Below are 57,671 nucleotides of genomic sequence, written 5' to 3'. Positions count from 1 at the left end.
TAACTGATCCAGTATAAAAACGATTTTTTATTTGCTGCGATCTTCTAAAAATTCACAGTGCAAAGATACGATGGCTTATCACGCTCCACAATCCCCATTTTGGGGGAAATTTTGCGCGTCTGTCGCCAATAATGGTTAGTTGTGGTTCAAAAAAACGGAGATGGGAACCGAAAATACTCTATTTTGCCGTATGGAGCATTTTTTTCGAGTCCTTAATAGGTGCCGTTCGGTTAGTCTCACAAACCGAGATGGGCAAAGATAACGGAAGCTATCGATTACCCTATGGACGCTTTGAAAAAAGTATTGGGTAATGTTTAATGTGTGTTTTAAAAATTCTGTTTATTAGCTGTTTATGTTTTATTGGCTGTGAAAAAGCATTTATCCGGAAAGAAGAGGAGGCTTTTGTTTTTCTCTCCCGATTGATGTACTTTTGTGGCCTCAAGAAACACAGCATAACAGAAAATGGATTTCAAAAATATCATTAAACGAGACGGAACGAAAGAGAGATATAACGTCTCGAAAATAAAGCGCGTGATACGTGCCGCCTTTGCAAGTATCGATGAAGAGTGCTCTAAGGAAGCGTTGACCCGGTTGATCGAAAACGTAGAAGAACGGCTCCGGGAGCTTGCGAAAGAAGGCGAGATCAAAGTAGAGCAGATACAGGATGTGGTGGAGATTGAACTGATGCGTAACGGCTTCTACCGTGAGGCGCGTCGTTTCATCCTGTATCGCGAAGAGCGGGCGAAGTACCGTGCCATCATCCTCGAAATAGAAGAAACGGTCACGCACGAGGGCATGCACCGCTTGCTGAAAGATATACAGAAAGATTTTCCGCATCTGAACAAATCGTTCGATACGTTGGGCATGAAATACCGTTCGTTCCATAAGGCGGCTATGACGCCCGACGAATGTTTGAAAGCCCTGATCCGTGCGGCTGTAGAATGTATCACGGCCGAAGAGCCGGATTGGGAGTTCATTGCCGGCCGTCTGCTGAGTTTTCAGAGCAAGCTGAATGTCGATCGGAAGATGGAATCCCTTAAAATCAGCACGTTTTTCGATAAACTCACTTATCTCACGCGTGAAGGATATTATGGTCAGTACATCCTTGAGCATTATTCGAAAGAAGACATCGACGAGATTGCGACTTTCTTTGTTCCCGAGCGCGATCATTTGTTTACGTACAGCGGACTCGACCTGCTGCTGCGCCGTTACACGATACGTAATTTTACGCACGAGCAACTCGAAACACCGCAGGAAATGTTTATGGGTATTGCCATGCATCTGGCCATGAAAGAGCAGCATAACCGTTTGCAGATTGTACGCGATATCTACGATATCCTCAGTAAGCTGCAGGTGACGATGGCTACGCCCACGATGGCCAATGCCCGCAAGCCGCATTATCAGATGTCGAGCTGTTTTATCGACACGGTACCCGATTCGCTCGACGGAATTTATCGGAGCATTACCAATTTTGCCAATGTTTCCAAATTCGGAGGCGGCATGGGACTCTATTTCGGAAAAGTACGTGCCAATGGCAGCGACATTCGCGGCTATAAGGGTGCGGCAGGAGGCGTCGTGCGATGGATCAAATTGGCGAACGACACGGCCGTGGCCGTCGATCAGCTCGGTGTGCGCTCCGGAGCAGTAGCTTGCTACCTCGATGTATGGCATAAGGATATTCTCGATTTCTTGCAACTTCGCACGAATAACGGCGACGACCGCATGAAAGCGCATGATGTCTTTCCGGCCGTCTGTTACCCCGATCTTTTCTGGAAAATGGTGCGTGAGGATATGAATCAGCCGTGGTACCTGATGTGTCCGCATGAGATTAAAAGTATCAAGGGCTATGAGCTCGAAGATTACTACGGTGAAGAGTGGGAGAGACGTTATCACGACTGCGTGAATGATTCCCGTATTCCCAAGACTGAGGTGCAGCTCAAAGATATGATTCGCCTGATTCTGAAGTCGGCCATTGAAACAGGTACTCCGTTCGCTTTTTTCCGTGATACGGTGAACCGCACCAACCCGAATAAACACAAGGGGATGATTTACTCCTCGAACCTCTGTGTCGAGATTGCACAAAACATGTCGGCCATCGAAAGCGTTTCTACCGAAGTCGTAACTATGCCCGATGGCGATACGGTCATCGTAGAGAAATCACGTCCGGGCGATTTTGTGGTCTGCAACCTTTCCTCGCTTGTTGTCAGCAAGATCAATTTTGACGATGAGCAGGAAGTACGACACGTATTACGAACCATCGTCCGTGCACTTGACAATGTGATCGACCTGAATTTCTATCCCATCGAATATGCGCGTATCACGAACCGTCGCTACCGTCCTATCGGGCTCGGGGTGATGGGATACCATCACCTGTTAGCGAAGAAAGGCGTAGCATGGGAGAGTGAGGAACATCTCCAATTGGCTGATAAAATGATGGAAACGATTAACTACTACGCCATTCAGGCCAGTGCCGAGCTGGCGGCCGAGAAAGGGAGCTATGAATACTTTGAAGGGTCGGACTGGCAGACAGGCGACTATTTCCGACTGCGCCAATACGAGGGAACGCCGCGATGGGATGCGCTGGCAGACGAAGTTCGTACGAAAGGGCTTCGAAACGGTTATCTGCTGGCTGTGGCTCCCACCAGCTCCACGTCCATCATTGCCGGAACGACGGCATGTACCGATCCGATCATGAACCGCTTCTTCCTCGAAGAAAAGAAAGGTTCCACCATTGCCCGTGTTGCGCCTGATCTGAACGATCGGACGTGGTGGCTCTACAAAAATGCGCACCTCATAGACCAGACATGGAGCATCCGCGCGGCAGGCGTGCGACAGCGACACGTAGACCAGTCGCAGAGTACGAACCTCTATATTACCAATGATTTTACCCTGCGTCAAGTGCTTGAACTCTACATCAAAGCCTGGGAATGCGGTCTCAAAACCATCTACTACGTGCGCTCCAAATCGCTCGAAGTCGAAGAATGCGAATCTTGCTCGTCCTGATTTCTTAACTATACATTAATATATATCATATCATCATGAGTCATATACAAACCATTCAGCGCAAACCGCTCTTCAATGAGCACGGTGATACCGAACTGTCGAAAAAACGTATGATTAACGGTAACACGACCAATCTGAACGACTTCAATAATATGAAGTATAAATGGGTGTCGGACTGGTATCGTCAGGCCATGAATAACTTCTGGATCCCTGAAGAAATCAATCTGAATCAAGACCTCAAGGACTATGCTAAACTCAGCGAGGCGGAGCGTACGGCCTACGACAAAATCCTGTCTTTCCTTATCTTCCTCGATAGTATTCAGACGGCCAATCTTCCGAATATCAGTGATTATATTACTGCAAGCGAGGTGAATCTCTGCCTGAATATTCAGACTTTTCAGGAGGCCGTGCACTCGCAGAGCTATAGTTATATGCTCGATACCATTTGCTCGCCCGAACAGCGTGACGCCATTCTTTATCAGTGGAAGGACGACGAGGTGTTGCTTAACCGCAATAAATTCATCGGCGATCTCTACAATGCTTTCATGGAAGACAAAAGCGTGGAACAATTTATGCGCGTGCTTATCGCCAATTATATTCTCGAAGGGATCTATTTCTACTCGGGATTCATGTTTTTCTACAACCTCGGACGAAACGGCAAAATGCCCGGATCGGCACAGGAAATTCGCTATATCAATCGCGACGAAAATACGCACTTGTGGCTTTTCCGCAACATCATCCTCGAAATGAAACAGGAATGTCCGGAAATGTTTACCCCCGAACTGATTGAAGAATACCGTGCCATGATTGCCAAAGGCGTGGAGGAAGAGATCAAGTGGGGCGAATACGTGCTCGGCGATAAAATAGAAGGGCTGACTACCGAAATGATACGCGATTACATCCGATATCTGGGGAATCTGCGGATTAGATCCCTTGGTTTCGAGCCGCTTTTCGAGGGATATACTTCCGAACCGGCCTCGATGTCGTGGGTATCGCAATATTCGAATGCGAATATGATCAAGACCGACTTCTTCGAAGCGCGTTCTACGGCTTATGCCAAGTCGAGTGCGCTGGTCGATGATCTATAGGAATATGTGCAATCAATGTTCTGTATTTGGTATTGAGTGGTTTGGATTGAAAGACTACTCAATACCAAATATTTCACATGTTCAAGGTACTAACACATAGTGTAAGCTGTTTTCAATGTGATAAGACCACTGCTACATTATAATAGTAGTGTTGTGAACCTTCATCAATACGCGTTACTGTAAAGAAAACGACCCAATGTTTTTGTTGAATAAAATAAAAAGAAGATTGTACTTTTAAGATTTTTTCTTTGCTTTTTTTAATGCAATAAACTTGCGCAAACGGATTAGTACGTTTATCTTTGCGGCCATTAACTTAAATATCTTTAATTATGAGGGGTAAATTATTCGCTGTTTTTTTATTTTTGATAGGCTTTGCTATGCTGTCGCATGCGCAGAATTCTATCGTCGTAAATTTGGGTGATGCTGTTAAGCATGAAGAAGCATCGGGAGTATATTATACTTTTCCGAACTTAAACGTTAATGCGGGTGCGGGAGTGTTGATCAAGTCCATAAAGCTTGATTTTAAACAAGGAACAGCCACGTATTCCCTGCCTTCCGGATGGGTGTCAAAACCGATATTAGGCTCTGTTTCTTATAGTTATGTTTTTGAAAATGAGTCTGGTTCGTCAGCATCTGATGTGCAGAATTTTTTAAGAAGTATAAAATATACGTTCGATGCTCAATATAAAGGGGGAGAATTGAGTGTTCAAGTATGTAACTTTATTTACCCCATGGAACCCATGGCACCACGGAGTTATGATATCTCCACGAGGGCAGCCGCAGTGGACGAGGTATGTAGTGAATTCGTTCCTATTCGTTTCGGTTTTGAAAGTACGAAAAGTGCGTCGGTTAATGGGGTAGCGAATAATGGAACATCTGCTATGCCGGTGAAAGTAATCCTTGGTGATGAAATCGAGTATAGAATTAATGCGGTTAATGCTGCTACAGTAGGGAATGATGGTGGGGGAATGGCTGTTACTGATCGTACTGAGAATGTACAATTAAGGCAATCAGAGTATTTTCCTTACCAAACATCGACTTTACTTATCGTAGATGTCTTGCCGGATGGACTTGAACTGGTTGGAAATCCTGATAATAACGGTGTATTTGAAGCAAGCACTCGTACCATACGTTGGGAATTGACAGATGTGCCTTGGGGAGAAGATCGGACGGTAAGTTTTAAAGTGAAACTTAAAGAGCCTTTGATAGCTGCATACTACCAAAATATTATGGAAAATAAAGCTACCGTAACAACGAAATGGCAAGATATGATGCTTACCAGAGGAGAGGCAGAAGTGTCAATGAGAAATATGGCTTTGGATGGAATGAAAGAATATGTCTCCGTTACGAACAGTACTTTCCATCAGCGTTCTGTTTGCACGGTTAAATTTGTGGTTGATCCTGTTGCGGGAGGTGTGTTAAATAACGGAGATGATCAAGTGATTGATTATGGAACGAGACCTTCTGCGGGGGTTACGGTAACGCCTTCGGGTTCTTCCTATAAATTTAAAGGCTGGAAACATGGAGGATTTACTTCGCTGAAACCCGGTGAGGCAGCTGTTCCTGCAGCCTCGGGCCCGGCGGGTGACGCCAACTGGTATACCACGATAGATGTAAAAGGAGATGTGACGTTTACGGCCGAGATGGAGTTGCAGGGTTATTCGATTACCTATGATTATAATGATAAGGCTCTCTCCCCCAAAGGAGAAACGATGCCTCTTGCCACCCCGCCGGGAACAGCTAATCCGACCGGCTATATTACGGCTGAAATTCCGGTTTCCGGTATTGAGCTTAATGATCCTATTCGAGAAGGTTATCAGTTTGTTAACTGGCAAATAAGTAGCGATAATTCTACGATATCTCCATGGATATCCCGCATAATTCCTGCGGGTACTCAAGGAAATTTGACTTGTCAGGCTTTATGGGCTCCCAATCGTTTCGGTATCGGTTATGACCTTCATGGAGGTGTGGCTTCGGGAACACCTAATCCGACGGAATATACGATCGAAACGCTGCCGGAGAAAGTTCAGCATGCACCGACGAGAGCGGATTATACCTTCGTCGGTTGGACAAACGATCGGTTTGCTCCAACGACCCAGATGACCGTAGATATTCCGCTTAAGGATGCTAAGGGTGTATATACTCAGGATTCATTGACGTTCCATGCTCACTGGCACAAGAAGTTGGTTGTCGATACGGTAACCTGCGAAGCTCCGCTTAAACTCAAAGGTCAGCCTGGTGCGAAAAGTTACAAATGGGAATACATCGTTTCGGCAACGGAAAAGAAAGAAGTCGGAAACGCTCAAAACTTTGATGCCGGTAAATCGGGTACGTATGTTTTGACTACGAACTACGGCTCGGTGAGCGTAGAAGATACGTTTAAAGTGTTGTTTGCCTTTGAAGGAAAACAGGAGCTTAAGAACAACAGCAATATTGCGGCCAAGATTGGGAAAAAACAGGAGTTCTATGTTAAGATGGATACTGTCGGCCGTAAAGTAAGCTACAAATGGTTACTTGCTGAAGGCGATACGACGCACTCGATGAAGGGCGACTCTTTGTATGTTGTGTTCGGAACCTCCGGAAAGAAGGATGTCGCGATAGAAATAACGGTTACTTTGCCGGGCGGCTTGATATGTAAGAAAGAGCTCACAGCTTCAATCAATATCAGTGAGAAATATAACGGCTTCTTTGTCGACCAGAATGTGGTTGGCGGTCGTGAGGACGGTTCCTCTTGGGCAAATGCTTATCGTCGGATAGAGCAGGCTCTTGATAAAGCTCGTGCCGGCGACTGCGTATGGGTAGCACGTGGTAGATACACTCCTCCGAAGGGTAAGTCTTATGAGATGAAATACGACAGTGTGGAAGTGTACGGAGGCTTCGGTGCTTGGGAAAGCTATCTGCATGAACGAGTATTCGCATCTAACCAGACGATTTTGCAATGCAGCAACGGCGGTTCTTCGGTGATTGTCATCGAAGGCAGCAAAGGTATGCGCTGGGACGGTTTCATTGTTGAACAAGGAAATGCGACACAAGGCGGCGGTATTCTGAACAGGAACGGACAGGTTACGATTGCCAACTGTATCATCCGTAACAATCGTGCCGAACAAGGTGGCGGTATATATAACGGCAACGGAGGCAATGCGGTCATCTTCAATACGGAGATTAGCGGTAATACGGCAACCGAAGGAGCCGGTATGTATAACCTCTCTGCTGATCCTCGTTTGACGAATGTGACGATTAGCGGTAATTTAGCTTCCGGCGAAGGAGGTGGACTGTATAATGACGGCTCGAATCCGGACGTTCGGAACACGATTATTTGGGGCAACCGCGCCGGAAAGCATCCGAATGTGTCGAACACGTCGAGTACGCCGGCCTTCAGTTTCAGTTTGATCGAAAGAGACCGTGCCGGCTGGGATGTTGCCTTAGGTGCAGATCATGGCGGCAATGTGAATGGTAGCCCGGTCTTCAGAAGACGAGGCTTTGACGAAGATGGCACCATGCGTCAAGGTGATTATCGTTTGGGAGCCGGTGGTGCTGCGGAGAATCAAGGTTTGAATCGCTATGTTTATATGGAAAAGACGCGTGACGCGTACCTTCCGACCTTAAGCGGAAGTGTATATCACAGTGGTTTCCTTTATGACCTGTCGGGGAGGAACCGTATTGTTGAAGACTGTGTAGATATTGGAGCCTATGAATATGCACCCGATGTTTATTTTCCGAAAATATCGCGTGAAATCGTGATCCCAACTGTTAAGGGGCTGATTTTCCAACCGGGTCCGGGTATTCATTATGTGAATACGGGAGATGACTTTACGTTCACCGTGAAAGAGGAACAGGCAGGAAACGTGTTGAAAGCCGGTGAAAAGAAGCGCTTGATAGAACGTCTTAAGATTACGACGGGTGATCCGATCCGTGATAAACATGGTATCAAGATGACGGAGAACGAAGATGGTTCGGTAACGGTAAAACTGATCAAAGTGACTTCCAGAATCGTGTTGACGGTAGATCCGCATGCTACCTCTTCAGCCATCATTTCGGGTGAAAAAGTATGGTCTTATGAAGGCCAGGTGCTGTTGAGTGTGAAGGCCTCTACGGGAGTTCGTATCTATGATCTGAAAGGTCAGTTGGTAGACGCTCGCAAGGTCGAAGCCGGTGAGACGGCAATCGCTCTTCCTGAGGGCATCTATCTTGTTCGGATCGCTGATCGAAGCTACAAGGTGATTGTTCGGTAATCGCGGGAGGTTGTTCCTCTTTTGAGGCATAATTATTTAAAGGCGGTTGCTTTTTTCGATTGTGAAAAGGGCAGCCGCTTTTGTGTTCTATTCCATTTACTCATGCTTCGGTTTGAAAATACATGGCAATGCCCGGTCCATTACATTTCTGTAGGCAGAGATTTTAAAACCGATGCCGATCGGATTTTTTTCTGTGCCTATCGGATTATTTTTGATGCTTATCGGATTTTACTTTCCTTCTCCCGAAAAGATGCTTTCTCTTCGAGTGCTTGTAGAAAAAAGTCCTGAGCGTGTGTTGTGTATTCGGAGAAAAGTTGTACCTTTGCCACCCGATTATTATCTAAAGTGTTCAAACAGTTTGTTCTTAACACCTTGCTAAGTTCTTCTGTGTCCGAAGAGTAGAAAAGGAGTCAAGGCGCGTTTTTTAGTATTAATTTATAAAGAAATAACAGTGGATACGTTAAGTTTTAAGACCATTTCTGCAAACAAAGCAACTGTAAACAAGGAGTGGGTGGTTGTCGATGCGACCGGCCAATCATTGGGGCGCATTTGTTCGAAAGTCGCCAAATTATTGAGGGGGAAGTACAAACCGAATTTTACCCCGCACGTTGACTGCGGCGATAATGTAATCATTATCAATGCAGACAAAGTCGTTCTGACGGGAAATAAGTGGAACGACCGTATTTATTTTAAGCATACCGGATATCCGGGTGGACAGCGTGAAGTTACTCCCGCTCAATTAATGGTGAAAGGAGAAGACCGCTTGTTCCGCAAGGTCGTAAAAGGCATGCTGCCGAAGAATCGTCTGGGAGACAAATTACTCAAAAATCTGTATGTCTATGCAGGTTCGGAGCATAAACACGAAGCCCAGCAACCGAAGTCGATAGATATAAACTCACTTAACTAAATTTCATGGAAGTAGTAAATGCAATAGGAAGACGTAAGGCGGCCATTGCCCGTGTATACGTTAGCGAAGGAAATGGAAAAATTACCGTGAACCGCCGGGAATTGTCCGATTATTTTCCCTCCCCGATCCTGCAATTCGTAGTGAAGCAACCGCTCAGCGTGCTGAATGTGGACGGACAATACGATATCAAGGTGAATTTGGTCGGCGGCGGATTTAAGGGACAGTCGGAAGCGGCTCGTCTGGCTATCACACGCGCATTGATTAAGATCAATCCCGAGTCGAAGCCGGCACTTAAGGCGGAAGGATTCGTAACACGTGACCCGCGTGCGGTAGAACGTAAGAAACCGGGACGTCCGAAAGCACGTAAACGGTTCCAGTTCAGTAAACGTTAATGTTATTTGTGAGTTGCTTGCAAGTAGAAAAGGCGTTTAGTATCTAAATTGTCCGGATTTTTTCTGCATGGAGAGATGTCGGAGAACTACCGGTCAGTTGAGTAAAACAGAATGTAAACGATTAAACAACAAAAAAGAAATGTCAAGATTAAATTTTGATCAGTTATTAGAAGCAGGCGTTCATTTCGGACACTTGAAAAGAAAATGGAATCCTGCAATGGCTCCTTACATTTTCATGGAGCGCAATGGTATTCATATCATTGATTTGTATAAAACCGCTGCGAAAGTAGACGAGGCAGCTGAAGCCTTGAAGAATATCGCTTGTTCCGGACGGAAGATTCTGTTCGTGGCCACGAAAAAACAAGCCAAGCAGATCGTGGCCGATAAAGCTACGGCTGTAGGTATGCCTTACGTAATCGAACGCTGGCCGGGCGGTATGTTGACGAACTTCCCGACGATCCGTAAAGCCATCAAAAAAATGTCGACGATCGACAAGATGAGCAAGGATGGCACTTTTGATAATTTATCCAAACGTGAGAAATTGCAGATTACGCGTCAGCGCGCCAAGTTGGAAAAGATGCTCGGTTCGATTGCCGACCTGAATCGTCTGCCCGCGGCCTTGTTCGTGGTAGACGTGATGAAGGAGCACATCGCCGTGCGCGAAGCCAACCGCCTCGGTATTCCGGTATTTGCCATGGTCGATACGAACTCCGACCCGACGAATGTAGACTTCGTTATTCCGGCCAATGACGATGCGACGAAGTCGGTCGACTTGATCTTGGGCGTAGTTTGCGAAGCCATCCACGAAGGACTTCAGGAAGGCAAAGCCGCCAGAGATAAAGAAGACGCGGAAAAGGCCGCAAGCGAAGACGGTGAAGAAACACCGAGACGTGAACGCCGGGCAAAAACAGGAGCCAGACGCACGAGAAAAGAAGAAGACGAGGCTCCGAAAGCCTCTGTCGCTTCGAATGAAAAAGAAGGGGAAGACTAAAATTTAATCATAAAGAACTAGATTATGGCAGTAACAATGGCAGATATCACCCACTTGCGCAAGATGAGCGGAGCGGGTATGATGGATTGCAAGAAAGCTTTGGAAGAAGCAAACAACGACTTCGACAAAGCCATGGAAATTATTCGCAAAAAAGGACAGGCCGTAGCGGCCAAACGTTCCGATCGCGAAGCCTCCGAAGGTTGTGTGTTGGCGACAGAGAATGGCGATTTTGCGGCAGTCGTAGCACTCAAATGTGAAACGGACTTTGTGGCTAAAAATGCGGAATTTGTAGCCCTGACACAAGATATTCTCAACGCGGCAATGAACAATAAGCCGAAAACCAAAGAGGAATTGTTGAAGGTTACCTTAAGCGATGGACGTTCGATCGAGAACCATATCACGGACCGTGTCGGCGTGACAGGTGAAAAGATGGAACTTGGAGAGTACGAATTTGTCGAAGGAGGGTCTACGGTTTCATATATTCATCCGGGAAATAAGCTGGCCGCTATCGTAGCGTTCAATCAGAAGCTTGATCACCAGGTCGCTCGCGAGATCGCAATGCAGGTAGCCGCCATGAATCCGGTGGCTGTAACACCGGCTGATGTGCCGCAACACGTGCTGGACACGGAAAAGCAGATTGCCCGTGACAAAGCACGCGAAGCAGGAAAACCGGAGAACCTGCTGGATCGTATTGCCGAAGGCGCTTTGCAGAAGTTCTACAAAGAGAACACGTTGTTGCAACAGGAATACGTGAAGGATGCGAAACTCACGGTTGAACAGTATCTCCAACAACAAGACAAAGGCTTAACGGTAACAGCATTTAAACGTGTGACGCTGAATGTAGACTAATCGTCTGTCCTGTTAAAATAGAAGGTCGTTCGGGAACAACAATCCCTGAGCGGCCTTTTTTTATTTACACGACACCCTCTATCATAAATGTTTTGTGTATCTTTGAAGGCTCATTAACTCGGTGTACTTGGTTTTGAATGGAAACAATTATTCATTGCGAAAATATTACCCATTACTACGGAAAGAAGTTGATCTATGAGAATCTGAACTTTGAGGTCAAACAAGGGAAGATTCTGGGACTTCTGGGCAAGAACGGAACCGGAAAAACGACGATCATCAACATTCTGAATGGATACCTTAAACCTCGTTCGGGCGTCTGCCGTATCTTCGGAGAAACGATGGAAAAGCTCTCTCCTTCGACGAAAGCGCGTATCGGCCTGTTACTCGAAGGGCATATCCAGCATACGTACTTCAATGTCGAGCAGATCGAACGGTTTTACAGTCGTTTTTTTCCAAACTGGAAGAGGGACGCCTATTATGAGCTTCTCCGGAAATTACAGGTCACGCCGACCCAGAAGATCAGCACCATGTCATGCGGACAACGTTCGCAGGTGGCGCTCGGCCTGTTATTTGCCCAAGACCCCGATCTGCTCATTCTGGACGATTTCTCGATGGGATTAGATCCCGGTTACCGTCGCCTGTTCGTTGAATATCTCAAGGAATACGCTACGGCAGGGAACAAAACGATTTTCCTGACGTCTCACATTATTCAGGACATGGAAATGCTCATCGATGACTGCATGATTATGGATTACGGACGTATCCTGTTGCATGAACCGACCCGATATATCATGGAGCGATTCAGGCGTTTTCGCTTTGTTTGCGATGGAGCGGAGATACCGGCCGACGAAAGGTTGTGGCATACCGAAAGGACCGGTAATCGGTGGGAGACGTACTCCTTTGCTTCGACGGAGGAAGTGGAACAGATGCTTTCGCCTTGTGGGGTGAGCGAAGTGAAAGAGGAAAAGCTCTCGCTCGAAGATGCGTTTATCGGTTTAACCGGAAAATATTAATCGATTATGTTTAGTGCAATCTTTTATAAAGAATGGATCAAGACACGACGGACGGTTGGGCTTATGCTTCTGCTGCTTGTGACCTTGCTTGTGTATGCATTCGTACAGATGGGGCAGACGCTTCGCCTCAGCGGGGCGGTGCAAGCCTGGTCGGCTGTCTTGTTAAAAGACATGTCACTCGTGCCGGCGGTCACGAAATGGTTTCCGCTTTTGGCGGGTGTACTGCTCGGAGTGGCACAGTTTATTCCGGAGATGACGGACAAGCGATTGAAACTAACTCTTCATCTGCCGTTACGCGAGTCCAAGATTGTCTTTGTGACGTTGTTATATGGCATCACCGTGCTGTCGGCAGCTCTCCTGCTGATGTATATAGGCCTGTATGCCGGACTCTTCCGTCATTATGCCGCCGAGATGTTGCATGCGGTGACTTGGCAACTTCTCCCATATTTTGAAGGAGGACTTGCTTGTTATCTTTTTACGGCATGGGTCTGTATGGAGCCGGTATGGCGTAGGCGTGTGGCTAATGCACTTGTAGCTGCCGCAGGATTGTACCTTTTCTTTATGGATGCCCCATCGGGCGCTTACGTGACTTTCTTGCCCTGCCTGACCCTTATACTCGTCGCAGGACTTAGCTTTCCGTTTTATTCCGCCGCACGGTTCAAAGACGGGTCGCCCGGATAATCTTTCGAAAAAAACGACGTTATATGATACGCAAACCATATATTTACTATACGATTCTGCTCTTCGTCACTTTTACGGGGATGTGGGTCATTCCCTCATTCGTCAAGATGGCAACGGATTCGCCGGACGGATATCCATTCGTCTATTATAGTGCGGTGATGAAGGATTGGGGCATCATCGATTACAGGAACAAGGAAATGCCACTTCGTGATCTTCGCGGGAATACATATACGATGGCACAGTCCGACTCACTGTTGCCTCTCCTTAACTATCGTCAGCTTATGGCCGACGGACGGTTGCCCGACAGCATTTGCGGTACGGCCATCAGCCCTCCCTTGTTACGGGCCGCAACAGTCGTTTTCCGGTATGCTCCGAGAGAACGCAAGTCACCGGACAAAGGATTGTATATCCTCTTCGAATCAATGCCCAAACGAGTCGGGCTGGAGATGCCGGACGATGTGTTTCGCCTGAAAGACAGGATCGAGTTTATCGACGTGCAGACGAATACCGTCAATCGGGAGAAGAGCGATTTGTTTGCGCGGGCGCTCGAAAAAGCCGGCTATGCATTTCCCATGCGGTGGGCTATCGGCAATCCGAATCCGCGTAAACCGTACGACGAAGGCTATTTCACCCTCGATGCCCAAGGGCGGCTTTATCACCTCAAGATGGTCAACAATCGTCCGTTCGTTAAGGATACACGCGTCGACAAAGACGTGGATATCGCTTGGTTTTCCATGTATGAGGCGTCGAATAAACGGTTCTACGGCTTTTTGTTCGACCGGCAGGGTTGCCTGTATATCTTGGAGAGTCGCGAAGGACAATACGTGCCGGTGAAATTGGATATCGATCCGATCGACATCGACCGAGACGAGGTAACGGTCATGGGCAATCTCCTCTACTGGACGGTGATTATCAACACGCCGCAGGGACGCCGGTATTACGGACTGGAGACCGGGACCTTGAAGAGAGTATCCGAACATGCCATTGCAAGAGAACCGAACCGCTGGGACAAGGTGTCGGGATGGCTCTTCCCTTTTTATATTACGTTTCAGGAATCGGACAGCCATTTTCTTTATCTCCGGCTACATGGTACGGAATATCGTGCGTGGGCGATCAACTTGCTGCTGGCGCTGCTTGTCGCAATCATTGCCGCCCGACGGAACGATAAGCTCTTTGCCGCGCTTTTTGTCGCTCTCACCGGTATAGCGGGTATGGTCGGATGGTTGTTGATGCCGAAAAAAAGATGAATGATAAACATAATCAATACATGAAGTGATGAAAAAGATTTTATTTTTAGCTGCCGCTTTGCTGACGATGGCGGCATGTAACAACAAACGCGCAGAACAACAGAGCGCAAGTCAAGAGGAAAACGTAGAAGTGCATGCTTCCGAAGTGTCGGTTTACAAGCTCGACAGTTTATTGAAAGTGGCTGACCGTCTCGTTGATCAGACCGTGACGGTGCGAGGTTTCGTGACGCATACGTGCAAGCATTCCGGAAAGCGTTGTTTTATTGTAGGAGATGACCCGAACGCGTCGTTCCGTGTAGAGGCGGGCGGTGAAATCGGCGGATTCAATCGCGAACTGACCGGCTCGGAACTGGCCATAACGGGCATCGTCCGTGAACGTCGCCTGACGAAAGAATACATTGACCAATACGAAGAAGAAGTCAATGAGAAGAAACACAAGGAAGACGGATCGGCCGAAACGTGTCAGGCGGAACTGAACAACATCAACGAGATGCGCGAATGGATGAAAGCGCATAACAAAGATTACTACTCGATTTACTACATGGACGGCGAACGCTACGAAGTCATTGAATAAGCATGGCAGAAGATCATCGCCCCACGAAAGGGGCACCCAAAAACAAGATGAGCCGTTGGCTACGGGTCATACACCGCGATCTGGGATTCCTGATGGTCGGTGTATGCCTCGTCTACGGCATCTCCGGCTTCCTGCTCAATCACATGGACGGGAAAGATCCGGCATTCAGCACGCAGGAAGAAACATTACATCTCGACAAAGGATTATCGCACGAAGAACTGTCGGTCATTTGGAACGACAAAGGACTGCCGGAGTTGAAGAAGATCATGACCATCGACGAGGAACATGTGCGTCTGATACTGAACGGTGGCGTAGGCGTGTACAACTCGGAAACGGGTACGGTCGATTACGAACTGTATAAAAAGAATACGTTTATTTATGCGATCAACCGACTGCATTACAACCGGGTTCGAGGTTGGAATATCATGGCCGATCTGTTTGCCTTTTCGCTGATCTTCTTTGCCGTGTCGGGGTTATTCATCGTCAAAGGAAAGAAAGGCATGGCCGGGACGGGTAAATGGTACCTGCTGGCCGGTATACTGATCCCGGTGCTGTATGTGCTGTTCGGATAAAAGCCGTGCGCCGGTGGTTGATATGTTGATTTGTTTGATTGTTGATTTGTTTATTGACAATTTACTGATTGTAAAAAGCATGTAAACAACTGAACAGTCGAACGACTGCCCGCTGTAAAACGATCGTTAAAGACGTAAAGTAGTAGGGGGATGTGTATCCGGAATTAAATATCCCAATCTTGTATACGCCAAATACCCTTTTTTTCGGGCAGGTGAACGCAAATATTCGGATTGACTTTTTTTAATGCCTTGATAAAAGCCTGCTCTCTTACCGGAGAGATTAACAGGTACGGAAATTTCTTGTTTTTCGGGAAATGTATGCACAATCTCTTGAGGGATGCGGCAGGGGCAGAAAGCGGATTATAGGATCTTTCTACCGAAAGAATATCGGCAATATTTACACTCCAACCGCAAATAAAACCTATTTTAAAACTCAATGTACTTCCTGAAATGATATAACGCATTCCCGTAAAAAGAAATACGAGTAACAAGAATAGACAAGCAAGTACATACATGTCTGTGTACGCCTTGTTTCGAAGAATCGATATAGATGCCGATGTGAAAGCAACGAATACGATTGCGATCAACAATACACTTATTCGTGAGCGAAATACTTGTTTTTCCGAATGATTTTCCATGATTTCCAATTTTTAGTTTATTGCTTGTTATGTCCATATATGCTCGTAAATCTCAGCATAATCGTCTACGTCGATTACTTCAAACCCGACTCTTTCGAGAAAAAACTTCTTGCCTTGGTCGGTTCTGTTATGACTTCGTTTATTGATATACCATCCTTTATGTTTGCTATCCGGAAATTTCTTGAAATATTTGATTCTTTCTATCAGTATCCATCGTAGAAAGGTTTCATTTTCTTCAAGTCCTAAACCGAAAACAAAAAGCGATTTATTGAAAACAATATGTAACCATGTTTTGTACCCTTTCCATTGTACATTGTTTTTGCCTGTAAAGGACTCTTCTTCCTCTCTTTTATGCAATAAGTTTCTTGCTCTTTCCACACTTCCCATATAATGACTTAGCCCGAGTCGGATGCTTCTGTGATAGTTGATCATACCGTTTATGTACCATATCCCAAACCCATCGGTCGGTAGATTCAATGGTTTGGTTCCATGGTATGTAGACCAGGGATAGAAATCCGTAAACCCTTCTTTCTCCGTTCTGTACTGCTGATATTCGAAGGTTCGTGCAAGCGTTTCCTCGAAATTGGTCGTCAGCACCGGGGCATCTAATTCTTTCATGCGACGGATGATTTGTGTATGGTGATTCAACGGTTTCCACGCTCGCATAAGGTCTGCCACCTCCTTCTGAAGATTAATGTCTTGTGTGTTTTCGAGTTCTAAGACGTCATAAAATTCCGTCAATGAAATACCCACAGGTATACTTGACAGGTGGCTTTCGGGTAAAACCTTTTTCCATAATTGTATCAATAAATCGTCCCATGAAAGAGCATTGGGGTTGTTCGGGTATCGATTTACTCCATTTCCGACGATAAATGCGATGTCGTTTTGATTTTGCCTAATGATTTCTTTGATCTGATCTGTTGTCATTTTGTCTTCCTCGTTTTCCACTTTATATCTTACGCGCTATGTTTCTGCTTTCGGGAAGCGTAAGGCTGTTTTTGAAACATGTTCAAAATTACAAAATTATTTTTATTTGTCAGTAAGATGTAGAAAAAATGATGACTGCTCGGTAAAACTCAATACAAAAAGCAGGGAAATCTCCTCGTAGCTACAGGTTCTACCCCCTATACAGATGGGTTTTACCCCTTACACGGATGGGTTCTACCCCCCACATAGATGGGTTCTACCCCCCACACGGAGGGGTTTTACCCCCCCACACGGAGGGGTTCTACCCCCTACATAGATGGGTTCTCCCTCCGACGGTGTAAATACGATTAATCTGAAAAAAGTGTTCTACCCCCTACATAGATGGGTTCTCCCCCCCACATGGAGGGGTTCTACCCCCTACATAGATGGGTTTTGCCCCCCACATGGAGGGGTTCTCCCCCCTACATAGATGGGTTTTACCCCCCACACGGATGGGTTTTACCCCCTACATGGAGGGGGTTATTGCATTAAATTAAGGGATGAAACCCGTCTCATGCCCCCCTTAAACCTCTACTCGGAAGGGAGGGCAGGGGTGCTCCGGCAGTTTAAAAGGTCGTTAATTTGATGTTTTTTTGAATTATTCAATCTTCTACCGGGCAGCAATCGGAAAAAATGCGGAAACGAAGAAGCCGGCCGACCATGCAGCGAAACAACAGGAACGTCGTTCGTTTCACGCTGTATACTGGTCGGCTTCACGTTGGGCAGTGCTAAAGCACGCGCAACCTTATTTATACTCCTGCCAGCTCTTGATCAGGATATCCTTTTCGGAGAGGTTACAAATGGCTCGGATAAATGCGCTTGCCAGACGGGCATTCGTAATCAGCGGAATATTGTGATCGATGGCCGCGCGACGTATTTTGTAGCCATTGGTCAGCTCTCGTCTCGTGTGATTTTTCGGGATATTGATGACCAAATCGAACGCGTGACGGCTGAACATTTCGATGATGTTCAGTTCACCGCCGTCTTCGTCAGGCCAGCAAACCGGTGTAGCTTGAATGCCGTTGTCGTTCAGGAAACGGGCAGTTCCTTGCGTAGCGTAGATGGTATATCCTTTCGTCTCGAGCAAGAGGCAGGGCTCCAGCAGATCGACTTTGCTCTTGGCTCCTCCCGAAGAAACCATGACGTTCTTTTGCGGAATCGTATTGCCCACGGCGATCATGGCCGAGAGTAGCGCCTCGTCGAAGTCGTCGCCGATACAACCTACTTCGCCCGTCGAACTCATGTCTACGCCCAGTACGGGATCGGCCTTCGAGAGTCGGCCGAACGAGAACTGCGAAGCCTTGACCCCGATCCAGTCGATGTCGAATTCCGTCTTGTCGGGGCGGTTAAAGGGCGCGTCGAGCATGATGCGGGTTGCCGTGTCGATAAAGTTTTGCTTCAGCACTTTCGATACGAACGGGAAGCTGCGTGAAGCCCGGAGATTACACTCGATTACCTTCACGTCGTTGTTCTTGGCCAGATACTGAATGTTGAACGGGCCGCTGATATTGAGCTCTTTGGCTATCTTGCGACTGATTTTTTTGATGCGTCGTGCCGTTTCGAAGTAGATTTTCTGTGCAGGGAATACGAGTGTGGCATCGCCCGAGTGGACACCGGCGAATTCGATATGCTCTGAAATGGCGTACTCTACGATTTCGCCGTTCTGTGCCACCGCGTCGAACTCAATTTCTTTGGCATCCTGCAAAAATTCCGATACGACTACGGGGTACTCTTTCGATACCTGAGCCGCGATGTTCAGAAATTCGATCATCTGCTCTTTCGTGTGGCAGACGTTCATGGCCGCACCACTCAGCACATACGAGGGACGAATCAGAATAGGGAAGCCTACTTCGCGAATGAATGCGTCGATTTCGTCCATGCTGGTCAGCTCTGCCCAGCGCGGCTGATCGATGCCGAGCGTGTCGAGCATGGCCGAGAATTTGTGTCGGTTCTCGGCACGGTCGATCGATACGGGCGAAGTACCGAGGATAGGTACCTGCTGCCGGTACAGCTTCATGGCCAGGTTGTTCGGGATCTGTCCACCCACCGATACGATCACGCCTCGGGGCTGCTCCAGATCGACCACGTCGAGTACGCGCTCGAGCGACAACTCGTCGAAATACAGCCGGTCGCACATGTCATAGTCCGTCGAAACCGTTTCGGGGTTATAATTGATCATGATCGATTTATATCCGAGACTACGCGCTGTCTGCGCCGCATTGACCGAGCACCAGTCGAACTCGACGGACGAGCCGATGCGGTACGCGCCCGATCCGAGGATGATCACGCTCTTGTCATGCTTATAATAAGGAATATCGTGCTCCGTACCGTCGTACGTCAGATAGAGGTAGTTCGTCAGTTCGGGATGTTCCGAGGCGACCGTATGGATGCGTTTCACGCTGGGCTGGATGCCGAGTTTCTTACGCCATGCCCGTACGCGGAGGTTGCTTTTTTCCATGTTGTCGTCCGATTGCTCAACGAAGCGGGCAATCTGGAAATCCGAGAATCCGAGCCGTTTGGCTTCGCGCAGCACTTCGGCCGGCAAATCTTCGATGCGGTCGTATTGCTTCAGGACACGGCTGTAATCTACGATATTTTTCAGTTTGTTCAGAAACCACGGATTGATTTTGGTCAGTTCGTGGATGCGCTCGATCGTATATCCTTCTTCCAATGCCTGCGCTACGGCAAAGATACGCAGATCCGTGGGGTTTTCCAGCTCGTCGTCGAGGTTCTCGAACGTGAGGTTGTTGTTGCCTACGAATCCGTGCATCCCTTGTCCGATCATACGCAGACCTTTCTGCATAATCTCTTCGAACGATTTGCCAATCGACATGATTTCGCCGACCGATTTCATGCTTGAGCCGATCTGGCGGCTCACACCCGCAAATTTCGTCAAGTCCCACCGTGGGATCTTGGCGATCAGATAATCGACTTCGGGGGCTTTGTAGGCCGAGTTGAGCGTACCCATCTCGCCAATTTGGTCGAGCGAGTAGCCGAGCGCCAATTTGGCTGCCACAAATGCCAGCGGGTAACCGCTCGCTTTCGAAGCCAGAGCCGACGAGCGGCTCAGACGCGCATTCACTTCGATGATTCGATAGTCGCCCGTGTCGGAACTATAGGCATACTGAATGTTACATTCGCCCACGATGTTCAGATGACGGACGGCCTTGACCGAAATTTCCTGCAACATCTTCACCTCGTCGTCACGCAGCGAACAAGTCGGTGCCACCACGATGCTCTCGCCGGTATGTACTCCCAGCGGATCGACGTTCTCCATGCTTACGACGGTGAAGCAATGGTCGTTTTTGTCGCGAATCACCTCAAACTCGATCTCTTTCCAGCCTTTCAGCGATTCTTCGACGAGAATCTGCGAAGCAAACGTAAAAGCACTTTCGGCCAGTGTTCGCAGTTCGCTCTCCGTCTGGCAAATACCGCTTCCTTGACCGCCCAATGTGTAGGCCGCACGGATCATTACCGGATAGCCGATCTCTTCGGCCGCTCGGATCGCATCGGCCATCGTTTCCACGGCTTGACTGACGGGGGTTTTCAGGTTGGCCTCATCCAGTTTCTTGACGAACAGGTCGCGGTCTTCCGTGTCCATGATCGCTTCGACCGATGTACCCAGCACTTTTACACCGTATTTGCCGAGCGTACCGTCATTATACAGTTGCGTACCGCAGTTCAGCGCCGTTTGTCCTCCGAAAGCCAGCAGAATCCCGTCGGGCTGTTCTTTCTTGATTACTTCCTCGACGAAAAAAGGTGTCACGGGTAAGAAATAAACCTTGTCCGCGATGCCTTCCGACGTTTGGATCGTAGCGATATTCGGGTTGATCAGCACCGATCGGATGCCGTCCTGGCGTAAAGCTTTCAGCGCCTGCGAGCCGGAATAATCAAATTCGCCGGCTTGCCCGATTTTGAGGGCTCCGGAGCCTAACACGAGTACTTTGTTGATGTTATTCTTTGACATAAATAGTTATTTTATTTGAGTTTCATTTTTGAATACAAGTTATTTGAGAACGAACATCAGGAAGATGGCAATCAGGAGGAGTACCCACGTAATGAGCTGGTTCTTTCTGATCTTGTCCATTTCGGTGCGGAGTTCTTGGCGCTGTGTATCTTGTTGCTGTTCTATTCGTTCGATTTGCTTTTCGATCGACAGTACCTGACTGGACAAATCCAGTTCCGATAACTTATCGATGAGAGTTTGAATACGGTTGCAATATTCCGTCATGGATTCGAGGGCATCGGATATCTCCGCCTGCTGCACCTCGATGGCATCGGTCGAGACGGTCGTTAATTCCTGAAGGGAGGCGGTCGAAGCAGCGGTCACTTCCTCCATGGTCTTTCGTGCCGAGGCGTTGACCTCGTCCAATGTTCGTACCGTTGCTTCCAACGCCAGCTGCAAGGTCTTCTCCACCTCAGTCTTCAACTGCGTCGTGGCTTGCTGTGATTGAGCGACCTCGGCCGCAAACAACTCTTTCCCTTCGCTGATCACGTGGGTCAGTCCCGCCTGCGACTCGTTAAGCCGATCCTCAAACCGGGTGATGACGGTCTGTGTCTCTTCGCTGATTTTTTCGGCCAACTGTCTGACGTCATCGGCCAGACGGGCTGTCGCGTCGACGACTTCTTTACTTTCTGCCGTCACTTGCGACACTTGCTCGCGGGCGGAATTGAGGTGGGTCAAGCTGTCGCGGAGTTGCAGCAACGCCTTATGGATATTTTCTATTGCTTCCATTCTTCCAGATATTTATGTTGTATCATCTTCGTTTGTGCCAGATGGAGGTTGAGGATGTCGGCAGCGCGCATAACATCGATCCGCATACGCACTTCTTCCGTCCAGTCTCCGGTCGTGGCGAAATAGTCGGTCTCGCCTCGTATATAACAATTATAGGCATCAAAGAGTTCGCGGAAATCGGCGATATTCGGCATCGAACGGTAAAATCCGACCATACCGTTTTCATAACTTTCACGCAAATCGCATTCGAGCATTTCCGCTCCATTCGTGCCCGTATAGAACAGACAAAATGCGTTGAGCAGCGAAAGAGTAGGGTTGCTTCCGTCGAATGAGCGGCGCAGTGTACATACGGCCTCGTGCAATTCTTTGGCACGACTGTTGGGCGATCCGTTTCGCTCCGTCTCCCCGTCTTTGATCCGATGCATATAACGGAATAGAATTTCCGGGGAAGATTCCCGGCCATTCTGCGTATCTTTGGCCAAATCGTATGTGAGAGGATGACCGTTGCCGGGGATCATTTCGGTAGTTTCCTGTCGCTGTGCTGCGATACACCGGTAAACGAACTCGTTCATGTAAAGAAGGCAACGGCATAATTCTTCACGAAGAGCATCGTGGAACGCTGTTTTCAGCGAAAGATTTTCAGCCCTGACCATTTCCTGTTCCGCGCGTTTCTGCGTATAGTAACGGAGAAAATACTTACGTAACTGTCGGTAATAGCCTCCGGTTGGTCTTTTCCGGAGGATGATACGGTATCGTTGTTGCGCGTCGTCGCGGGTGATCTCGTCGATCAGTCCCAAAGCGCTCATGCGGTAGAGCGCTTTGGCGTAGAGCACGGGTAGATTTTTTGGGGAACTGTTGTCTATTGGGGCATCATGTTTCGTGACAGGATACGGTAAGAAAAGGATACGTTCGTCCGGCAGATTTTCAAATGTGAGCGGAAAATAGCATCCTTTGGCCGGTACCGTATGATTTCCTTCGAGGCACGCGATGGGGGCAAAACCGATCAGGTGTTCCATACATTCGTTTTCCGCTTCGAGGCCGCAGAAGTAACGCAGGTAGCGTTCTTTCCGAAAGGCTGATTCGGGAAGTCCCGCGCTTTTGCATAACACGAGCCGGTCTCGGTCAGTCTGGCCGGTATCACGGGGCGAGAGCGCCTGTTCGATATCGAAGAGTGTATCGAACGACGCCTGTTCGGTCAGTCCCAAAAGAGTTATCTCACCTTGTTGAGGTAAGGTGTGCCGGTAAAGCGTTTGACCTGCGAGTATCGCTGCCGGCAGAAAATCGGGGCTCCATTCCGAGAGGCTCTGCGCCTCATCGAGGATACCCGTAGCGAAGTATACGCCCGTCTGCCGCATATAACCGAAACGTTGCAAGAGCGGAAGTCGGCCGAGTTGGTCGTAGGAGAGCACAATAATCGACGCTTCGGACGATTCAGCCAGTCGCTCGCGTCGTTCACGCTCCGTACGGTCCAAGTCGGCATGGAGCGCTGTCACACAATCGATGCCCGCATCGAGCCATTCGTGGTGTAGCGCCTGTACAGCATCCGTGTCGGGCACGGCGATCACCGTGATACCGGGCTGCATCATGGCGGTCAGTTTCCGGATCAGGGTTTTGCTGCCATTGGCCGGCACGAGGCCGACGGTGCAACGGTTTTGAAGAATCCGGCTTAACACGGGCAACATCCCCGGTATGAAATCGTTTTTTCGGAAGAGCAATTGCAGGAAGTACCGCAAGTGCTGTGAAGTATCCGGTAATGTTTCGTATTGTTGCTGTATGTTTTTGACCGTTAGTGGACGGTAAGTGATACGTCCGGTGGTATACATGCGTCGTGTGCTGCGTTCGTAATGCGATGAGCGTATGTGAAAGAAACATTTGTTACGGCATTCCGTAAAACCGGCGAACGAAACCTTCTCGATGTCAGTCCGTCGCAACATGGATATATCGATGATCAGATCATACGTTTTCCGGCGCAGTTCATCTGTAACCTCGGCGAGACGTAAAGTTTCTCCATGCAGGGGCGAGTCGATAAACTCGGGCGTACTGACGACCGTCAGTTCCACATCGGGGAACTTCAACCCAGTGTATTCCGTACTCATCGCTGTGAGGTGATTGAAAAGCTCTTTCAATTCAGCCAGAGCGAGAGCAGCACAAGGCACATCACGCTCGATGACGAGTACCGACCACGTGTTGCGTGCGATGTCGAGTCGTCGGGAGATCATGGCTTCGAGCACTACTTTTTGGAAGCGTGCGACGGCGATCGGTGAGAGGACATATTGCAGTGTCCGCACCCAGTCGTCATCGAAGCGTCGATCAAAGACCTTGAAGACGGTTTCTACGTATTCGCTTCCGAGAAACCGGAAATGCGAATCGTCCATTTCTTCTTCCGGTACTTGACGGCAGTACCAATGAATAGCCGAGAGATCGTCGGCACGCTGTTTATCGGCACGTTTCTGCTCCATGTCGGAGTGATAGAGCGTCTCATGGATTTCGATGACGCATCCGTTATGCCAAAAATCTTTTTCGTCTTTGGTAGGGTAGGGGAACTCGCATGCGAAATCGACTCGCTGCGTATGGGATGCCTTTTGTTTAGTCAGTGAATAAAGGTTGCGCTGCGGTTGCAACAGCTGACGTAACGGTTGGGGTGCCATCCGGGTGATAAACGTCTTTTCGACATCGCTTTCGAGCAGCTTGTTATTGTAATTCGACTCGTCCAGATTCAGGCGAGGATCGATGATATGCAAGGCGTCGAATACGTCTTCGGCATGCAGCCCGCGTGCATCGTAACGAATGTCTCCGTCAAGGTCGATGGGGCGGTTGCCCAGCTTGGCAAAAGCTTCTTCGAGAAACGGGCTGGCCTGTGCCGGCCGTCCGCGGGTCACGATGTTATTCAGTATGGCGAACAGGGGATGCACATTTTCGCGCGTACATCCTCCGAGGTCGGAATGAGCCGATACTTCGAAGCGTGCGAGGCTTCGGTAGAGTGCTTCGGTTTTTTCCGTATCGGCAGTTTGAAGCGTTCTTTTCACGGCGTCCAGCCGGTAGGCGGCATGGTATTGCACGGCCGGATAGTAATTGACGTATTTGAGGTTGAAATTGCTGTTTTCGAGCTTGAAGGCTTTGATTTTAATGCCGTGTGGCTGCCGGGCATTCGGATACAGTTCCTCGTCGGCTAAAGTTTCGGGCGAGTCGAAGTAATGGTAGAACGCATCGATTCGTCGGTTGTTATGCATGAGGTTGCCTGTACAGAAGAAATAATGTTTGCCGTGTATGCCGTACCCGACGAGCTCGGCGATGCGCTTGAGATCGAGTGCCGGCTGTTCGAGTACGTCGGTAAAGAAATGAAACGTAATCGGTTGTCGGGTTTCGATTTCTTTTTTTCGGACTTCGCTTACCGGTTTACAGACGCAGCAGATCCGGTCAGGGTCGTCCATGTAAGGACTAATGTGCCAAACAGCACGTTCGAGGGCTTCGCGCGAGGAATCGATGAGGGTGATTTTGCGCACTCGGTTTTCGATACCGTTCTTTTTAAGGAAGTCGAAGAAACAAACCGTATGGAGCCCTTGTCCGCATTGCCAGTCGATGATTTCGAATACGTCGTCCTGAAAAATTTTGCGAGGGATGGTTTCGAGTGTTTTATCGATTTTTGTTTTGCGTAAAGGGCCGTTATCGTAGAGGTCTGTGAGCATGTGTTGGTCGCGGTCGGGGAGAGAGGAAGAAGCGGAAATGGCGTCGTCTTTATCCGCAGCAGGGATAAAGTTTCGGGCGATCGCCCATATTTTCTCGAAAGACGGATTGCGCAGCCGGCGCAGACTTTCTCTATACGATATCATCATATTGCATTAATAATCAGACGTAATTTCTACAATGTATAATGAAGGAGAGTCGGTCGTATCCGACTACCTTGCGGGGAATCTTCGGTCTGTCGCCGTTTTCGAGCGGCCTCTCCGACCTGTCAGTCCCTTTTTGGCTGACAAAGCTAAACAAATATTTTTTCTTATCCGTCCCGTGTTGCCGAAATTATTTTTCAACACGAGGATTTATTGTGTTCAGAGAGGTTCACCTTCACTCAGACGAATGACTTTGCGGTGCTCGCCGACGATCCATACGATATCTCCTTCTTCGAAGACGGTTGAAGGCGGCGGGTTTTTGATCGACGTTTTACCGCGCTCAATACCGATGACGAGGCATTGTGCCTTGTCACGGATACCCGATTCGCGGATGGACAGGCCGATGAGGCGCGATCCTTCGGCAATGGTGAATTGTTCGATATTCATCTCGTCGGCTTCTTCTTCGCGTCGTTTCCGGTCGGCTTGTTGATAGCGCTCGGCAATGTAATCGTGGAAGTGCTGGATGTCATCGTCCGACCCTACCACGATGAGTTTGTCGAGCGGATAGAGGCGTTCGTCTCCACCGGGGATGTTGATGCGCCGTTCGCCACGTATGATCGTAACGATGTTGACGTTACATTTCTGTCGGAAGTTCAGTTCTTTGAGCGTTTTGCCAATGCTGGGTGAATGAGGACGCACTTCGATATCGGTCAGGTGCAGGTCGCGTTCCAGCAAGTGATTGGCGAAATCTCGCCGGATAGGAGCACGCCGTTCGCTTTCTGCCTCGCGTGCCGAAAGGTTGCTGACAAAGTGACGTTCCATGCGGATAGAATGTTTCTTGACGCGTTTAGAGAAGAGCATGATGGCGATGACGATTAGTGAAGCAACGAGCACAATCCCCCATTTAGTACTGAGTAAAGTAGAGGTGGGGATGGCCACGAGACCGATACATACGATGATACGCAACACGATGAGTGAGACCAGAGGGCCGCGGTTGTATTTGCTGTCGTTCCAGAGATGGCGGAAAGCCTTCGAGCGGTTTTTCTTCATCATGATAGCGCGTAGGAGGGGAGCCATCAAAGCGATGAGCAGGACGAGGGAGAGGAGGTTTCCGTTTCGTCCCGGCAGGAACTGCCGGATGAGTGGTGCGACAAATTGCAGCCAGACAAAAATCAGAACGAGTGTTACGGCCAGATAAATCCCTACGATACGGCTCATGGAGCGCAGGTATTTTCTCCATTCGCTCTGGTGGCGGATGGTGTTTGAACCGGAGGTGTATTGCTCCAAAAATTGTTTCCATGACGGCGGTAACGATCGATCAATGCCTTTATATGCAGGTTCGGCCAGTCGAATCATGTAAGGCGTGAAGAAAGTGGTTACTACCGAAACGGCCACGATCAAGGGATAGAGATGTGGTTCCATGACCTTGAGTGCGATGCCTTGCGAAGCGATGATAAAAGCGAACTCGCCGATTTGCGTGAGCGAGAAACCACTCTGTATGGCTGTCTTGATCGGCTTGCCCGAAAGCAACACGCCGAAGCTGCCGAAGAATAACTGTCCGATCATCACTACGAAAGTAAGCACAGCTACATGCCACTTGTATTCCCACAAAACATTCAGGTCGATCAACATCCCGACGGATACGAAAAAGACGGCCGCAAACAGATCTTTAACCGGTTTGACGAGACTTTCGATATGCTCGGCTTCGATTGTTTCGGCCAAAATAGCCCCCATCATGAATGCGCCTAATGCCGATGAAAAGCCGATCCAGTCCGCCACGTAGACCAGCCCCAAACAAAGCCCGATGCTGATGATGAGCAACATCTCGTCGTTGAGGAATTTTTTCAGTGCTTTCAGTATCGAAGGAATGAAGTAGATTCCGAAAACGAAGCATCCAACGAGGAAAAGCGCCAGTTTCGTCATGCTCAGCAATAGCTCTTGTCCTTCAAAGGTCTGGCTTACGGCCAATGTGGAGAGTAACACGAGCATCAGCACCGCGAAAATATCTTCGACAATCAGGATGCCGAACACCACGCCCGCAAATTGTTTGTTGCGTAGTCCCATTTCGTCGAAAGCCTTGAAAATAATCGTGGTGGACGACATCGAGAGCATCGCCCCGAGGAAGATACAGTTCATTCGGTCTAACCCGAGGGCTGTCCCCACCAGATATCCCGTCGTCATCATTCCGATTAACACCGTCATAGCCCCCACGATAGCCGTACCCCCTACTTTCATCAGTTTCTTGATGCTGAAATCGAGGCCAAGGTTGAACAGTAGAAAGATGACTCCGATCTCTCCCCATGTGTTGATGTTGACCGTGTCCGATACGGTGGGAATGAACTGAATGGACGGACCTGCCAATACGCCTGCAAGGATATAGCCCAATACCACAGGTTGTTTGAGGCGCTTGAAAAGCAGGGTCATCAGACCAGCCGCAATAATGATGACGACAAGATCGGATATTAATGTAGGTAGATGCATATTTATTATTCTGTTTTTCGGAAATGCAAAAATAAACGAAAAAACCAATTTACGGATGCGCTACCTCACGAAAAATGAAATATGTCTGCGCTTCTTATGAGCGTTTGATTGAGAACAGGAACTCCAGCCCTCCGCCGGGACGTTGCCGGGCGGAGATGGTGCCACCGTGAAACAGCACCGCATTTTTGACGACTGCTAACCCGAGACCCGTGCCTCCGGCCTTGCGCGAGCGTCCTTTGTCGACTCGATAGAAGCGTTCGAAGATGCGTCCGAGGTGTTCCTGTTCGATGCCGGTGCCGCTGTCGCTATACGAAAAATAATAAAAGTCGGGTTCTTCGGTGTTGCAATCCACGTGGAGGTCAATGTGTGTACCGGCGTAAGCGATCGTATTGTCGACAAGATTGCGGAAGATGGAGTAGAGGAGTGAATGGTTACCGTCGCAGGTGAGCGAGAGTGTTTCCGTGGTATTCACAACGCGGATGTGCTTTTCTTTTAAGGCTGGTGCGACGTCGGCCAAGACACCGGCAATAAGTGCCGAGAGATCGACCCTCTCGCGGGTGATGAGCGCCGAGGCCTCGTCGATCCGTGTAAGGTTGGCCATGTCGCGTAGCAGCGCCGCAAGCCGCGTGCTTTGTTGATACGATTTTTCGAGGAAGCTACGTAGTGTAGCCGGAGGCAAATCGGTATTGTTAATGATCGTTTCGAGGTATCCCTGAATACTGCTGACAGGTGTCTTCAGTTCATGCGCCACGTTCTGTGTCAGCTCACGTTTGATGCGCGCCTGCTCTTGTTGCTGTTCGATTACGCGTTGTTGTTCGGCTACAAGTGCTTTTTGGGTCTTTTGTAAACGATTATAAATCCGAACAATCTTCCGTGCAATGTCGCCGACTTCGTCGTTGGGAAACCGGGCAGGATATTCATCGATCTCATCCTGCTCCGCCTTGGTGGCGAAATCGCTCAACCGGTTGATATTCTGCCCCAAATGACGCGTCATGTTGTAGAAAACCACGACGAAAACGAGCAGAATAGCAACTGTCACGAAGATATAAGTATAATCGATCGTCAGCTTTTTGGCCAGATCGGAGTCGTAAGGAAGTGCGGAGCGTATGATGTAGTGGTCGTATTTTTTGGCTGAATAGAAATAAATGTCGCCCGTCAGCTTCGAGCGCCGCCTGACGTCATAGCCTTGGCCATTGTTCATGGCTTGTTGCACCTCGTGACGTGCCGCGTGGTTACCTGCTCGTCCGATATTTGCCACGTTCGTGTCGAAGAGAATCGTTCCCGAGAAATCGATTACCGAGACGCGTGGAGTGTCGTCCGCATCGGTTGAAGAAATGGTTCGACCTTGCCGTAATTCTCTGTCGATGTAATCGTTGTAATTTGTTAGCCGGCTGTTTAGTAGTCCGATTTTATATTGCTTCTCGCGTGTGTACTGGAATCCGAGAAAGCAGAGTCCGGTGAGTAGAAATACGGCAATGACTGACCAGAAAAGCCGGAGGTGAAACCGTGCATACGTTTGGCTTGAGAAACTCATAGGGCAAATTTTTTACCCTTCGAAACAATACCCGTATCCCAGTCGGGTGACGATGTGCTTGTCGTACGGCGCGATTTTTTTGCGCATGCGGGCGATGTGCACGTCGACGGTGCGGTCGGTCACGAGCACATCGTCCGGCCAGACCGTACGCAAGAGACTGTCGCGCGAATAGACACGTCCCGGATTTTGCAGTAGGAGCCACAAGATTTCGAATTCCGTTTTGGTCAGTGAGACATCCCAGCCGCCAAGGCTTGCTCTTTTTGAGGCCGTATCCAGCCTCAGGTTTTCGTATTGTCGGATGTTTTCGGCAGGCGGCTCGGAGAGTGAACGTGTGTTGCGACGCAGTACGGTTTCGACACGTGCCAGCACTTCACGGATCGAGAATGGTTTTGAGATGTAATCGTCGGCGCCGAGTTGAAGACCGTACACGGTGTCGTCCTCCGTATCTTTCGCGGTACAGAAGATGATCGGAATGTGCGCCGTCTCTTTCTTCTTTTTCAGAATATCAGCCATCTGAAATCCTGAAATTTCACCCATCATCACGTCGAGGAGTATCAGATGGTAATCTGTGAGGTTCATCGTTAATGCTTCCTCGGCCGAGAGTACCGTATCTACGGCATAACCCGCTTTTTCAAGGTTGAATTTCAAGATTTCGCACAGACTTTCTTCGTCGTCGACGACTAAAATACGCATCTTTTCCATATTCATTCATTTGTTTTACGTGGCAAAGGTACGGAATCGATGTGACGTTTCTGTTACGATGTCGGAAAAGAGCAGGCTTGTTTTATATACGACTTTTTTCAACTCTTGTTTTATTGTAACCCAAATGTAACGTGTCTTTCATTTTTGCGTAATATGCTTCCTGCAACTTTGCGGTGCGAAAACAAGATAATTACACTACATTATTTATATTTATGGAAACAATTTATTTCGGACTGATTATTTTCTTATTTTTGCTTGCTTTCTTCGACCTGATCGTAGGTGTGAGCAACGATGCGGTGAACTTCCTGAATTCCGCCATTGGATCCAAGGCTGCTCCTTTTAAAATAATTATTGCCATCGCGGCCATTGGGATCTTTTGCGGAGCTACGATGAGCAACGGCATGATGGAAATTACGAGACAAGGAATTTTTCGTCCCGAGCAATTTTTCTTTATCGACCTGCTATCTATTTTTCTGGCGGTGATGATTGTTGATGTGGTGTTGCTCGATGTTTTCAACTCTCTGGGGATGCCGACGTCGACCACCGTCTCGATGGTTTTTGAATTGTTGGGAGCCACTTTTGCTCTGTCATTGGTGAAAATCTTAGCTGACGATACCGGCCTACTGACCTTCGGTGATCTGTTAAATACCGAGAAGGCTTTCTCCGTTGTTACGGGAATTTTCCTTTCCGTTGCGATTGCATTCTTTTTCGGGACGCTCGTGCAGTACCTCACACGCCTTGTTTTTACGTTCGACTACCGGAAAAGGTTGAAATATATCGTAGGCGTTTTCGGAGGACTCGCTGCCACTTCGATCGTTTATTTTATGTTGATCAAAGGTTCGAAAGATGCGTCGTTTATGACGCCAGAGGTGAAGGCGTATATCAAAGCAAATACGGGGCAGATCGTTTTGGGATGCTTTCTCTTCTTCTCGCTGCTGATGCAGATCCTGCATTTTCTGCGCGTGAATGTGCTTAAAGTTGTCGTGCTGATGGGAACTTTTGCGCTCGCAATGGCTTTTGCTGGAAATGACTTGGTGAATTTTATCGGAGTTCCGCTGGCTGGACTTTCAGCGTATTCCGACTATGCCGCCAACGGCTTATCCGTTGGGGCGGAACACTATCTGATGGAGGCTCTCAGAGAACCGGCCAAGACGCCTTTTGTATTCTTGTTTGCTGCCGGCGTGATCATGGTTTTCTCGCTTGTGATGTCGAAAAAAGCGCAGAATGTAGTTAAAACGGAGCTTGGACTTTCACGACAGGATGAAGGAAATGAGATGTTCGGGTCGTCTGCTTTGGCGCGAAGTCTGGTACGAAAGACGATGACGGTATCGACTGTGTTGTCTCGCGTTGTACCCGTGAGGCTGAGCCGATGGGTTGACGGACGCTTCAACCGGGAAAATGTCATGATCGAAAAGGGGGCGTCGTTCGATCTCGTACGTGCCGCGATAAATCTTGTATTAGCCGGACTGCTGATTGCCGTAGGGACGTCGTGGAAGTTGCCGCTCTCGACAACGTACGTCACGTTTATGGTTGCCATGGGGACATCGCTCGCCGACCGTGCATGGGGGCGGGAGAGTGCCGTGTTCCGTATCACCGGGACACTTTCGGTCATCGGCGGATGGTTCGTGACGGCCGGAGCAGCCTTTGTGCTTAGCTTCTGTGTCGCGCTGCTGCTGCATTTCGGCGGCATCGTTGCGATGGTTATCATGATCGGTTTCGCCGTATTTCTGCTTGTTCGCAGTAATATTCTATACCGGAAGAAGCGGAACCGTGAGCATTCGGACGAAACGTTCGACGCCATGATGACCTCCAAAAATGCGACGGAGGTCTGGAAGTTGCTTCGCAGCCATCTGCAACAGACGTTTTCAGAGACGGTACGCTTTGCCGCAGGAATGTATACCGACTCGGTCGATGCATTTATTCACGAAGACCTGAACACCTTGCGTAAAGTACGTTCGGAACTGAATCAAAAGAAAGATGAGTTGAAGAAGAACCGTCGTCGCGAGATGGTGATTCTACAGAGAGTAGATCGGAATATTGCGCTGGAAAAAAATACATGGTTCCATCTGGCCAGTAACAGTGCCCAGCAAATGATTTACAGCTTGCGCCGAATGAATGAACCGTGCCGCGAACATGTGGACAATCATTTTCATCCTTTGCCCGAGGGTTGCAGGGACGAATTTATGCCGGTGGCCGAGTTGCTGAAAACATTGATGTTCCGCATCCGCACGTCGATCGAAAACAATGATTATTCCGATTATGAACAGCTGTTTTTTACCAGTAATCATATCACGGAAGAGTTCTCTCGCCTGCGACATAATCAGATCGGACGTATGCAGGAAAATGAGTGCGGGCTGAATGTATCGCTCGTTTATTTGAATATGTTACAGGAGTCGCAGGAGTTGGTCAGCATCTTGCGTCATCTGTTGCGCGCTATGCGTAAGTTTCAGACGGACTGAGCGGGAGGAAGAATAAAAAAGAGAGGGTTCCCCAACGGATATGGATCAGCGTTGAGGAATCCCTCTCTTCTTTATTGGGAGAAACAATTTATCTTCTTCCGCTCGAACCGGATCGCTCCGAACGGTTTTCGGACGATCGACTTTCGGATGAACGGCTACGGCTACCCTCGTCGCTTCGACTGCTCACGGATGACTCACTTCTGCTGCTGCGCATGGAACTTGACGAATCATCTCTGGAGCGGCTTCTGCGGCTGTCTAACGATGAATCGCTGCTGCTACGGCTACTGCTGGCGCGTGTAGAAGAAGATGCATCATCACTGGAACGACTTCTGCGATTCTCGGACGATGCTTCCGACGAACGACGCCGGTCATTCACGGTCGACCAATCGGTCGATCGATCCCTACGACTCGAGTTCGTTGCCGAACTGCGTTCGCTCCGGCTGCGTGTATTGGTCGAAAAATCGCTCTCGGAACGACGACGTCCTTCTGACGAAACACCCGACGAACGGCCCCGATCGCTACTCGATGAGATTTCTCTCGAACTGCGCATACTCCGATTTGATCCCAAAGAGCTTCGTTCTTCATAACGTTCCGTATCGGAATTGCGATGACTCGATATCCGACTGCTTTCGCTGCGACTGCTTCTCTCGCCGGACGATATACGCGATTCGGTGCTCCGGTTGCTCCGTAACTCTACGTTTTCGTAATACGAACGATTCTCCATGTAACGAGGCTCTACCCATGCGCAAGCATTGTATCGCGCATATTCGTAGCGGTAGTCGTCCACGTAAAAGATCGGAATCTGTGCGTAGTTGTAACGGTATCGCGCGTATCGACGGCGATGATGCCGATTGTATCTCCACGGATAGAGGACATCGTTCAATACTACTTTATATAGTGAATAAAAGTCGTATCTCGCATAGCGTGCCGGTAAATAAGGGCTTTCGATCCATCGCCTGCCCCGCTGATAATAGAACAGTTCGTTCTCTACATCGAAATAGATATTCAACTCTGGGATATAATAATACTCTACATAATCGTAACCAACAGGTCCCCATGCCGGCTGACGGTCTACATTGATATGAATGACTGTCGTTACGTGCTGAGCGTCTGCCGTATGTACATTCAACAATCCGAGCATCCATCCCAAGCCTACCATAATGATTAACTTTTTCATGACGTTTTGTCTTTTAAAATAATTCATATTCCTGTTCTTCTAAAGAAAACTGCGGTTTTCTTGTTGTCTTAGACCCGACAAATATAAATTAGTTTACTCACAAAAATAGTTAAAAGTGATTCCGACTTCGTGCATCATACAAGAATATGGGGTACATACTTTCGACCTTGTTTTTTATAGTCTGGATTTGATGAGGAATTTGAGACCTACCCTATTCTTGTATATACAGCTTCTTCTGTTTTCTTTTTTTTGTTTTCCACTTTGGGCTGAAAAGAACAGTATGTTTCTTTTGATCTGTCGTTTCGGGGGAATCATTGCTTCATCGTCCTTACAGAAGAAAAAAATACCGTATCTTTGGATGCTCAAAAGTTTAAAACCGATATGATAAAAATATTTGAAACTTCGAAAATAAAGGAACTTGATCAATATACGGTCGATCACGAACCGATCGCTTCGATCGACTTAGTAGAGCGTGCCGCCACAGCTTTCGTCAATGAGTTCGGGCGTCTTTACTCCAAACAGTCACGGGTCATTGTCTTTGCCGGACAGGGAAACAACGGAGCGGATGCTCTGGCTATCGCCCGTTTGCTGGCCGAAGACGATTATCGGGTCGAAGTTTATCTTTTTAATCCCGGACGCCATCTTTCGCCCGATTGCGAGGCTAATAAGCAACGTTTGCTTGAGGATGGGAAAGTGCCTTTGAACGAAGTGATCGAAGATTTTACGCCACCCACACTTTCCGAACATGATGTGGTGATCGACGGGCTGTTCGGATCGGGGTTGAACCGGCCGCTGAGCGGCGGGTATGCGGCTGTCGTCGCTTACATTAACCAGTCCGAAGCAACGGTCGTTTCGATTGATATCCCATCAGGACTTTTTGGGGAAGATAATCGGGAGAATGATCCGAATAGTATTATTCAGGCCGATATGACATTCACGTTCGAATTTCCGAAGCTCGCTATGGTGCTACCGGAAAATGGAGCTTATGTCGGTCGATGGAAAGTGTTGCCCATCGGATTGCATCCGGATATTATGGAACGGACAAAAACGCCTTATATCCTGATTAACGATGAAGATATGGCTGGCATTCTTCGTACGCGTAATGTGTTTGCTCACAAGGGAGACTTCGGGCATGCCTTGCTGATTGCCGGGAGCAAGGGCAAGATGGGGGCGGCCCTGCTGGCTGCCGGAGCTTGCATGCGCAGCGGAGTGGGAAGATTGACGGTTCATCTCCCTCAACGGGGTGAAACGGCGCTTCAGACGGCTCTTCCCGAAGCTATGCTTAGCCTCGACGCAAATACAGACTACGTATCGACGCTCCCTGACACGGAAGGGTATGACGCCATCGCCATCGGACCGGGATTGGGCACAGAAAAGCAGACGCTGCAGATGCTGGAACAACTGCTGAAGACTTCCCGAAAACCCTTGTTGCTCGATGCCGATGCGTTGAATATCTTGGCACAAAATAAAGAACTGCTTTCTCTGTTGCCTCCGCATACGGTCTTGACGCCTCATCCGAAGGAATTGGATCGGCTGCTTGGGGAAAGCATCAACGGATATGACCGGTTGCATAAAGCTGCCGAAATGGCTGTGAAACATACGCAATGTATAGTTCTTAAAGGTGCTTATACGGCAGTCTGCACGCCGCAGGGGAATATTTACATCAATACCACCGGCAATCCCGGTATGGCAACCGCCGGCAGCGGGGATGTGCTGACGGGGGTGATTGCCGGTCTGATGGCTCAGGGATACGAGCCCGAAACAGCTGCTGTTGTCGGGGTCTTTCTGCATGGAATGGCTGGAGACTTGGCGGTAGCCCGATTATCGGACGAAAGTCTGATCGCTTCCGATATCATCCGGATGTTAGGAAAGGCGTTTCGTTTGCAACACGAAGAAGAGTAACCGAAATACCGAAAAGGGCTTACATTCCTTGTTTAAAAAAACAGCCAATTGTCTAAAAATATAAAAAAATAAAAGGTTTTTGGGATGATAGTGTTAAAAAGCTTTGTTTTAGTGTGTCGTATCATTCTATTACTTCTTTTTATTGTATTTTTGTGCCCATTAAAAAAGATATAGAAAAAACAGCTATGGTTAAGTTAATTGGAACAAATGCCGGTCTTGTATGGAGAGCCTTGAGCAAGGCGGGCCGGATGAGTGTGAAAGAGCTCAAAAAAGAGACGAAATTGAGAACGGATAAAGAATTGTTTGCAGCAATTGGCTGGTTAGCCAAGGAAGAAAAACTCGAATCGGAAGAGAAGGATTCTGAAATTTACTTCTGGTTGTCGTAACTCCGTTATGAGATGGAAGAAAAGGGGCTGCCTGACAGAAAATCAGGTAGCCCCTTTTTTTCTGAGAGTAAAAAAAATGACAGAAAGTTGTATCTTTCAATACTTCTTTGTACTTTTGTCTGCAATTTTGGAGCGAGATGGCCGGGAATAATCAAGATTTGTTCGCTGTATTTGATGTCAGGTTGCAGGATTTGCTCGCATTGTGCGATGAACAGGATCGGAAAATCAAAGACCTGACCCAAACCATACGGCAGATGGAAGAAGAATACCGGATATTGAATACCAAATACACGGACATGCTAACGGCTACCAGTATTGCTTTTGCCGATGCCGGAGAGAGAAAAGAGGCAAAGCGACGCTTGTCGGGCTTAGTCCGTGAAGTAGATAAGTGCTTGGCACTACTAAACGGATAACGGTGAAAGGAAACGAGTTTATCATACATCTGGAGATTGCGGGAAAGAAATATCCGGTAACGATCAGGAGAGGAGATGAACTGACTGAACAACGGGCACGTGAGGCAGCCAAACGGGTGCAGCAGATGTATCTGCAACGCAAAAGCTACTTCTCTCAATCATTGGAGGATAAAGACCTCTTAGCGATGGTTGCCGTGCAGTTGGCGATGGATATGATTCCGCTGGAAGAAAAGAACGATATACAACCTTTCGCGGACAAGATACAACAATGGACGGAGAGATTGGAACATTATCTAAGAGAGAGATAACTTTTCACTTCTATGTTATTCGAAACGAGAATATAAAAGTCTATGCACAGGGTTTTGGCATGGAGAGACATGTCAGAAATGTGCTTTTTTTATAACAATTTAACAGTGGATAGAATGAGCTGGATGTTGATGATGATTGCTTTTTTCGTGGGAGGGATGTTGGCCTGGGTCGTAATGACATTCCTTGCGAAATCCCGCCGCACAGCGCTCCTCCAAGAGATGGAGAAGGAAGCGGAGGTCATGAAGAAAAATAAAATGCTGGAAGTAAAAGAGAAATTCCTGCAATTGAAAACAGATCTGGAGAAACAGGTCACGGCACGCAATGCCAAAATACAATCGGGGGAGTCGAAACTGAAACAGCGCGAAATGGCGCTCACCCAGCGTCAGGAGGAATTGCAGCGGAAGATGTCGGAAGTCGATATCGTCAAGGAAAACTTGAACAACCAGCTGCAAATCATTGAAAAGAGAAAGCAGGACATGGAGAAACTGCACCAGCAGGAAATTGCCCATCTGGAAACGATCTCCGGCCTTTCGGCCGATGAGGCCAAAGAACGCCTGATCGAATCGCTCAAAGACGTGGCCAAAACAGATGCGGCCTCATATGTGAACGAGATCATGGAAGAAGCCAAGATGACGGCCAATATGGAGGCCAAGAAAATCGTTATCCGTACGATACAGCGCGTAGCGACCGAAACGGCGATTGAAAACTCGGTGACGGTCTTCCACATCGACTCGGACGAAATCAAAGGACGAATCATTGGACGCGAAGGCCGTAACATCCGTGCCCTCGAAGCGGCTACCGGCATTGAAATCATCGTAGACGATACTCCGGAGGCCATCGTGCTTTCCGGCTTTGATCCGGTGCGTCGTGAAGTGGCTCGTCTGGCTTTGCATCAGTTGGTACAGGACGGACGTATTCATCCGGCACGTATTGAAGAGGTTGTGAACAAGGTGCGCAAACAAGTAGAAGAAGAAGTGGTGGAAACCGGAAAGCGAACAGCGATCGACCTTGGTATTCACGGCTTGCATCCTGAACTGATACGGATGATTGGAAAGATGAAGTATCGTTCGTCGTACGGACAGAACCTGCTGCAACATGCGCGCGAGACAGCGAACTTGTGTGCCGTCATGGCGGCCGAACTGGGACTGAATCCGAAGAAAGCGCGTCGTGCCGGATTGTTACATGATATAGGAAAAGTACCTGATGATGAGCCGGAATTGCCGCACGCTCTCTACGGTGCGAAGTTGTGTGAAAAGTTTAAGGAAAAACCGGATATCTGCAACGCGGTAGGTGCCCATCACGACGAGATGGAGATGCAGACTTTGCTGGCACCGATCGTGCAGGTGTGTGACGCTATTTCGGGAGCGCGTCCGGGCGCACGTCGCGAGATTGTGGAAGCATACATCAAACGTCTCAACGATCTGGAGCAGCTGGCCCTTTCGTATCCGGGAGTAGTGAAAACATACGCTATTCAGGCTGGTCGTGAGTTGCGGGTGATTGTCGGTGCTGATAAGATTACGGATAAAGATACCGAAAGCCTGTCGACCGAGATCGCCAAGAAGATTCAAGACGAGATGACGTATCCCGGTCAGGTGAAGATTACCGTGATTCGCGAAACGCGTGCCGTCAGCTACGCAAAATAAACATACGGGTTCTTTTTAAAAAGGTAATTGATACCTCCGAAGGGACGTTTTTACGGCCTTCGGAGGTGCTTTTTTTGAATTTGATTCCTTCTTGCAAAACACGATTAATTTATATATTCAACCAACAGGATGAAACAAATAATCAATCACTTTACAGATGACGATCTCTACAAAATGACGATGTGCTGTGCTGTAATCGATAATTATCCGAGGGCACAGGTCAAATATGTATTTGTCGACCGGAATCAAACTGTCTACCCCGAAGGCTTTGCCGACGAAGTGAACCGTCAGATCGCCTTGTTGGAGAGCGTAGTGATTACAGACGAGGAAGTGGCGTTTATGAAACGTAAATGCTACTACATCCCGGACTGGTTCTACCGTTATCTTCGGGGATTCCGTTTCAACCGCGAGTGGGTGAAAGCATGGCAGGATGACGAAGGGCATCTGCATATCGAGATCGAAGGGTATTGGTCGGATACGATTTTGCTCGAGGTTAAACTTCTCGCTATCATCTCCGAATTGTATTATTTATTTACCGGACAGGCTGAGACGCTCGATTACGAAGCGTATTATGCGAAAAGTTATGCGAAGGCCGAGAAGCTCTTGTCGGCAGGGTGCGTTTACAGTGATTTCGGAACGAGAAGGCGGGCTTCGTTCGAGGCTGAAGATGTCGTTGTTCGGGCGATGAAAGATTGCCGGCAGGCGCATCGTTACCCCGGTAAATTTGTCGGTACGAGCAATGTATATCTTGCGATGAAATACGATCTTTTACCTGTCGGTACGATGGCACATGAATTCGTTTGCGCTATCGGAGGAATGTATGGCCCGCAGATGGCAAATTTTATGGCGATGGAAGCTTGGAGACATACGTTTAGAGGCGCCTTGGGGACTTATCTGTATGACAGCTTCGGGTGGGACATCTTCAGTCTCAATTTCTCGGAAGATTTTGCGAATCTCTTCAAAGGCCTTCGTGTCGATAGCGGTGATAATTTTGAACAGCTCGATAAGATTGTCGAGAAATATCAGTCTCTCGGCATTGATTCGCGCACTAAACAAGTGACATTCAGCAATGCTCTTGATGTAGATCGGGCCATAGCCATCCATCGCTATGCGGCAGATAAATGTCAGCCGTCATTTGGCATCGGCACGCATTTCACGAACGATTTCCCCGGTATAAAGCCGATGAATATTGTCATCAAGCTGGTCGCGGTTAAGATCACCGAATCGTGGGATTTTTACAACGAAACGTGTAAGATCAGCGAAGACAAAGGAAAATACACGGGGCGTCCGGAAGTAATCGAACGGTTTATGGCTGCTCTTCATATGAATGAGGGGGCTGTTTAGCTCCCCTCATATAACTTCGCACGCATCTCGGCAATCTTCGGATCGGAGATGTAATCGTCGTACTCGATCATCTTGTCGATGTTTCCATTGGGCGTAAGTTCGATAACGCGGTTAGCCACAGTCTGAATAAATTCGTGGTCGTGACTGGCGAAAAGCACATTGCCCTTGAAGTTGATCAGCGTATTATTAAATGCCTGAATCGACTCGAGATCAAGGTGGTTCGTCGGCGTATCGAGAATGAGCGTATTGGCATCTTTGAGCATCATACGCGAGATCATACAGCGCATCTTCTCACCTCCCGAAAGCACACTCACTTTCTTCATCAGTTCTTCGCCCGAGAAAAGCATACGTCCCAAAAAGCCTTTCAGAAAAACTTCGTTCGTATCTTTGGCAAACTGTCCGAGCCATTCGAGCAGATTGTAATCTGAATTGAAATATTTCGCATTGTCGAGCGGCAGGTAAGCCGTCGTGATGGTCTGTCCCCATTTGAATGTACCCGCGTCGGGTTCTTCTTCGCCATTGATGATTTGGAACAGAGCCGTCATGGCGCGCGGGTCACGACTGATGAAAACGACTTTATCGTCTTTTTCGACATTAAAATTCAAATCTTTGAACAGCACCTTACCGTCGAGTGTTTTCGTCAGGCCGCTGACTTCGAGAATCTGGTTGCCCGGCTCGCGCGAGGGAGTGAAAATGATACCCGGATAACGCCGCGATGAGGGTTGAATCTCTTCGATATTCAGCTTCTCAAGCATCTTCTTGCGGCTTGTGGTCTGTTTCGATTTCGCTACGTTCGCACTGAAACGGCGAATAAACTCTTCCAGCTCTTTCTTCTTTTCCTCCGCCTTCTTGTTCTGTTGCTGCTGCTGACGCAGAGCAAGCTGGCTCGATTCGTACCAGAAACTGTAATTACCGGCAAAAAGTTTGAGTTTACCGAAATCGATATCGACCGTATGGGTGCAGACGGAATCGAGGAAGTGGCGGTCGTGGCTGACAACGAGCACCGTATGTTCGAAGTTGGAGAGGTAGTTTTCAAGCCATGCCACTGTTTCGAGGTCGAGGTCGTTCGTCGGCTCGTCGAGCAGCAGGTTGTCGGGCTTGCCGAACAGGGCGCGCGCCAGCAGGACACGTACCTTTTGTTTACCGCTCAGATCTTTCATCATCTTAGTGTGGAGCGATTCTTCGATCCCCAGTCCACTAAGCAACGCCGCCGCATCGCTTTCGGCATTCCAGCCTTCCATCTCGGCGAACTTTTCTTCCAGCTCCGAGGCGCGGAGACCGTCTTCGTCCGAAAAATCTTCTTTGGCGTAAATCGCGTTCTTTTCGCTCATGATGGCCCAGAGCGTGGTATGTCCCGTCAGTACGGTGTCGAGCACGGTGTACTCATCGAACGCGAAGTGATCCTGCGCAAGGACGGACAGTCGTTCGCCCGGCCCGAGTGAAATAGTTCCGCGTGTAGGGTCGAGGTCGCCGCTGATGGCACGCAGAAAGGTCGATTTGCCGGCGCCGTTCGCTCCGATGATGCCGTAACAATTGCCCGGCAAAAACTTGAGATTGACATCCTGAAACAGCGTTCGTTTCCCGAACTGGATGTCCAAACCGCTAATTGTAATCATAATTGCTTCTTTTTTTTGAGAGTGCGAAGATAGTAAAAACCGACCGGAACGGCAAAGGAGCCGCATGGCCTGTTATAAAAAATTGCCCGCCTTGAAGCGATGCTCCGGCGGGCAATTTTTTTACTGTCATCATCACGATGTGACGTTGGTGAGGTTCCTGGCAGAATCGAACTGCCGTAAACGGTTTTGCAGACCGGTGCCTAACCACTCGGCCAAGGAACCAAATTTCACGGTGCAAAGATACGGCATTTTTCGGATATACAAAAATCTTTTGAAATTTCTTTTGCCCGATTGCCGGAAAAGTCCGTATCTTTGTTTTTCGAAAAAAAATCGAGAAAAGAAGAGATGAATTTCATAGAAACGGATATTCCCGGCGTGTGGATGATAGAACCTCAGGTATTTACCGACGCACGAGGATACTTCATGGAAGCCTACAAACAACAGGAATTCGAACGATATATCGGCAAAGTAAATTTTATACAGGAGAACGAATCTCGCTCGTCGCGGGGGGTGCTGCGCGGACTGCATTATCAGCTGGCGCCTTACGCGCAGGCCAAGCTGGTGCGCGTGATCGTGGGTACGGTCGTCGATGTGGCGGTCGATCTTCGTCGCGGCTCTCCGACGTTCGGGCGACATGTAGCTGTGGAATTGTCGGCCGAGAATAAGCGTCAGTTATATATTCCACAGGGATTTGCACATGGCTTTTATGTAAAAAGCGAGACCGCCGTATTTACGTATAAGGTAGATAACCCATACATGCCGAGCCATGAGCGAGGGGTACGATACGATGATCCGCAGATCGGCATTGCGTGGGGCGCGGCAGAGAGCGATCCGGTCGTTACCTCGGAGAAAGACCGCTTATTGCCTTTCCTGAAAGAGGCCGAAATAAATTTTGAAGAATTAAAACATAACGATTGATGGAAACGTATTTAGTGACCGGAGGTGCCGGTTTTATCGGAGCAAACTTTGTGAAATATATGCTCGCCACGTATCCCGAGGCGCAGATTATCGTCCTCGACTGGCTGACCTACGCGGGCAATTTGGGAACGATCAAGGACGATATCGACGGCCGTCGCTGCCATTTTGTGAAAGGCGATATCGGCGACCGCGCCTTAGTTGAAGGATTGTTCGAGAAATATCCGATACGCTACGTCGTCAATTTCGCGGCCGAGAGCCATGTGGACCGAAGCATCGAAGATCCGCAACTGTTTCTCGTGACAAATATTCTCGGGACGCAGAACCTGCTCGATGCCGCGCGGAAAGCGTGGGTGACGGGCAAAGACGAGTCCGGCTATCCCGTGTGGATGCCCGGCGTACGCTTCCATCAGGTTTCGACCGACGAGGTTTACGGCAGCCTCGGTGAAACAGGGTATTTCACCGAAGAAACGCCGCTTTCGCCACGCAGCCCGTACAGTGCCTCGAAAACAAGCGCCGATCATTTCGTCACGGCTTATCACGACACATATAAGATGCCTGTCAGCATCACACGCTGTTCGAACAATTACGGGCCGTATCATTTCCCCGAAAAACTGATTCCGCTCATCATCAAGAATATTCTGGAAGGAAAGAAACTGCCTGTCTACGGCGACGGATCGAACGTGCGCGACTGGCTTTACGTCACCGACCATTGCAAGGCGATTGATGCGGTGATACATCGTGGTCGCGCGGGAGAGGTGTACAATGTCGGCGGACATAACGAGCGGAAAAACATCGACATTGTGCGGACGATTATTCGGACGGTTCATGAACAGATGACCGAGCATCCCGAATATCGTGAGGCGCTCAAGAAAAAAGAGATGGGCCCCGACGGACAATGGTCGGTCGACTGGATCAACGACGACTTGATTACGTTCGTCAAAGATCGTCTCGGACACGATCAGCGTTATGCGATCGATCCGTCGAAAATCACCCGCGAGTTGGGCTGGAGCCCCGAGACGAGTTTCGATGCCGGTATCGTGAAGACCGTGCGCTGGAATCTGGAGCATCAGGACTGGATCGAAGAAATCACCCAAGGCGATTATGTGAGGTATTACGAGCAGATGTATGCCGGACGGGAGCTGAAATAACGTGATGAATCAGCAATATCCTTCGGCTTTATTGGAAAATGCCGTCAATGAGTTGGCTACGCTGCCGGGAATCGGGCGGAAGACGGCTCTGCGGCTGGCCTTGTATATGCTGCGTCGGGAGCCGGACTATACGGAGCGTTTTTCGACGGCGCTGCTCGCTTTACGCCGTAACGTGAAGTACTGCAAGGTGTGTCATAATATCTGCGATTCGGAGTACTGCGCGATCTGCGCCGATCCGTTGCGCGACCGTTCGACGGTGTGCGTGGTGGAGAATGTCAAAGACGTGATGACGATAGAGAACACGTCGCAGTTTCACGGTCTTTATCATGTGTTGGGCGGAATCATCTCGCCGATCGACGGGATCGGGCCGGCCGATCTCGAAATCGACAGTTTGGTGGAGCGTGTGGCTTCGGGCGAGGTGAAAGAAGTCATGTTTGCCCTCAGCACCACGATGGAAGGCGATACGACGAACTTTTTTATCTACCGTAAACTGTCCGCTTATCCGGTGAAAGTGACGGTCATCGCCCGCGGCATTTCGGTGGGAGACGAGATTGAATACGCCGACGAGGTGACGTTGGGACGTTCGATCCTGAACCGGGTGGATTTTAACGAATCGATCAAATTATAACGTCATGTACGAAACGAAGCTGTCTGTCGTCATCGTAAATTATAATGTAAAGTATTTGCTTGAGCAATGCCTGCGTTCGGTGCAGGCGGCGACGAACGGTTTCGATGCCGAGATATGGGTCGTAGACAATGCTTCGACCGACGGTTCGATCGAATACCTGCGTCCTCGTTTCCCCGATGTGCGGTTTATCGAAAATACGGATAATCCCGGTTTTGCCCGCGCGAATAATCAGGCGCTTCGTATTTGCCGGGGCGAATATGTATTGCTGCTCAACCCCGATACGATCGTAGGCGACAGCCTGCGCACGTTGTGTTATTTTATGGACGGATGTTCCGACGCAGGGGCGATCGGGGTGAAGATGATCGATGGTCGAGGGGCTTTTCTGCCCGAGAGTAAGCGCAGCTTTCCGTCGCCGTGGGTGGCGTTCTGCAAGTTGTTCGGTCTTTCAAAACTTTTTCCGCGTTCCCGACGGTATGCGGCTTACAGTTTGCCGTATCTCAGTCCCGACAAGCAGCATGAGGTCGAAGTGCTGTCGGGGGCGTTCATGTTGCTGCGCCATGAGGCGCTCGATCGGGTCGGACTGTTCGACGAGTCGTTTTTTATGTACGGTGAAGACATTGATCTGTCGTATCGGATCGTACTCGGCGGTTACAAAAATTATTATATTCCCGAGCGTATCTTGCATTACAAAGGCGAAAGCACGGCCTATGCCGACAAAAAGTACCTGAATGCTTTTTACGATGCGATGCTTATTTTCTATCGGAAGCATTATCCGCAATCGGGGCGATGGATGTCGGGGCTGATTGGTGCTTCGGTTGGTCTAAGGAAAGGAATCGCGCGCCTGTTCGGGTGGAAGAAGCCGAAAACGCCGAAGCCGAAGCGTCGCAGTGTGTTGATTTTCTGCCGTGCGGAGGCGCTCAAGACGGCCAAAGACCGGGTGGCTGAGCAGCTGCCGGAGGCTGTCATTTTCCGTCAGTGGGATTTGGATGAGCGCCGGGCGATAGATGCGCTCTCGCGTCGGGTGCGGATGAACGAATATACGGATATGGTCTTTTGCTATCCGGACATGACGTTCGACCAGATGTTGCTTTTTATGGACAGAAACACCGATAAATCGTGTGTGTATCATATGTATTATCCCGACAGCGGACAGTTGATTTCGCCGGGCAGATAAAAAAACGGAGGCGTAAGCGATGAAATGGCTGGAGAATGACATGATGCGCCTGCGGGCGTTGGAACCGGAAGATCTTGATCTGCTTTACGCGTGGGAGAATGATACGTCTCTGTGGGAGTTTGGCAGCACGCTTGTACCGTATTCGCGCTACGTGTTGAAAGCCTATTTGGAGCATGCCGACGCCGATATATATGCACAGAAGCAGCTGCGGCTGATGATGGTACTGAAAGCTTCGGGCGAGACGGTCGGAACGGTCGATCTCTTCGATTTCGACCCTCGTCATCGGCGTGCCGGAGTAGGTATTCTGGTCGATCCGGCGCATCAGCGGAAAGGCATCGGGAAGGAGGCCCTGTCGCTGCTGACGACTTATGCTTTCGGGTTGCTGAACATACACCAGCTCTATGTCTTTGTACCCGTATCGAACGAGCCCAGCCGAAACTTGTTTCTGGACAGCGGATTCACCTCGTGCGGCATTTTAAAGGACTGGCTGCATACGAATCATGGCTTCGCCGACGCGTATTTTATGACCCTGCTGAACAAAAAAGCATGAATCCTGAAATCGTTTTATTGAAACGAGATTTGCAATAGTTTTTCTTAGTGCTGTCACCAAAAAGGTCACTCGTGTTACCTAAAAGGTTACTCGTGTTACCAAAAAGGTCACTCATGTCACCAAAAAGGTCACTCGTGTTACCAAAAAGGTTATTCGTGTTACCAAAAAGGTTACTCGTGTTACCAAAAAGGTCACTGCTGTCATCAAATGGGGAAAAGAAATCGGGAAAAATAGGGAAGTGACCCCGGTGCGACTCAAACGCACGACCTTCAGAACCGGAATCTGACGCTCTATTCAACTAAGCTACGGGGCCAAAAACGCCGCAAAGATATAAAAATAATTGACAGATGACAACCATCGGCCTACAATTTTTCGGATTATTCCATTACCTTTGTCTGCCGTATGCTGGATGCGGATCGTGAACTATCGCATCGTCAATGCCCAAGAAGTTATGGATGTAAAAATAGAACAGAGCTGGAAGGAGCGGTTGTCCGACGAATTTGAGAAGGAGTATTTCAAAACGCTGACGAATTTTGTGCGCGAAGAATATCAGCGCACAAAGGTCTATCCCGCCGGAGGGCATATCTTCAATGCGTTTGCGCATTGCCCGTTCGAGCGGGTGAAAGTCGTACTGATCGGGCAAGACCCGTATCATGAGCCGGGGCAGGCCCACGGACTGTGTTTCTCGGTACAGGACGGGACGCCTTTCCCGCCGTCGCTCGTGAATATTTTCAAGGAGATCGCGAACGATCTCGGTAAACCGATGCCTCGAAGCGGTGACCTGACCCGCTGGGCCGATCAGGGGGTGTTGCTGCTCAACGCCACGCTGACGGTGCGCGCTCATGCCGCCGGATCGCATCAGGGCAAGGGGTGGGAGACGTTTACCGATGCCGTCATCCGTCAGTTGAATGCCGAACGCAAACACATCGTTTATATGCTGTGGGGATCGTACGCGCAGAAAAAAGGCGAACGGATCGATGCGTCGGCCAATTTAGTGTTGAAATCGCCGCACCCATCGCCCTTGTCGGCTCATCGCGGATTCTTCGGGAATCGACATTTCAGCCGTGCGAACGACTATTTGATCGCTTCGGGGCAGGAGCCTGTCGACTGGTAGATCAATACCAGCTTTGCCGGTCGCGGTTCGTATTGCTTTGATTATATTTCAGGTCTTTGAGCAGCGACGAATTGACGGCAATCGAAAACGAATACGATTTATAGGGCCCGATGGGGATTACGTTGGCCGACATCTGGAAGCAATGCAGGTCGCGCGAAATGCTGCAAGTGAGGCTGTGGAGTTTCCGGTGTTCAATATCGAAAGAGCCGTGCATGCTGATGCGCCAATTCTTCGTCGGCTGAATGCTGCCGTTGAAACTTAGCGTGTGAGTCAGCCGGTAATTATATTCCATCTTCTGAGGATTAAAGTTGCCGTAGCCTAACCCCATGTTATAATTGAACGAGAAATTCCACGGTACCGTTGCGTTGTAGTAACCGTCTTCGTCGTATTCGCCTGCGTTTGTTTTTTTCGCTTTCCGCAGACGGCCTCCCTTGGTCTGGCCGGGTTCGTCCTGTTTGCCGTCGGGAGTAGTCTCGTTACCTTCTTCGTTTGTCGACGCGTCTTCGTCTTTCCGGCTTCCTTTCCCGCCGAACCATTTCTTGAACGTGTCGTTATTAAAGGTATAGGAAATACTCGTGCCTGTCGACCGCAGTCTCGGAAAGCCTTTTCCCGCCTGCCAGCGCGTTTTGTTGACGGGATAAGCCCGTTGGTTTTTCGCGTCGTAACCATACGTATAGACGTCGAAAACACCACTTAGTATCAAGGAGTAACTTTTACTCAGCCGCAGGTTTAGCCCCACATTCAGGTCGCTCCATTTGAACGAATCGGCCGCCAGATTGTAGCTGATGTTAAGATTCAGTTTTTCAATCAGACTGATTTTTCGCTCTCCCGTCGAGTCGGCGTCCGAGCGTATCTTCATCTCCACATTATTTTCGACCGCAAAATTGAGCGCTCCCTGCTTGCCTCTTCCCGGCGGGCCGAACATCGCGTCTTTGAACGGCGAGTAGACACCGGTCACGGTCTCTCCCCGACGATTCACGTACGAATAATCTTCGTAGTATCCGTATTTGCGGCTGCCGAAGTCGGGCGACATGCTGAACGAAACGGATGGCTCCATGCGGTGACGGATCATCTTGACCTTGTCTCCGAAAATTGCCCACGGCTTGAAGAAGCCGTACAAGGTTGTGGAGGCTGAGATGGCTGCATTGTAGTTATAGACCCGATAGAAGCCGTAGACCGTATCGACGGGCATGAGTGTGTTACGTACCGTATCGTAGGCGTGATAGACTTTGTCCGTCAGCCACCGTTCCGTATAATTCACGGAGGGCGATATGTTGAGGAAACCGAAGTTGTACGTCGCGCTGATCGGGATCGAATGCTGCATGCCGTGCTTCCAGTCTTTGATGAGGTTCTTTCTGAAAAACTCATTCTCTTTCGTATGGATCGTATTTCTGAAATAACCGGAGTAGGAGATGGAGATTTTTTCGTACCAGCGTTCTTTTCCGACGATATGTTTGCGTTTGAGCGGATAAATACTGCTCATCGAGATGTTCATATCGGGCAGGGTCACGCTCAGCGACGAGTCTTGCGAGCGCTGATTGATGTTCATCGTGGCCGAGATATTGATCGGACTGTTGGGGAAACGTTGCGAGATACTGATACTCGAACCTTTGTTGTTGTTCGTCGCATCCGGCGTGTAGAGCATATTGAGCTGATTGCGACTGTAGCTGCTGGTCGCGAAATTGACACTGGCCGAGAAAGTACGGTAAGGATTGGCCTTCATATCCTGCGAATGCGTCCACGCGATTCTGAAATCTTTCGAGACGCTGTAATCCGGCAACCCTTTGTCGCCCGTTTTTGTAACCAGATAGGACGCATCGAAGGCGCCCGAATATTTATACCGTTTCCGGTACGACGAGCGGGCGGCCAAGCCCCACGACCCTTTCGTGTAAATCTCGCCCGTAAGCGCCAGATCAACGTAATCGCTGATGGCAAAATAATATCCGCCGTTACGGAGGTTGAAGCCGCGCGCCATTTCGTCGCCATACGTAGGCATGATGATCCCCGACGAGTACGTGCTCGAAAACGGGAAGAACGCGAACGGCAGCCCGATGGGGAAGAGCGGCACATCTTCGATCACCAAATAAGCCGGGCCGGTGACGATGTCTTTCCCGGGCCGGACTTTGGCTTTCGTCATTTTGATGTAGAAGTGCGGATGGTCATGCTCGTCGCATGTCGTGTAGCGCCCGTTGATCATATTCATCGCGTCGTCGGGCATCTTTTTCGTCACGCCGGCCGTCAGGAAGCCTTCGCCCTGTTGAGTCAGCACTTCGTTGGCATACGCTTTGCGCGACCTGAAATTGTAACGCATATTCTTTGCCTCGATCTGCTGTTCTCCTTCGACGAAGAGCGGATAGCCGTATTCCGCACCGACAGAGTCGAGGGCGAACGTGGCGTAGACGATGCTGCTGTCCATGCTCATCTCGATTCGCTCGGCCTGCAATTCGATGTTTTGGTATTTAACGTTGCTCTCTCCGTAGAGGAAGGCCATGTTTGTGCCGGTCAGGACGATGGAGTCGCTCGCCTGATACGTGACGGGCGCTTCGAGCATGCTTTTTTTACGGGCGGTGGTATCGACGGCGACCGTGTCGATTCGTAACGTGGTGTCGGACGTGATGTGTAACAAGCTGTCCGGTAGGGGAACGGCTATCGAATCGTTTAACGACCCGACGGCTGTCACAGACTCCTGCGCCTGCACCCGTCCGTTTGTGCAAAGAGCGCATACGCAGGCGATCCATCCTATCATTTGCTTTAGAAACATGCTTCGTCCCGTATGTATTCGGGCGCAAAAATAGCACAATTTAACGAGGATGTGGCCCTTATTTTCCTAAAAAGAGTTTACACCAGCCGTCGAAACGCGCCACGTCATCGTCTCCGTATGCGGCCAGTCCTTTGCGGATTTTCTCGATCGGTTTCTCACGGTCGAGCTTCGTTTTACTGAAAAATTTATCGGCAAAACAGATCAGTTGTTCTTCGAGCGACTGGGGGCGCATCTCGCGGGGAGGAACCGGCAGGTTGCGTTGCCGGATCAGTTCGGCCGACAGTCCCGTACCCGTATGACGCTCGCAGACCAGCGCGTGACGCGGATAGCCTTCTTTTCGCAGCAGGTCGGCACCCAGATAACCGTGGCAGATATAGGGCGCTTGGCCATGACAGTCGATTTCCGGCGCATGGCAGAGGAAGATGCCGAGGTCGTGCAGCAGGGCGGCTTCGCGGATGAAAGGAATGTCCAGTTGCATTTCCGGATGTGTCTCGGCGATGGCTACGGCCTTATCGGCCACACTGCGGCTGTGGGTGATCAGAATCTCGTAGGCCCGCGACTCCGGAAGGTAATAGGTCTGAATAATTTCCAATGGATTCATATACTTCGTCAAAGAATAATCGCAGGCAAAAATACGCATAAATTGTCGGATTTCTCCCCTTTTTCAACTACTTTTACGCCTCGAAAAAGAAACATATTACTTGCAATGAAACGAAACATACTGTCATTATTTCTGCTCCTGATGCTTTGGTTTTCAGCAACAGGGACTGTTTTCGCGCAACAGCGGAACAAGCGTGTCGTATTGGGTAACGAACGGATGGATAGCATTAGCGTCCGGCTGAAAGATAAACGGGTAGCGCTGGCTGTGAATCATACTTCGATCCTCGAAACCGACCATACGCATTTATTGGATACGTTGCTCGCGCGCCGGATCGACATCAAGAAGGTGTTTGCTCCCGAGCACGGCTTTCGCGGGACGGCCGATGCCGGTGCGACCGTTCACGACAGTCGCGATCCGAAAACAGGGGTTCCCATCGTTTCGGTTTACGGAAAAAACAAAAAACCGAGCGCCGAACAACTGGCCGACGTCGATGTCGTTGTCTTCGACATTCAAGACGTGGGCGCGCGTTTCTTTACCTACATCAGTACGATGCACTACCTGATGGAGGCTTGCGCGGAACATGGTAAGGAGTTGATGGTGTTAGACCGTCCGAACCCGAACGACTATGTGGACGGTCCGGTTCGCCGGCCGGGATTCGAGTCGTTTGTCGGTGTCCATCCCATCCCTGTTTTGCACGGACTGACCGTCGGCGAACTGGCGCAAATGATTAACGGCGAAGGGTGGCTGCCCGCGGCCGCAACCTGCAAACTGACTGTTATCAAGATGTTGAACTGGCAACATGGCGACGCTTACCAGCCGACCGTCCGACCTTCTCCGAATCTCCCGAACGATCAGGCTATTCGCCTCTATCCTTCGCTCTGTTTCTTCGAAGGGACGTGCATGAGTGTCGGGCGGGGAACGCATTTCCCGTTCCAGATCGTCGGATATACGCTGCCGCAGACCGGCTCGTTCACCTTCGTCCCCACGGCTATTCCGGGCATGGATACGGCACCGCTTTATAAAGACAAAACCTGCTACGGCGACGACCTGCGTTATTACCCGTTCGAAGGAGGGCTTTCGCTCCAGTTCGTGATCGACTTCTTTACGCGTACCGGCCGAAACGAAAAGATGTTTTTCAACCGGCCGCGCTGGTTCGACCTGCTGGCCGGAACGGATGCGCTGCGCAAACAAATCCTTGCCGGAGTACCCGAAGCCGAAATCCGTGCCACATGGCAATCCGATCTCGACGAATACAAACAGACCCGCGCCAAATACCTCCTCTACCCGGACTATCCGAAAGGGGAGTGAAAGCTAAAACGAATATTTCAGACTGACGTTGCTCTTCGGAGGTACTAATTTCTACTTCGGAGGTACTAATTTGCTCTTCGGAGGTACTAATTTGTACTTCGGAAGTACTAATTTCTACTTCGGAGGTACTAATTTGTACTTCGGAAGTACTAATTTCTACTTCGGAGGTACTAATTTGTACTTCGGAGGTACTAATTTGCCCTTCGGAAGTACCAATTTGTTCTTCAGAGGTTCGATTTGGGTGCTTCGCGGATAAAAACAATCCGGGGAAACGGCAAAAGGCTGCTTCCCCGGAACATCGGTCAACGATTAAACGATTCTTTATGACTTTTCGGCCGACGATTTTTTCGGCCGACCGGGAAAGCGTTCGCGCAGTTCGTCGTAAACGGCTTGTGCTCCGGATACATTCGTGCGGCTGGCTCCCTTGACCGAGCCGTAGAAAATCAGCGCTGCATCGTACGATTCGCTACCGGCCACCATCATCGTGTCTTCCAGTCCGCGTTGCAACGTGGTTACGTCTTTCAGCAACTCGTTGAGCTTGCGGGCCAGTTCGTAATCCTTTTTGGCTTCGAACAAGTCCATATAGGCCGGGGTGAGTGAAGGATTCTGTTCGGCAAATTCGATTGCCTTGCCTACAAAAGCCAGCGTTTTATCGCCCATTTTCAGCATGTTTTTTCTTTCTTCGTTCGTCAGGTTGATGATCAGCACATCGGACAATTCTTCACGAATCAGTCTTAATTTTTCACGCACGGATTTGAGCCGTGCATCGTCGATCGAGATCGAAATTTTACTTTCTTGTGACATGATTATCTGGATTTTAATTTAACCAATTCGATATTTCTTCTGTTAGGGTTGCGTATCGCCGACGGTTGTTTTCTCAGAATCGTTCAGAGATGTTTGCCGTAAGCCTTTGCCGACCCGATACGCCGGCCGGCAAAGGCGGGCTGGGGCCATTTGAGTGGAATGTATTTGATCGTAACGCGTTTCATTGTGTAACCAGTATAAGAGTTTATGGACCGATGATGCAGCCAAATATAAGGAATAAAAAAGCGAAAAACAACTGTTTTTGAATATTTTTTTGTGTGGAGTGAAAGTTTGTTTGCATTTTCCTCGATAATAACCTTATAGTATCCAATTTAGCCCTTTCTTCTGCCGAGTCGAAAGTTCGTTCATCGTTTCGGCAGAGCCTTCTCAAAGAAAAAGATAATCCGACTGATACGGAAGCTGTTTGAGAAAAAGATTTCAGTGATTTTCAAACAGGCTTGTATTCTTCCCGTTTCCTCTTTCCCCTCTTCCAAGGGGCAGACTGCAACGTTTTTGAAAAAAAAGCGGGATAAGCCATTTCATTGGCTCTCCCGCTTTTTGCATTGAATCGATAAATAATATGCAGACGTTTGCTTCTATTATCCGATTTCGATCATGGGGGCGCCGGCCTGTATGGCGTCACCCGCTTTGACGTAGATACGAAGTACCGTTCCGTTATAGTCCGAAGTGATATCGTTCTCCATCTTCATCGATTCGAGGACAAGCAGACTGTCGTTCTTTTTCACCACGTCTCCTTCTTTGACCATGATTCGCATGATGCTTCCCGGCATCGGGCATTCCATGATGTGGCCTTTGACCGTTTTTTCGGCTGCAGGAGCGGCCGCTTCTTGCTTGGTCTCGCACTTCGCTTCTTCGGCAGGAGCAGCCTGTTTGGCCTGAGCATTGAATTCTTCTTCACGTTTTTTGCGGAGGAATCCGCTGGCTACGGCCGGGAACAGTTCCATCAACAGACTGTCTTTTTCGTCTTTGGCCAATTGCACACCTCCGAATTCTTCGAGAACGGGATTGTCCTGACGTTTATAGTTCGACGTATCGTACGGCGTTTCTACCGGAGAGCCGGTGATTTGTTCGCGGAATGCGGGATCGACCGGAACGGGCGTTTTTCCGTATTCGCCTTTCACCAGCGCAATGAACTGGTTGGACGGGTTGGCATATTTCGGCCGACCGTTCTTGATGTTCAAGGCCGATACGACGGCTTGTGCGCCCACGATCTGGCTGGTGGGGGTAACGAGCGGCGGCAGACCCGCGTCGAGGCGTACGCTCGGAATCAGCTTCATCGCATCTTCGAGCAGGTCGAGCGAGTTGAACTGTTTGAGCTGTGCCACCATGTTCGTATACATTCCGCCGGGGATTTCGGCATCCTTCACCAAATTATTTGGTTTCGGGAAGTTGAAGTAAGCCTCGATGGCATGACAAGCTGCCAGCAAGGCCGGCTCGTCGTTGCGACGCACAGCTTCGATGGCTTTGTCGAACTCACGGTCGATTTCTGCCGGAAGCGTATCGGTCAGCGGGTTGAACGGTTTCGGGAATTGTTTTACGGCATCGAACGCATCGAGTTCCTTGCGGATACCCAGCAATTCCTGATTGATCTTTGCCACGGCTTCCATGTTTACATCGAGTTCGACGTCGAGTTTCTTACAGAAGATGTAGATCAACTCGATAGCGGGAGCAGCCGGTCCACCTGCAAAATTCCAGATATTCGTATCCACAATATCGACTCCGTGATAGATCGCCGTCAGAACCGCGCCTAAGCCAAATCCGGGTGTACAGTGCGTATGGAAATCGATCGGAACGTTCAGGTGCTGTTTGAACAGCGGGATCAGCGTAGCTACGCGCGAAGGCGGGATCAGACCGCTCATATCCTTGATCGTAATCATATCGGCGCCGAGGGCGAGCATCTCTTTCGCTTTGTTCACAAAGTATGTATCGGTGAACACCAACTCACGCTTCGGAGCTTCCTCCTCTTTCTTCCCGAACAGACCGCTGAAGAAGCCTCCTTTTTTTGCTTCGGCCTTCGGCTCATCGTCATACTTGGGGTCTACGGTATAGCAAACGGCGCAATCGGCCATGCCGCCATATTTTTTAATGGATTTAACACTCGACTTTACATTGTCCACGTCGTTCAGTGCGTCGAAGATACGCATCACGTCCAACCCGGAAGCAACCGCGTTGCGGAAGAATCCGTCGATGATTTCGTCGGGATAGGGTGCATAGCCGTAAAGGTTACGTCCCCGCGACAAGGCCGTCAGCTTCGAGGCGTTACCAACAGAAGCTTTGATTTTTTCAAGTCTTTCCCACGGGTTCTCGCCCAAATATCGCATGACAGAGTCGGGCACGGCTCCTCCCCATACTTCCATGGCGTAGAAGTTGGCATCTTTGTAGTAAGGCAATACTCTGTCGACCTGCGACTGATTCATGCGTGTTGCAAAAGCCGACTGTTGTCCGTCTCTTAATGTTAAGTCTCTGATTAAAAGTTTCTGCTTCATGATTAATCGGTTTTTTTGAATGAGATTCGTTTTTATAATTGGTTTGCTCTTTTATCTTATTATTTGATTGGTTTTCGCTGCATTCTCGAATGAAAAGCAACGAAAACCAATTCTTTTTTATTGTTTATTAAATCTTTTTTATTCAGTCTATTAAATATTACATATCATACTGCTGCAAAGTAAATACTTTTTTTCGAACATATACGGTCTAATTAGAGAAAAATTTCTTTAATAAGAGAAATTCTTTTGTTCAGCAGGCAAAATAAACCATCAGTCCGGCCAGAATAATATAGCCGATGGCATACGGAAGTGCGCTGCGGAGGATTTCACCGTCGCGTCCCGGCATATTGCACGAAGCCGTTGCGATAGCAATACTTTGCGGCGAAATAATCTTTCCACCTGTTGCTCCTGCCGTATTGGCGCTGACTAACCAGTTGGGATCGGGATACGACAGTTGAGAGGCTACGTTCGCTTGCAATTTGCCGAACAGAATGTTGGACGATGTGTCGCTACCCGTAACAAACGTACCGATGGCTCCAATCAACGGAACGAACAGTGGATAGTAAGCGCCCGTAGCGGAGACAAGCGCCGAAGCAATTACTCCGATCATGCCCGCATAGTTCATCACCGATGCGATGGAAACGAGGCTCATAATCGTAATTACCGTCTTATTCAAGTTTTTTACGGTGCGCGCTAACACGACAAACAATTTCTTTACCGAAACCCCTTGTATCATTCCCCCGATAAACGTACCGAGGAAAAGCATCAATCCTGCGTTCGATATCCATCCGAACGAAAAATATTTACCTTCGGCATAGATGGGCAGATGTACATGACTTACAAGGTGTGTACGGAGAAACTCATTGATCGGCTTCACCAAAGGTCCGCTGATGACAATAAAGAACAGAATGAAACCGTAAACGCTCCATGCCCGTAAAGCCCTCGACAAGGTAATAGGCTTCTCGTCGACCAAAGATTCGGCTGCTTTTTCTCCTCCGGAAAAAAGGCGCGCATAAATGACAATCGCTAAAATAGCTGCCACACTTCCGAGGATGGCCGGCGTCTCAGCGCCTAAATATCGTGCGCAGATATATTGCACTACCAGCGAAATACCGCCCACCCATACGGAAAGCAGGATGTGTTTGAGAATCTTCTTGGGCGAACTGTCGGTGAGCGTGAGGATCACGAACGGAATAAGAATCATCAAAGGCGATAATTGTATAACCACTTTCGAGGCAATGTCGCAAATAGCTTCCGGCGTAGCACTGCCCGAAGGAGCCACTTCGTTGGCCAACGTAATCACCGGCACACCTACGGCGCCGAACCCCGTCGGCACACTGTTGGCAATCAGCGATACCAATGCGCTGAATCCCGGTTTGAATCCCAGACCGATCAGGATGGCAGCGGGGATTGCAACGGCTGTTCCGAATCCGGCCATTCCTTCCAAAAGCCCTCCGAAGCCCCATACGAGCAGAAGTACGATGATTCCGCGATCGTTCGTGAGTGAGGTGAACTGTTTTTTGATGACCTCGATCTCTCCGCTTTCGAGCAGCGTGTTGTAGCTGTAAATCGCCATCAGGATGATGATCAAGATCGGGAAAGTCGCTTTCAGAATGCCTTCTACAAAAGCCCACAACACCCCGCCCTGAGTATAATTTTCCGGAGCGAATCCGAGCGCGGGAGCGGCCAGCCATGCAATCAGCAAGGTGGCGACAAGGGTAAGGAATGCGCTCTTGTGTCCGGCCATCTTCACGCCGAGCATCAGTACGAACAAGAGCAGAATCGGGAAAACAGATAATAAAATGTTCATGACATATTTATTTAATTGAGTTTATAAATGAGCGAATTAAATAAGTAATACGGTAACCTGACGCGGTCCGTGTGCTCCCATAACGAGCGACTGTTCGATGTCGGCCGTTTTCGAGGGGCCGGACATAAAGCCTCTGAATTCTCCGGGATGTTCGTTCGGCACACGTTGGTAGGCATCGTGCATGGTATCGACCAGTTGATCTTTCGGAAGAAGCATCAGCAAGGATTCGGAAATGAAATAGATACCGCGTTGCAAGTATTCCTGTTCAAAATATACGGCTGCATTTTCACACACCCCGAAAATTCCGCGGCAGATTACGAGGTCAGTTCCGTTCAACTCGGCCGGCGTGTCGATATCGTCGGGGTTGTACGTGGCGCAGGTGACTTCCGGAAGATTGCATGCGATGCGTACTGCATCAGGGAACAGACGCCGTACGGCATCATCGATCGATTCGCCTTCGTTGAGCACTTCCGCACGGCCGCCTACTCCGGCCGATATTTCGATAAACTGTTTGAGTTTATCGGGGTAAACAACGTGTGGGATTTTTACTTCGGGACGCGGAAAACGCTCCTTAATATTTTCCCTCAAACTATGAATGATAAAATCTTTGCTGTTCATTTCGATTCTTGTTTAGTGTTTTTCTTTTGATGATTCTGTTTCCACCACG

The 57,671-nt window shown here is 49.1% G+C and carries 42 protein-coding genes, 2 tRNA genes and 2 pseudogenes (1 of these 46 only partly in view); 26 read left to right on the top strand and 20 right to left on the bottom strand.

The annotated features are described in order from the left end of the window. The first annotated feature begins 462 nt into the window (after nucleotides 1–462). The 12 genes from EII41_RS01860 (at nucleotide 463) to EII41_RS01805 (ending at nucleotide 15,549) form a co-directional block, all read left to right on the top strand. Nucleotides 463–3,003: a ribonucleoside-diphosphate reductase subunit alpha gene (locus EII41_RS01860; RefSeq protein WP_124789192.1), complete on the top strand. Its 2,541-nt coding sequence runs from the start codon at nucleotides 463–465 to the stop codon at nucleotides 3,001–3,003. A 35-nt stretch (nucleotides 3,004–3,038) separates the two neighbouring features. Then, entirely contained in the window at nucleotides 3,039–4,091 is a 1,053-nt protein-coding gene (locus EII41_RS01855) for a ribonucleotide-diphosphate reductase subunit beta (protein WP_221620691.1), read from the top strand. A 698-nt stretch (nucleotides 4,092–4,789) separates the two neighbouring features. Then, the gene (locus EII41_RS01850) at nucleotides 4,790–8,323 is read left to right on the top strand and encodes an InlB B-repeat-containing protein (RefSeq protein ID WP_260425433.1); all 3,534 of its coding nucleotides are present in this window, start codon (nucleotides 4,790–4,792) and stop codon (nucleotides 8,321–8,323) included. A gap of 451 nt (nucleotides 8,324–8,774) precedes the next feature. Continuing rightward, the gene (gene rplM, locus EII41_RS01845; protein ID WP_124789191.1) at nucleotides 8,775–9,230 is read left to right on the top strand and encodes a 50S ribosomal protein L13; all 456 of its coding nucleotides are present in this window, start codon (nucleotides 8,775–8,777) and stop codon (nucleotides 9,228–9,230) included. Nucleotides 9,231–9,235: 5 nt separating this feature from the next. Continuing rightward, nucleotides 9,236–9,622 (top strand): 30S ribosomal protein S9, encoded by a 387-nt coding sequence (rpsI, locus tag EII41_RS01840; protein ID WP_124752127.1) that lies wholly within the window; start codon nucleotides 9,236–9,238, stop codon nucleotides 9,620–9,622. A 139-nt stretch (nucleotides 9,623–9,761) separates the two neighbouring features. Continuing rightward, entirely contained in the window at nucleotides 9,762–10,613 is an 852-nt protein-coding gene (gene rpsB / locus EII41_RS01835; protein ID WP_124752126.1) for a 30S ribosomal protein S2, read from the top strand. Between the two features lie 24 nt (nucleotides 10,614–10,637). Beyond that, nucleotides 10,638–11,462 carry a translation elongation factor Ts gene (gene tsf / locus EII41_RS01830; protein ID WP_124752125.1) on the top strand — a complete coding sequence of 275 codons (825 nt, stop codon included), beginning with the start codon at nucleotides 10,638–10,640 and terminating at the stop codon, nucleotides 11,460–11,462. A 137-nt stretch (nucleotides 11,463–11,599) separates the two neighbouring features. Then, entirely contained in the window at nucleotides 11,600–12,475 is an 876-nt protein-coding gene (locus EII41_RS01825) for an ABC transporter ATP-binding protein (RefSeq protein ID WP_124789190.1), read from the top strand. 6 nt (nucleotides 12,476–12,481) lie between these two features. Next, nucleotides 12,482–13,156, top strand: a complete 675-nt coding sequence (locus EII41_RS01820) for a hypothetical protein (RefSeq protein ID WP_124789189.1) — start codon at nucleotides 12,482–12,484, stop codon at nucleotides 13,154–13,156. Between the two features lie 23 nt (nucleotides 13,157–13,179). Continuing rightward, a complete protein-coding gene (locus EII41_RS01815; protein ID WP_124789188.1) occupies nucleotides 13,180–14,403 on the top strand; it encodes a DUF4857 domain-containing protein in 1,224 nt (407 codons plus the stop codon). A 28-nt stretch (nucleotides 14,404–14,431) separates the two neighbouring features. After that, nucleotides 14,432–14,977, top strand: a complete 546-nt coding sequence (locus tag EII41_RS01810; RefSeq protein ID WP_124752121.1) for a hypothetical protein — start codon at nucleotides 14,432–14,434, stop codon at nucleotides 14,975–14,977. A 2-nt stretch (nucleotides 14,978–14,979) separates the two neighbouring features. Continuing rightward, the gene (locus EII41_RS01805; protein ID WP_124789187.1) at nucleotides 14,980–15,549 is read left to right on the top strand and encodes a PepSY-associated TM helix domain-containing protein; all 570 of its coding nucleotides are present in this window, start codon (nucleotides 14,980–14,982) and stop codon (nucleotides 15,547–15,549) included. Nucleotides 15,550–15,713: 164 nt separating this feature from the next. Here the strand turns inward: EII41_RS01805 and EII41_RS01800 are convergent, their stop codons facing one another. The 9 genes and pseudogenes from EII41_RS01800 to EII41_RS14710 all read right to left on the bottom strand — a co-directional run. Beyond that, nucleotides 15,714–16,187: a PH domain-containing protein gene (locus tag EII41_RS01800; protein ID WP_124789186.1), complete on the bottom strand. Its 474-nt coding sequence runs from the start codon at nucleotides 16,185–16,187 to the stop codon at nucleotides 15,714–15,716. 27 nt (nucleotides 16,188–16,214) lie between these two features. After that, complete coding sequence (locus tag EII41_RS01795) at nucleotides 16,215–17,114, bottom strand: hypothetical protein (protein ID WP_124789185.1); 900 nt, start codon at nucleotides 17,112–17,114, stop codon at nucleotides 16,215–16,217. A 784-nt stretch (nucleotides 17,115–17,898) separates the two neighbouring features. After that, the gene (carB, locus tag EII41_RS01790; RefSeq protein WP_124789184.1) at nucleotides 17,899–21,120 is read right to left on the bottom strand and encodes a carbamoyl-phosphate synthase (glutamine-hydrolyzing) large subunit; all 3,222 of its coding nucleotides are present in this window, start codon (nucleotides 21,118–21,120) and stop codon (nucleotides 17,899–17,901) included. A 39-nt stretch (nucleotides 21,121–21,159) separates the two neighbouring features. Beyond that, nucleotides 21,160–21,888: a hypothetical protein gene (locus EII41_RS01785; protein ID WP_124751998.1), complete on the bottom strand. Its 729-nt coding sequence runs from the start codon at nucleotides 21,886–21,888 to the stop codon at nucleotides 21,160–21,162. Beyond that, nucleotides 21,876–25,721 carry a hypothetical protein gene (locus EII41_RS01780; RefSeq protein WP_124789183.1) on the bottom strand — a complete coding sequence of 1,282 codons (3,846 nt, stop codon included), beginning with the start codon at nucleotides 25,719–25,721 and terminating at the stop codon, nucleotides 21,876–21,878. Before EII41_RS01780 ends, EII41_RS01785 begins: the two co-directional genes overlap by 13 nt. 213 nt (nucleotides 25,722–25,934) lie before the next feature. After that, a complete protein-coding gene (locus tag EII41_RS01775) occupies nucleotides 25,935–28,196 on the bottom strand; it encodes a cation:proton antiporter (protein ID WP_124789182.1) in 2,262 nt (753 codons plus the stop codon). Nucleotides 28,197–28,290: 94 nt separating this feature from the next. Continuing rightward, nucleotides 28,291–29,730, bottom strand: coding sequence for a sensor histidine kinase (locus tag EII41_RS01770; RefSeq protein ID WP_124789181.1), 1,440 nt, complete (start codon nucleotides 29,728–29,730; stop codon nucleotides 28,291–28,293). Between the two features lie 12 nt (nucleotides 29,731–29,742). After that, a pseudogene (locus EII41_RS14715) lies at nucleotides 29,743–29,964 on the bottom strand (helix-turn-helix domain-containing protein); the annotation flags it as partial. Between the two features lie 98 nt (nucleotides 29,965–30,062). Continuing rightward, a pseudogene (locus EII41_RS14710) lies at nucleotides 30,063–30,432 on the bottom strand (response regulator transcription factor); the annotation flags it as partial. 212 nt (nucleotides 30,433–30,644) lie between these two features. Here EII41_RS14710 and EII41_RS01760 point away from each other — a divergent pair. Further along, a complete protein-coding gene (locus EII41_RS01760; RefSeq protein WP_124789180.1) occupies nucleotides 30,645–32,891 on the top strand; it encodes an inorganic phosphate transporter in 2,247 nt (748 codons plus the stop codon). 88 nt (nucleotides 32,892–32,979) lie between these two features. Here EII41_RS01760 and EII41_RS01755 read toward each other — a convergent pair whose 3' ends face one another. Next, the gene (locus tag EII41_RS01755) at nucleotides 32,980–34,068 is read right to left on the bottom strand and encodes a hypothetical protein (protein ID WP_124789179.1); all 1,089 of its coding nucleotides are present in this window, start codon (nucleotides 34,066–34,068) and stop codon (nucleotides 32,980–32,982) included. Nucleotides 34,069–34,449: 381 nt separating this feature from the next. Here EII41_RS01755 and EII41_RS01750 point away from each other — a divergent pair, with 381 nt between their 5' ends. The 6 genes from EII41_RS01750 (at nucleotide 34,450) to pncB (ending at nucleotide 40,065) form a co-directional block, all read left to right on the top strand. Next, nucleotides 34,450–35,970 carry an NAD(P)H-hydrate dehydratase gene (locus tag EII41_RS01750; RefSeq protein WP_124789178.1) on the top strand — a complete coding sequence of 507 codons (1,521 nt, stop codon included), beginning with the start codon at nucleotides 34,450–34,452 and terminating at the stop codon, nucleotides 35,968–35,970. A 185-nt stretch (nucleotides 35,971–36,155) separates the two neighbouring features. Then, entirely contained in the window at nucleotides 36,156–36,356 is a 201-nt protein-coding gene (locus tag EII41_RS01745; protein WP_124751987.1) for a winged helix-turn-helix domain-containing protein, read from the top strand. A 137-nt stretch (nucleotides 36,357–36,493) separates the two neighbouring features. Continuing rightward, complete coding sequence (locus tag EII41_RS01740; protein ID WP_124751986.1) at nucleotides 36,494–36,769, top strand: hypothetical protein; 276 nt, start codon at nucleotides 36,494–36,496, stop codon at nucleotides 36,767–36,769. Nucleotides 36,770–36,771: 2 nt separating this feature from the next. Then, a complete protein-coding gene (locus EII41_RS01735) occupies nucleotides 36,772–37,077 on the top strand; it encodes a cell division protein ZapA (RefSeq protein WP_124751985.1) in 306 nt (101 codons plus the stop codon). Between the two features lie 114 nt (nucleotides 37,078–37,191). Next, nucleotides 37,192–38,721, top strand: a complete 1,530-nt coding sequence (gene rny, locus EII41_RS01730; protein ID WP_124752002.1) for a ribonuclease Y — start codon at nucleotides 37,192–37,194, stop codon at nucleotides 38,719–38,721. Nucleotides 38,722–38,850: 129 nt separating this feature from the next. Further along, nucleotides 38,851–40,065, top strand: a complete 1,215-nt coding sequence (gene pncB / locus EII41_RS01725) for a nicotinate phosphoribosyltransferase (RefSeq protein ID WP_124789177.1) — start codon at nucleotides 38,851–38,853, stop codon at nucleotides 40,063–40,065. On the opposite strand, the gene EII41_RS01720 is transcribed toward pncB, so the two are convergent. Both EII41_RS01720 and EII41_RS01715 read right to left on the bottom strand, forming a co-directional pair. Further along, nucleotides 40,062–41,681, bottom strand: a complete 1,620-nt coding sequence (locus tag EII41_RS01720; RefSeq protein WP_124789176.1) for an ABC-F family ATP-binding cassette domain-containing protein — start codon at nucleotides 41,679–41,681, stop codon at nucleotides 40,062–40,064. The two genes, pncB and EII41_RS01720, sit on opposite strands and share 4 nt — an antisense overlap. A 151-nt stretch (nucleotides 41,682–41,832) precedes the next feature. Next, nucleotides 41,833–41,903, bottom strand: a tRNA-Cys gene (locus EII41_RS01715). A gap of 123 nt (nucleotides 41,904–42,026) precedes the next feature. Between EII41_RS01715 and rfbC the strand changes: the two genes are divergently transcribed. The 5 genes from rfbC to EII41_RS01690 are packed head-to-tail and all read left to right on the top strand — an operon-like array spanning nucleotide 42,027 to nucleotide 46,099. After that, entirely contained in the window at nucleotides 42,027–42,599 is a 573-nt protein-coding gene (gene rfbC / locus EII41_RS01710) for a dTDP-4-dehydrorhamnose 3,5-epimerase (RefSeq protein ID WP_124789175.1), read from the top strand. Continuing rightward, a complete protein-coding gene (gene rfbB, locus EII41_RS01705) occupies nucleotides 42,599–43,747 on the top strand; it encodes a dTDP-glucose 4,6-dehydratase (RefSeq protein ID WP_124789174.1) in 1,149 nt (382 codons plus the stop codon). Before rfbC ends, rfbB begins: the two co-directional genes overlap by 1 nt. A 4-nt stretch (nucleotides 43,748–43,751) precedes the next feature. After that, a complete protein-coding gene (recR, locus tag EII41_RS01700) occupies nucleotides 43,752–44,375 on the top strand; it encodes a recombination mediator RecR (RefSeq protein WP_124751980.1) in 624 nt (207 codons plus the stop codon). 4 nt (nucleotides 44,376–44,379) lie between these two features. Further along, nucleotides 44,380–45,549, top strand: coding sequence for a glycosyltransferase family 2 protein (locus EII41_RS01695; protein ID WP_124789173.1), 1,170 nt, complete (start codon nucleotides 44,380–44,382; stop codon nucleotides 45,547–45,549). Between the two features lie 19 nt (nucleotides 45,550–45,568). Further along, nucleotides 45,569–46,099 (top strand): GNAT family N-acetyltransferase, encoded by a 531-nt coding sequence (locus tag EII41_RS01690; RefSeq protein WP_124751978.1) that lies wholly within the window; start codon nucleotides 45,569–45,571, stop codon nucleotides 46,097–46,099. A gap of 239 nt (nucleotides 46,100–46,338) precedes the next feature. On the opposite strand, the gene EII41_RS01685 is transcribed toward EII41_RS01690, so the two are convergent. Next, a tRNA-Arg gene (locus EII41_RS01685) sits at nucleotides 46,339–46,412 on the bottom strand. A gap of 138 nt (nucleotides 46,413–46,550) precedes the next feature. Here EII41_RS01685 and ung point away from each other — a divergent pair. Beyond that, nucleotides 46,551–47,213, top strand: a complete 663-nt coding sequence (gene ung, locus EII41_RS01680) for a uracil-DNA glycosylase (protein ID WP_124750961.1) — start codon at nucleotides 46,551–46,553, stop codon at nucleotides 47,211–47,213. A gap of 1 nt (nucleotide 47,214) precedes the next feature. Here ung and EII41_RS01675 read toward each other — a convergent pair whose 3' ends face one another. Further along, entirely contained in the window at nucleotides 47,215–49,959 is a 2,745-nt protein-coding gene (locus EII41_RS01675) for a putative LPS assembly protein LptD (RefSeq protein WP_260425432.1), read from the bottom strand. A gap of 73 nt (nucleotides 49,960–50,032) precedes the next feature. After that, a complete protein-coding gene (locus EII41_RS01670; protein WP_124750959.1) occupies nucleotides 50,033–50,575 on the bottom strand; it encodes an HD domain-containing protein in 543 nt (180 codons plus the stop codon). 105 nt (nucleotides 50,576–50,680) lie between these two features. On the opposite strand from EII41_RS01670, the gene EII41_RS01665 reads away from it, so the two are divergent. Continuing rightward, nucleotides 50,681–51,883, top strand: coding sequence for an exo-beta-N-acetylmuramidase NamZ domain-containing protein (locus EII41_RS01665; RefSeq protein ID WP_411292570.1), 1,203 nt, complete (start codon nucleotides 50,681–50,683; stop codon nucleotides 51,881–51,883). Nucleotides 51,884–52,204: 321 nt separating this feature from the next. Here EII41_RS01665 and EII41_RS01660 read toward each other — a convergent pair whose 3' ends face one another. From EII41_RS01660 to EII41_RS01640, 5 genes are all read right to left on the bottom strand, one after another. Next, on the bottom strand, nucleotides 52,205–52,687 hold the full coding sequence (locus tag EII41_RS01660) for a hypothetical protein (RefSeq protein ID WP_124750957.1): 483 nt from the start codon (nucleotides 52,685–52,687) through the stop codon (nucleotides 52,205–52,207). A 599-nt stretch (nucleotides 52,688–53,286) separates the two neighbouring features. Further along, complete coding sequence (locus tag EII41_RS01655; RefSeq protein ID WP_124789171.1) at nucleotides 53,287–55,194, bottom strand: biotin/lipoyl-containing protein; 1,908 nt, start codon at nucleotides 55,192–55,194, stop codon at nucleotides 53,287–53,289. 250 nt (nucleotides 55,195–55,444) lie between these two features. After that, nucleotides 55,445–57,004: an L-lactate permease gene (locus tag EII41_RS01650; RefSeq protein WP_124789170.1), complete on the bottom strand. Its 1,560-nt coding sequence runs from the start codon at nucleotides 57,002–57,004 to the stop codon at nucleotides 55,445–55,447. 36 nt (nucleotides 57,005–57,040) lie between these two features. Beyond that, a complete protein-coding gene (locus EII41_RS01645; protein WP_124789169.1) occupies nucleotides 57,041–57,622 on the bottom strand; it encodes a lactate utilization protein C in 582 nt (193 codons plus the stop codon). Beyond that, nucleotides 57,619–57,671 carry the 3' end of a lactate utilization protein B gene (locus tag EII41_RS01640; protein ID WP_124789168.1) on the bottom strand. 1,339 nt of this gene lie beyond the right edge of the window, so the window shows 53 of its 1,392 coding nt (coding positions 1,340–1,392); its start codon lies off the right edge, out of view — the gene reads right to left on this strand; it ends in the stop codon at nucleotides 57,619–57,621. The genes EII41_RS01645 and EII41_RS01640 overlap by 4 nt, the downstream gene beginning before the upstream one ends.

This window comes from Tannerella forsythia, assembly GCF_003860135.1.
Taxonomy (GTDB): Bacteria; Bacteroidota; Bacteroidia; order Bacteroidales; family Tannerellaceae; genus Tannerella; species Tannerella forsythia_A.
The sequence above is the reverse complement of the archived record's forward strand: the minus strand, read 5'-3'. Positions and strand labels throughout refer to the sequence as shown.

Coding starts and splice junctions, on each gene's coding strand:
- rny (WP_124752002.1), top strand. CDS start 37,192: ATGAGCTGGATGTTGATGATGATTGCTTTTTTCGTGGGAGGGATGTTG.
- pncB (WP_124789177.1), top strand. CDS start 38,851: ATGAAACAAATAATCAATCACTTTACAGATGACGATCTCTACAAAATG.
- EII41_RS01755 (WP_124789179.1), bottom strand. CDS start 34,068: ATGAAAAAGTTAATCATTATGGTAGGCTTGGGATGGATGCTCGGATTG.
- EII41_RS01780 (WP_124789183.1), bottom strand. CDS start 25,721: ATGATGATATCGTATAGAGAAAGTCTGCGCCGGCTGCGCAATCCGTCT.
- EII41_RS01660 (WP_124750957.1), bottom strand. CDS start 52,687: ATGTCACAAGAAAGTAAAATTTCGATCTCGATCGACGATGCACGGCTC.
- rpsB (WP_124752126.1), top strand. CDS start 9,762: ATGTCAAGATTAAATTTTGATCAGTTATTAGAAGCAGGCGTTCATTTC.
- ung (WP_124750961.1), top strand. CDS start 46,551: ATGGATGTAAAAATAGAACAGAGCTGGAAGGAGCGGTTGTCCGACGAA.
- EII41_RS01805 (WP_124789187.1), top strand. CDS start 14,980: ATGGCAGAAGATCATCGCCCCACGAAAGGGGCACCCAAAAACAAGATG.
- carB (WP_124789184.1), bottom strand. CDS start 21,120: ATGTCAAAGAATAACATCAACAAAGTACTCGTGTTAGGCTCCGGAGCC.
- EII41_RS01650 (WP_124789170.1), bottom strand. CDS start 57,004: ATGAACATTTTATTATCTGTTTTCCCGATTCTGCTCTTGTTCGTACTG.
- EII41_RS01785 (WP_124751998.1), bottom strand. CDS start 21,888: ATGGAAGCAATAGAAAATATCCATAAGGCGTTGCTGCAACTCCGCGAC.
- EII41_RS01820 (WP_124789189.1), top strand. CDS start 12,482: ATGTTTAGTGCAATCTTTTATAAAGAATGGATCAAGACACGACGGACG.
- EII41_RS01810 (WP_124752121.1), top strand. CDS start 14,432: ATGAAAAAGATTTTATTTTTAGCTGCCGCTTTGCTGACGATGGCGGCA.
- EII41_RS01645 (WP_124789169.1), bottom strand. CDS start 57,622: ATGAACAGCAAAGATTTTATCATTCATAGTTTGAGGGAAAATATTAAG.
- EII41_RS01800 (WP_124789186.1), bottom strand. CDS start 16,187: ATGGAAAATCATTCGGAAAAACAAGTATTTCGCTCACGAATAAGTGTA.
- EII41_RS01675 (WP_260425432.1), bottom strand. CDS start 49,959: ATGATAGGATGGATCGCCTGCGTATGCGCTCTTTGCACAAACGGACGG.
- EII41_RS01855 (WP_221620691.1), top strand. CDS start 3,039: ATGAGTCATATACAAACCATTCAGCGCAAACCGCTCTTCAATGAGCAC.
- EII41_RS01750 (WP_124789178.1), top strand. CDS start 34,450: ATGATAAAAATATTTGAAACTTCGAAAATAAAGGAACTTGATCAATAT.
- EII41_RS01745 (WP_124751987.1), top strand. CDS start 36,156: ATGGTTAAGTTAATTGGAACAAATGCCGGTCTTGTATGGAGAGCCTTG.
- EII41_RS01760 (WP_124789180.1), top strand. CDS start 30,645: ATGGAAACAATTTATTTCGGACTGATTATTTTCTTATTTTTGCTTGCT.
- EII41_RS01770 (WP_124789181.1), bottom strand. CDS start 29,730: ATGAGTTTCTCAAGCCAAACGTATGCACGGTTTCACCTCCGGCTTTTC.
- EII41_RS01720 (WP_124789176.1), bottom strand. CDS start 41,681: ATGATTACAATTAGCGGTTTGGACATCCAGTTCGGGAAACGAACGCTG.
- EII41_RS01690 (WP_124751978.1), top strand. CDS start 45,569: ATGAAATGGCTGGAGAATGACATGATGCGCCTGCGGGCGTTGGAACCG.
- EII41_RS01825 (WP_124789190.1), top strand. CDS start 11,600: ATGGAAACAATTATTCATTGCGAAAATATTACCCATTACTACGGAAAG.
- EII41_RS01655 (WP_124789171.1), bottom strand. CDS start 55,194: ATGAAGCAGAAACTTTTAATCAGAGACTTAACATTAAGAGACGGACAA.
- tsf (WP_124752125.1), top strand. CDS start 10,638: ATGGCAGTAACAATGGCAGATATCACCCACTTGCGCAAGATGAGCGGA.
- EII41_RS01740 (WP_124751986.1), top strand. CDS start 36,494: ATGGCCGGGAATAATCAAGATTTGTTCGCTGTATTTGATGTCAGGTTG.
- EII41_RS01795 (WP_124789185.1), bottom strand. CDS start 17,114: ATGACAACAGATCAGATCAAAGAAATCATTAGGCAAAATCAAAACGAC.
- EII41_RS01815 (WP_124789188.1), top strand. CDS start 13,180: ATGATACGCAAACCATATATTTACTATACGATTCTGCTCTTCGTCACT.
- rfbB (WP_124789174.1), top strand. CDS start 42,599: ATGGAAACGTATTTAGTGACCGGAGGTGCCGGTTTTATCGGAGCAAAC.
- recR (WP_124751980.1), top strand. CDS start 43,752: ATGAATCAGCAATATCCTTCGGCTTTATTGGAAAATGCCGTCAATGAG.
- EII41_RS01775 (WP_124789182.1), bottom strand. CDS start 28,196: ATGCATCTACCTACATTAATATCCGATCTTGTCGTCATCATTATTGCG.
- EII41_RS01665 (WP_411292570.1), top strand. CDS start 50,681: ATGAAACGAAACATACTGTCATTATTTCTGCTCCTGATGCTTTGGTTT.
- EII41_RS01695 (WP_124789173.1), top strand. CDS start 44,380: ATGTACGAAACGAAGCTGTCTGTCGTCATCGTAAATTATAATGTAAAG.
- EII41_RS01670 (WP_124750959.1), bottom strand. CDS start 50,575: ATGAATCCATTGGAAATTATTCAGACCTATTACCTTCCGGAGTCGCGG.
- rpsI (WP_124752127.1), top strand. CDS start 9,236: ATGGAAGTAGTAAATGCAATAGGAAGACGTAAGGCGGCCATTGCCCGT.
- EII41_RS01860 (WP_124789192.1), top strand. CDS start 463: ATGGATTTCAAAAATATCATTAAACGAGACGGAACGAAAGAGAGATAT.
- rfbC (WP_124789175.1), top strand. CDS start 42,027: ATGAATTTCATAGAAACGGATATTCCCGGCGTGTGGATGATAGAACCT.